Raw genomic sequence first — 45604 nt, forward strand, 5'->3', positions numbered from 1 at the left:
CGCTTCTTCAGCAAGATCAAGCACTTCCGCGCCGTCGCCACCCGCTACGACAAGGATCCCGATAACTTCCTGGCCAGCGTTAAGCTCGCAGCCCTGCGTGTCTGGTTGCGAGCTTTATGAGTCCACGGCCTAGAGTAGCTCGCGCCGCGTGGATGCCCGTGATCAGTTTCGGAAGCTCAGCCGCGGGGACCGAATTCTTCGTGACATAGGCCGAGACAATCTCGCCGGTAAGCTCAGCCAGTGAGGTGACGATGCTGTGAACATTTTCGGACATAATATCATTTTTTTCAGTACTTAACTGCCAGCCGCTATCGCAAATGAGCTTTCGGTCAAAAAATTTCAATTCGAGATGGGTTTTCCATCTGCAAATTGGCGGAAATGTCGCACACCGCGCAATCAATACTTGACAGTTGATCGCCGTCATTGCCGTGCGTCGCACCGCCACGGGGAACGTGACGTCAGCTTGGACAGCAGCCTTCTGCCGCTACGCTTTCTTCATGTCCGGTGGCACATTGCCCCACCATGCCGATCCGGCCCGAGCACCGCTTCTTCTACCCTATAGACTGGGCACAGCTCTCGGCCGTGATCCGGTTCGGCCGGGCCAGAAGCTGCTGCGAGGGCTGCGGGCGGCCGCACGGACGGATAGTCTACCACCTCGGTGACGGCCGCTGGTGAGACGCGGACGCTGGCCGGTGGCGCGACGGCTGGGGCCGTCGGATCCGGATCGCATCGGGGACCGACATTCTCGGCCAAGTCCGCCGGACCCGAGTCATACTAGCCGCAGCCCACCGAGATCACGACACCTCGAACAACGCGGACGCCAACCTCGCGGCCTTCTGCCAGCGCTGCCACATGATCCACGACCGCCCGGAGCATCAGAGACGGCGGTGGCGCACGCTGTTCCGGCGGAAGGCGCTGGGCGACCTGTTCGGCGGGCCCTACGTCTGATGAGCGCAGTTGAAGCTTCTTGTGGTTTCAAATTTGTTAGACGAATAAAAAAACTTGGAGTACCATAACAATTATTCGCGAAGCACCAGGAAATATATGCCCCTATACAGATATACGTTATGCAGACCAAAGCCTGAGAGTGATAAATACTGGACCCAATACAGTTCTCTCTCAGGTTGTATCCGTGCCAATTTACAATCTACGCGTTCCGCTTCTTCGCTGCGGTGCCGTCGCGCTCGTTGTGGGTATGGCTGCGCTCGGGCCGGCCCAAGCCGGTCTCTCCAGCGCCATCCGCATCGTGCTGCAGAAGGGCCGGCACTATGACCCGACCGATCTGTTCCTGCGTCGGGGCGACACCATCACCCTGGTCAACGGCGACGACAACGCTGTCCACCACGCGTTCATCGAGGCCGACCGGTTCGCGTTCGACGCCGGCGATCAGGAGCCCGGCAAGCAGGCCACGCTGACCTTGAAAGAGGCGGGCGACTTCATCATCCAGTGCGGCATCCACCCGAAGATGAAGCTTACCATCCACGTGCAATGACGGGGAGGCCTTCAGCACCGATGATACTGGCGCATCGAGGTCTACACGGACGGATCAAAGGCCGCTGCGATCGGACGGAATGCCCGCGTGAGGTCGTCATCCAGCTGCCCGACCATTCCCTGCAGGTTGCCGTAGGCTTGCCCCCCCGCCAGCGGGGGGCGGTAGCTGCGTCGTTCGATCAGCGCGCCGTAGACGTCGCAGACGGTCACCAGCCGCACGAAGTCCGGGATCTCCCACCCTTTGAGTGCGTCCGGATAACCGCTTCCGTCTAGCATCTCATGGTGCGAGCGAACGGCCGCCAGCACTCCGTCGTCGAAGCCAGCCCCGACGAGCATGGCGTGGCCGCGTACCGCGTGGGTCTGCATCACCGCCAGCTCCGGATAGGTGAGGCGTCCCGGCTTCTTCAGGATCTCGATCGGCACGTGGATCTTGCCGACGTCGTGCAGCAGTGCGGCCCGTGTCAGGCGGTGGCGATCGGCCGGACGCAGGCCGAGTGCGCCCGAGAACGCGGCGGCCAGCGCGGCGACGATCAGGCAGTGCTGGTGGGTGGCATCATCGAACTGCTGCACAGCTCGTACCCAGTCATAGACGCCGCTTTCGCCGACTGCGCGCACGACCAAGTTGGTGCCGGCATCGGCCACGGCCGGCGTGATCGTACCACCCGAGAACAGGGCACCCCGGAAGAACTGTCGGGCCTCCACAGCCGTCGCCCGCGCAGACAGGGGGATCGGCGAGCCCCGCAGCTGATCCAGGGCGGTCAGCACCTGCTGTACGCCGGCTGTAGCGCTCGCACCCAGGATCCGCGCCTGTGCCTCGGCCCGGGCGGCGTTGCCATGCACGAGGAAGAGGTATGGCTGCCCATCGGTTCGGACCTGCGCCAAGGCGCGACGCAGGCGGATGATCGCGTCCGAACTGATCGTCTCCAAGTCGCTGACGATGACGTCGAACCCGGGGGCAGGCAGCCTGTCCTCGTAGAGGTCGTGGACGTGACAGGTACCTCGTGCGGTCAAATCCCGGGCGAGGCGCTGACCGCGCTGGACGTCGTCGGTGATCAGCAGGAGCGTCCTCATCACCCCATCTCAAGACCAAAAGTTCGTTGAAAGTAGCGATCTGAAACGGTCCAGCGCGGACATGATCTCCGCTGACGGCTCCAGCGCAGCATCGCACCGTCACGATTTACGGTATCTCTAAGCCTCAAAGGGTTTAAAAGTTCGTCTGCTACCGTACCAATGTAGATCATACCCAACAGGTATGGTTCACATTCTCACTTGACGACTGCGAAAGACATCTCGATCTGTTCCAAGAAGTCGTCGATATAACTCAGTCCCGTCCTTGCCTCGGTGCGTAGCGTCGCGTTGATGGCGTCGATCTGTAAGTCTCCGCTCGGCGGCCGCACCCGCAGATCATCGATCACCGCGGTGAGTTGCACGCGTTGGACCTGTAGCCTCTCCCGTATCGCAGCGAGTCGCGCGGCCGACAGTGTCGCCGCACGTCCGCCCAGCAGGAGTTTCATCGCCGCTGTGTCGAAGGCGGCGAGAGCGGATGTGGCGTGACGATTGGAATGCAGCGGGATGATCGTGCCTGTCATGGGTTCTGCTCCCCCATATCCGCGCATTTCTCACCATCCGCCTTACCGACGGCATGTAGGGCTTGCCCGTGCAGAGCGGCCTTGAGTTGACGCTTCAGCACCTCGGCTTCCGCCAGTGCCCACGCTAGATGCTTGTGGTCGGCCATTCGACGAGCGAATACGTGGTCGATCCGGTCGCAAGTCACTGCGTCGAGCTCTGGTCCCACCTCAATCGCCATGCGCACGAGGTCTTCGAGCGCACCGTCGAGGTTAGCGCGTACAGCGGCGTTCTCACTCATGTCGCGTGCGACCTCAGCCCACCGCCCGGGCCGCTTCGCGCACCTGATGTGTGGCGGCATCGACCTGTTCGCTCGCTCGGGCGATCGCCTCCATGCCGCCGGCGATCGTCGCTACCCCGTGCGCGGCAGTATGCATGCTGCCCGACATCTCCCGGGTCACGGCTGACTGCTCCTCGACCGCCGCCGCGATCGCCGCCGACACCTCGTCCAGCTTGCCGATCGTACCCTGGATCGAGCCGATCGCCCCCACCGCCTCGCGCGTGGCCGCCTGGGTCGCGGTGATCTGCACCCGGATCTGGTCGGTGGCCTTGGCGGTCTGCTCGGCCAAGGCCTTCACCTCGGACGCGACCACCGCGAAGCCCTTGCCCGACGCGCCAGCGCGCGCTGCCTCGATCGTGGCGTTCAGCGCCAGGAGATTGGTCTGCGAGGCGATCCCCTGGATCATCGTCACGACCTCGCCAATCTGCGTCGCCTGCCCGCTCAGCCCCTCGACGATGCCGCCGGTGTGCCGGGCCTGCTCGACCGCCTCGCCGGCCATGCGGGCCGCGTGGCTGACCTGCTGGCTGATCTCGCCGACCGACGCCGACAGCTCCTCCGCGCCCGAGGCCACGGCCTGGATGTCGTTCGAGACCTGCCCCACAGTCCCGACCGCCTCCGCCGTCTGTCTGGTCACGGCCTCGACTGCGGTGCCGATCGCGTCGAGATCCGCGCCGATCGCCCGCTGCGCCTCGACCCGGCGCTGACGCTCGTGCACCTGCGCGGTGATGTCGGCGGCGAACTTCACCACCTTGAGCACCGTGCCATCCATATCCTTGATCGGGTTGTAGCTCGCTTGGATCCAGATTTCGCGCCCGCCCTTCGCGATGCGTCGGAACTCGCCCGCGGCGAACTCGCCGCGGCCCAGCCGGTCCCAGAACCCTCGGTAGGCCGTACCCTGCTGCTCGGTTGGGTCCACGAACATGCTGTGGTGCCGACCCTGGATTTCGTCGAGGCGGTAGCCGACAGCATCGAGGAAGTTGTGATTGGCCTCCAGGATCTTGCCGGTCGGATCGAAGGCGATCACCGCCTGCGAGCGGTGCAGGGCGGCGATCTGGCCGTCGCTGTCCATCGCCCGCAGCTTCTGCGCGGTGATGTCGGCGGCGAACTTGACGACCTTCACGACGCGGCCGGCGCGGTCGAGCACGGGGTTGTAGCTCGCCTGGATCCACACGGCCCGGCCGCCCTTGGCGATCCGCTTGAACTCAGCGGACTGGAAGGTGCCCCGCCGCAGATCATCCCAGAAGGCCCGGTACTCGGCACTGTCGCGGTAGGCTGCCTCGACGAACATGCCGTGATGCCGTCCCTGCACCTCTGGCAGGGTGTAGCCCATCGCGGTCAGGAAGTTGGCGTTGGCTGTCAGGATGGTGCCGTCGGGCCGGAACTCGATGACGGCTTGCGAGCGGTCGAGCGCGTCCAGTTTGGCGGCCTGATCGGCATGCGTGCGCGTTCCACCGAACATGGCTGTTCTCTCCCGGATTTCGAATTTTTGGTGGTTTAGCGGGCGTGTGGTGGGGATCCCGCCACAGCATCACCCACCGCATATTAGCTTCCGCAAAGCTACGAAGTGGGGCTTAAAACTCTCTTAATTGGGGCGCTTCGTTCGGTGAATGCGTGTTAAACAAACCCATGTTAGGCGACAATAACAGTAATCACAGGCACGTGACGAGAGATAAAACAACTTACACGTGTTGAAATATACCGAGGTTGCGCAGTCCATCGGTTAACGGGTCGTTGCTTACGCTGGTCGGCTCATAGCGGCCGCCCGCGACCACGACCGGTCGGCCGATACGCCGGACCATCTCCCGCTCGAACGCTACGAAGTTTTCGACGCGTCCGTCAGCGGCGTGCAACGGTCGGCAGTCGACTTCCGCACGGTACTTTGGCCTGCCTCCCGAAAAGTGGTCCTCCCTGAGGTATGGCTTCGCGCCATGTGGAGGATGTTGTGATGCGTCGGAAGAAGCATACGGCTGAAGAGATTGTCGCCAAGCTCCGCCAAGTCGATGTCTTGGTCTCGCAGGGCCGCAAAGTCTCCGAAGCAATCCGATCCATCGAGGTGACGGAGGTCACGTACTATCGTTGGCGATCCGAGTACGGCGGCTTGAAGGGAGATCAGGTCAAGCGGCTGAAGTCTCTGGAAACTGAGAACCAGCGCCTCCGCCGGGCGATCTCTGACCTAACCCTGGAGAAGCTCATCCTGAAGGAGGCGGCCTCGGGAAACTTCTGAGCCCGGCTCGCCGCCGGGCTTGTGTCGACTACGTCGTGGCCGAGCATGGCGTGTCGGAACGGCTCGCTTGCCGCGTTCTCGGTCAGCACCGCTCGACACAGCGCAAGCGCGTCGTGGTGGTCGAGGACGAGGCCGCACTGACCGCCGCCATCGTCGCGCTGGCTCTGCAGTACGGGCGCTACAGGTACCGTCGGATCACCGCGCTGCTGCGTCGCGACGGCTGGACGGTCAACGTGAAGCGGGTCGAACGGATCTGGCGGCGGGAGGGGCTCAAGGTTCCAGTTCGACAGCCGAAGCGATCCCGCCTTTGGCTCAACGACGGCTCGTGTGTGCGTCTGCGGCCGGAGCGGCCTGACCACGTCTGGTCCTACGACTTCGTCGAGCACCGGACGCATGACGGTCGCAAGTACCGGATGCTGAATGTCCTCGATGAGTTTACCCGTGAGTGCCTGGCCATCCGCGTATCTCGTAAGCTGAAGGCGCACGACGTGATCGATGTCCTCTCGGATCTATTCAGCCTGCGCGGTGTGCCAAGCCATATCCGCTCGGACAATGGACCTGAGTTCATCGCTCAATCTGTCCGAGACTGGATCGCGGCGGTCGGCTCAGAGACCGCCTACATCGAGCCAGGCAGTCCATGGGAGAACGGTTACTGTGAGAGCTTCAACGCGAAGCTGCGGGATGAACTCCTCAACGGCGAGGTGTTCTACACTCTCAAGGAAGCCAGTGTCGTGATCGAGCAATGGCGGACGCACTACAACAGCATCCGACCGCACTCGTCACTCGGCTACTGCCCACCTGCGCCAGGGGTCGTCATCTGGCCCACCGAACCGAGCGGCTCAGTACCGTCCGCTCGGCCTGCCATCGTCACGCGACCGACGATGCACTAACTTCAAACCTGGGCCACCGCATGGGGGCAGGCCAACCGCACCGACGCCCCCGAACAAAACCCCGCTTCCGGTTGCCCGCGCCCTGCGCCTATGCCCTCTGCCACGCCGCATGATGGGCCAAAGTCGAGATAAGTCGTCTTGAGAGCAACGTCCCGCCGTCGGAGACCGTACGTCCTCGCGACCCTGTCGATCGCGCTCGCAGGTATTGGCATGCCCCTCTTTCCCCGATCAGGCCCCGGCCGACGTCATACAGCTCGGAGATCCGATGGCCTATCGCAGCATCGTCCTCGACACCGCCACCCGCTCGGGCAGGGGCGATCTGGGTGCCGCCATTTCGCGGGTTAAAGATTTGGATATCGCTTCAATCGAGGTGGAACCGTCCCTTATGTCGCGCTCCGCCAAGGAATGGCACCGCATCGATAATGCTATCGACCGAGCTTTCTTTAGTCTGCGCGCTTGAAGCCCGAATGTGGCCGCCTGCAAGGCTAGCTTGGCCGATTTGCTAGCTATCGTCGACGGCGCGGGCGGCAAGGTCTGAGGCTATTTGATTGCCGCTCCCCCGAATTTGGCGGAAAATGGCTTGAAAATACAATTCCCCAATGTTCCTGGTGAGCTCGCGGCTGGCAAAGATCCGTTAGTACAAGATCCCGCACGATCTCTCCGCTTGAACGCGGAGGTTTTCGATGTCCGTCAGTGCAGCCAATCTTAGTGGTTGGGTTGCCAATCCTCTGGCCACTCTCCTGTCTTCAGCCGCGCAGGAAACGGCGAAGAAAGCCGATGCCGACGACGCGGTCGCGGCCAAGCCGGCCGCGCCCAAGCTCGCTACGACCGGACCGGGTCAAGTCCTCGATCGTAAAGTGTGATGCGTGTCGGCAGGATCAAATGAGTTGGCGAGATCGATCCACCCCCTTTACCGAGCGGCACAGCCTCGCGCGTCACCTGCTCCGTGCGAGACCCGGATCCCGGCGGGTCGAAAGGTGAGCTCTTGGTTCTGGTAAGGGTTCCCCGGATCTCGGTTCGACCGAAAGGTGAGCCTCCGGGTCTCATTTGGCGACCTGCAAGGCCGCCGCCAGGGCGAATTCCTGAGGTGTCAGCCACCCCAGGGCTGTGTGAGGATGGCTCTTATTGTAGTGCCGCCGCTACGTTTCGATCTTGCTCCTCGAGTTGGCCAACGACAAGAACCAGTTCGCGTTCAGGCACTCGTCCCGCAGCCAGCCGTTGGACAACTTGACCAGCGTGTTGTCATTCGGTTTGCCAGGGCGCGAGAAGTCCAGGGTGACGCCGGTCGCGTAGGCCCAGCGGTCGAGCGCCTTCGAGACGAACTCAGGCACGTTAACGACCTGAATCGCACGCGGTGCTCCGCGAAGCATCGCCAAGCGGGCGACGACCGCCACGACCGCTCGCATTTAGTGCCCTGGTCGACCTCGATCGGCAGGGCGTCGCGCGTGAACGCATCGATGACCGTCAGGGTCCTCAACCGGCGGCCGTCCAACAACGCGTCGGACACGAAGTTCATCGGCCAGCGCTCGTTCGGCCGGAGTGCGGCAGGCTGATGGATGCCGAGGGCCGTCCGATGGCCCTCAAGATCACCGAGGGCCAAGCGGATGACGGACGACGCCGCGGCCGACATGCTGGGCGGGTTGGGCCACGGTCAGGTTCTGCTAGGCGACCGAGCATACGACAGTGACGCGCTGCGCACCCCGGATGGCGGAGCAGGGTACGAGAGCGAACGTGAAGCCGAGGCCCAACAGCAAGCAGCTGCTCGCGTTCAGCCCGTTCTTGTATAGGTGCCGCAACTTGGTCGAATGTTTCTTCGATAAGATCGAGCGCTTCCGAGTCGTCACTACGCGCTCCGACAAATACCCCGACAACTTCCTGGCGCGCGTCAAGCTCACAGCCGCCCGGATCTGGCTGCGTAATTCAAGGGTACGCGACCTAGCTAGGATGCTTAACTCCAATGATATTATCGAATTTGACAAATACTGTCTTGGTGTGGGTCAAAAACAATCAGACAGGCTACTTGTAGCCTTGCATAAGCATGCCTGTTCGCACTGGTGCGAGCGGATGAAGGCGATGGCGGTCTCTTGACCCTAACCCTGCAAGCCGGATCGCGTTAAGGGCGAGCTTCTAGATCACCTTCGTCGACACAAGTTTCGTTGTCCACTGGGAAAACCCGTCGTCTGCGGACGGATGGAAGCACATTTCAAGGCGACGAGATCCGCACAGTAGCCGCCTGCTGGATAATTGGGCGCACCCCACAAGAAAAAGCTACTTAAAGTCCGTGGCGTTATCGTCATCGTCCGCGTTCGGTCGTCGGGTGAAGCGATCCCACCCAGGCGTCCTGCGCATCATATTGGCTACCAATCTGCGGCGTCTGCGGCTCGAGAAGGGCTACAGCCAGGACGCCTTCGGCTACCTATGCGGACTAGATCGAACCTACGTCGGCAGCATCGAGCGCGGTGAGCGCAACGTATCGATAGACAACCTAGAAAGGATCGCACGGGCGTTGAATCTCGAGCCTTGGCAGCTTATCCGGCAGCCCGACGGCGACCGCTGACCCGCATGGTCAGCAGCGACCGCCCGCGGGCTTTTGCAATCCGGCTGTCGGTAGCCTGGTACGTAGGGTCAAACTTGTCCGATCCGGCTGCAGCAGTTAACCGCGAGCTGGAATCCACCAAACTGACCACCCCGTCCTTTCCGAACACGAATTCGACGCCTGCTGCTCTAAACGCCGCCAGCATCGCCTCGACCTTGCGAGGCTGACATCGGACCCTTCCGGTTTCGACCGCTACGATCGTACGTCTCACCACCTTTGCCCGTCGCGCAAGATCCGCCTGCGTCCAATCGAGAAGGGCGCGTGCGGCTCTGACGTGACGCGCCATCAAGATTTCGCATTTTTCGCTTGCGACGCACACAATGAGCATTATAGTCATCGCAATAGAACATGTGATTCGGCGTGAAACATCGTTCGCCGAAAACTGACCTTGTAAGGCCGGCGGTCGTGGACGATGGTCCGCGCACTTCAAGATCGGCTGATGACATGGCTTCGTCAAGTGGATGAGCCTCGTCGTTCCTTCGCGAAGGAACGCGCATGCGGAGTGCTGGTGCTCTCCGCACGGCGGAACCCTCTGGAACAGCGACGCTGCTGCGCGGCCGCTCCATGGCGGCCGAGATCGAAGTTTTCCCATGCCCGTCCGATTGTATGAATGCACCACCGGCGCGCGACCTCGCTCGGCGCTTCAGTGGCGCCTGCGGCGGGGTCACGAGTCCGCCCGGCGTCTCGCCTACGAGGTTTCCACGTTGGCTGCAGTTCACGGCGCAGTCTGCCTAGGGCTGGACGAGGCCGTGCGCCATTCGTTCGATCGCAACGGTCTGGGTCCGGAAGCGGTCGCGGTCGTCGGCTTTCGGGCATCGGGGTATCCCTGCGCAATCGCGGTGCCGACCTTTCGGGCCTGGAACCGGCACGACATGCAGCGTCGAATCGTGTCGGCGGTCCGTGACGCGACGGCTTCATGTCGATCGACCATGCTGGCGTCGCCCTTCGACGTGACGGCGCAGCCGCGACTCAGCAACGTGGAACGCATGCTCCAGACCATGCGCCCGCCGGCTATCGGCGACGGCGTTTCGCTGGTTCGTCTTCTCGAAGCGCAAAACGGCGAGGCGTCGTTGGCGCAGTGCGAGTCCGTTGTTGCGAGCCCGTTCGCCGTCGAGCGGATCTTCGGTCTCATGGCGGGCGGCTTGGTCGAGATCGAGTTGTCTGTGCCGATCGGCGCCGAAAGCCGTGTGCGTCTTCGGTCGTCCGAATGGCCATTCGATTGGCTTAACGTCTGTGACCGCGGGCACGCGGGGATATCCCGTTCGCTTTTTGGGATGTCGACGCGATTGGCGCGCGCGAGCGATGGGCGGGACGAATGCGGGATCGCCGAAGCTGCCGGTCTTCGCGCAGGACCGGAGCCTTTCGCAGGGGAGGCCGACCATGGCCCATGATGCAGTCGTCTTGGAATTTCCCAGTGGCAGAAGGCGTTCGATCGGCACGTCCGGGACGCTACGAAGCGTTGCTTCCATCGCCGAAAGTCTATCGACGCGGCTGCGCGATACGGAGGCCGGCGTTAGTTCCCTCGTACCGCTCGCCATTCGACTCGACGAACTATCCGGTCTGGTCGACCCGACGATCACACGTCTGGGCGTTCTCGCCAGAACCGGTTTGTTAACGCCGGCCTCCGCGGCTCGACTGGCGCTTCGACATGCAGACGAGGTTTGCGGACGAGATGCAGGACAAGCCTTCCTCAGACTAAGGCGACCCGGCCAACTCCAAATCGAGACGACGCTCGTCGGCGATGTGTTCAATGGATTCGCGCTAGGCTATCGTCGTGGAGACGAATGGGTGGGCGTGGCTTCCACAAGGTCGGTGGATCGGCTCCACGAACTATGTCCGCCCGAGCCGGGGCCAGCGTGCCTGCTCGTTTGCTGCGATGCCGCGCGCCGCACTACCGTACGCCTGCTTTCGCCGATCGATTGGCGCAGACGGCTCGCCGGTCTCAATGCCATAGGACGGCAGGGATTTGATGGTCATGTCGTCGTGGTCGGCGGTCTTGCTCCACGGGGAGGTCGGCGTCGAGCCATTCTCGCCGGGATAGAGCGCGGCCTGCGTCGCGGGGGCGCATTCCGACCGGTTGGCTCCGATCGACGCCGGGGACCGACCCGCCAGCCTACGAACTGCGAGACAAGAGCCGTTGCTAATCTCCTGATGCTGATCGAACTGGCATTCCCCGGCCTCGTCGACGGTGAACGGAACGGCGGGGAGTCGGAGCAATGACACGCTTCAGCTTATACCGGACTATGATCACTACTCCGGATCGCGTCGGCGAATCTCCGGGTATCGCTTCGATCCGCGCCCGGGATCCTACCGAGTTTCCCGCGCGGCGCGAATGGCCTTCGACGATAGTGGAGCGCTCGATCGATGCGATCGGTCCCGATGGCTCCGACCGGATGCGGGCAGGCGCGTACGGAGAAGAGGACAAGCCGTGCGTGACGGGGGCCTACATCTGGATCGGCATCGGGGCGTCGTCGGGACGCGGAACGAAAGCTACACGGGATCTGCAGGGCCTGAAATTCGGGTTCGGGATGCCGGGTACGGCCTCGATCGGCACGGCGGAGGAGGTGTCCGTCGGCTACATCCCGCAGCCCGCGGCACTGAGCAGGCGACGCATGGGATTGCGCCAACATCACCCCGATCCAGACCTCAGCATGGCCGACCGATCCGCACGCTCCACCCGTACGGGCGAGCTTGAGCGCAGAATCCCGACACACGACCGAGTTCGTCCCATGACGCGTGTCCGATGCCCAGGACAGATGATCGGTAGTTCGGGTCCTGTTCCCGGTACGCAGAGGCCGTCGACTATGAGGGTCATCTGCGCCGCTTCCCATATTGGGGGCTTGCGATGAAGACCGCTTTTCACACGACGAAGAGGTCGCCGGGTTTCAGCGCGATCGAGGAGCCGAGCCATGCGGCCGCTCGCATACTCGCGCTGCAGTTCCTTGCCACGCTCGAAAAGATCGAGCGGGGAACGGACGCATCCTTCGTCGACTGCGGCGGACGCCCGCCGCACGATGACGAGTCCCAAATCGACGAGCCAGCCGCCGACCGACGCCCGGATGTACGAGCAGCGTGGACATCCGTGCCCGCCGATCTTGCGGTTGTGGCCGTTCTCGTTGCCCGAGCCTTCAAAGCCCGAGAAGGTTTGCTTCAGGCGCTACGCTGCGGCTCGCCCGTCGTCGTCATCGCCACCCATGCCGCCCGATTGGTCGAACCGGTGCGGAGGATCGTGAAGCACTGCATCGTCGGGCACGACATAGGCTCGACGAATCTGAAGTCGGAGGGGATGAGACTGTTGAAGGCCGGGCGTACCGGCATCCTGGTACGTGATGGCCTGCAGGATACCGATAGGCCCGACTATGGCAACGATCTGATCGCCCAGGCGCTTCCTATCCGTGTTCCATTGATCGGAATCGCCCCCGATCCAATGAGGCATCTCCCGAGGGACATGGTTCGTGCCGCGGAGCATCGTCTTGCGCTACCGGCGCTTGATCGGTCGATGGTCGAGGTGGTGATCGAAGGCCTCTTCGGGGAGCGCGCGACCTGCCGTCTGAACGATGAACTGTTGCGGACGCTCGACATCGCTGATTTCCCCGTGGCGCTACGCAATGTTTCCACTGCGGTCGACGCTATGGAGGCGATCGCCCGCACCCTGGTGCGGAAGCAAGCGCCCCTGGATGCAAGTCCCTCGCTCGAGAACCTGCATGGGTATGGCGAAGCGAAGATTTGGGGCGCGGCGCTGATCGGCGACCTTGAACAATACCGTTCGGGACAGATTCGCTGGAATGAAATCGACAATCGTGGGCTACTGCTATCAGGTCCACCAGGAACTGGTAAAACCTTGTTTGCCAATGCGCTGGCGAAAAGCTCACGGGTTCCGCTGATAACGACCTCAGTAGCGGATTGGAATTCCGAACGGCACCTGAGCGGTACGCTTCGTGCCATTCGCGACGTGTTCGAAAGAGCCCGGGAAGCAGCGCCATGCATATTGTTCATCGATGAACTGGACGGTATATCGTCACGAGCATGCGTTTCGGGCGAATATCGCGAATATTGGACTCAAATTGTAAATTGTTTGTTGGAGCAGCTTGGATGTCACGATGACAGGACAGGCGTAATCGTCGTCGGAGCGACCAATTTCCCTGACCGCATCGACCCTGCCGTTAGGCGGGCCGGACGTCTCGACCGCGAGATCGCCATCCGGCTGCCGGACGTCATCGCGCTGGTGGAGATCTTCCGACACCATCTACATCCGCATCCACCCCCCGATGTGTCCCTGATGACGTTGGCACTTGCAGCTCGCGGTAGGACCGGCGCGGATGTGGAAGCTTTCGTACGCCGTGCCCGAGGGCTATCGCGTCGCGCTGGGCGCGAGCTGACGATCGAAGACGTCCTGAACGAAATCCGCCAGGGACGTCCGGTGCTCTCGGCCATGGCGAAGCGGCGGGTCGCAATCCATGAGGCGGGACACGCGGTCGTGGGACGAGCCCTCGGCGTTGGTTCGATCGTGGACATCTCGATCCACGATGCAGGCGGCGAGCTGATCCTCGAACCGGCTTTCGATGGAACCTCGACACTCTCGACCATGGAGGCATGCCTCGCAGCGCTGATGGCTGGCCGCGTGGCGGAGGAGATCGTCCTCGGGGATGTTTCGATAGGCGTCGGGCTTGGTTCGACCTCCGATCTGGCCAAGGCGACCAGAATCGCCGGAGACATCGAATTGAAATTCGGTCTCGGCGTTCTCGGGCCGATCCATGTCGAGATGTCCTCGAAGGACGTTTTATTCCTTCCGGGGATTCTCGAAGCCGTGTCCGCCCGTCTCGGCGAGGCGGAAAAGACCGCTCGCAGCACTATCGAGATGTATCGGCGCGATCTGACGCTGATCGCCGATGCACTGCAGGAATCCGGATACTTAAGCGGTAGCGAGATCGAAGAGCTTCTTCGGTCGCCGGACGTCGATCCCAGCGCGATGATCGGAGCAGTTCCTATCCAGACGTAAGCGTTGGTTCAGCGCTGAAGATCAAGGATGGCATGAAACTTATCATGTCGACCCGAGCAACGCGTGTCGCTCCGAGCGCTGGCATATCGCGGCTCTGCGTCAAGGGGGCTTCATCATGTGTCCAATGACGGACGTGGACGGGATGCAGTTTCGCCGACCCCGCGCGCATCCAGACTCGACGCAAGCCGTCGCGACTCGGAATATCCGGAAGTCGGAGACAATCATCGGCCGATCCGTAGGCCGGCGGGGTCGAGCTTGGCGCATGCGCAGGGGCATATCGGATGCACGAAGTCTTCGCGCCGACGCGGCATGTCTCACCCGATTCTTCGGAGGATATGTCCATGGACCGGACGCTTTGCTGGAGGAAGGCGCGAGGTTCTACGGTCTGGGTCCCGATGCCGTGGCGAGCCTTCGGATCACATTCCGTAGCCGGACCACCACCCTGCTGCTGCCAACCTCCCGAACCTGGAGGCATGAAACGCTCCGAAGAAACGTGGAGTCCGTGGCTGATCGGGCTTTCGCTACGGGGCGTCTCGTTCGAATCGTCAGTCCCGCGGTGATCTGGAAAAAGCCGAGGATCGCAAACGTTCGGAGGATCATGCAGCGGCATCCATCCGCATCGGCGGCCGACCGGGATGCAATTCTCGCCCTGCTTCTCCGAGAAGGCGGGCGGACGTCGATGGCGAAGTGCTGTGAAGCACTTTCTTCCGGACGCCGGCTCGAACGGGTTCTCGAGCTCGCCGCCGCCCGGGTGATCGGGATCGGGATAAACGGAGATCTGGATGGAACTGCGTCTGTCTGGAGTCCCAAGGTCGATAGCTGAGAAATGGACTACTGCGGTCGGCGTTTCTTGGATGCGAGAGCTCGCACCCGCCATACCTAGACGGTAGTGTTCTGGCTGAAGCCTGAGACATTCGTGTCGGTCCGTCGATGGATGTTGCAAGAATGGCTGTTGCAAGTTCACTCGACTAAGATCTTACCCCGTCGATTCTTGATCAAGTCGACAGTTTGCGTCTGATACCCAACGGAATTAGTCAGCTGACGGAAGCAACGGGTGCATGGCGCCTATCGAGGCATGCCGTTCGATTTCATCATGGCAGTTCTGGAGCTGATACGATGACCCGGCTTCGTTCGCGACCATTTCGTGGCCTGATGTCTGGAACAAGAGAAGATGGATTACTCTCACTCGAGTTCGTAGGGTCCGACGTTGGTCTCCACTGCTGTCCCATCTGGTCGATCGACGATCTTCTGGCGCTTCCAAATATCCTTGGTCCCGGCATCTACATACTTGTGGGAGCGCCGGCAGACGCCGGGGGGAAGCTGCGTGCCATAGTTGGCGAAGGCGGTATGCTTCAAGAACGGTTGGCGGCGCATGCGAACGACGACAAACTTGATTTCGTCTGGGAGGTGGTGGCGATCACGGGACCCAGAGTGATGACGGAAACGCAGCGTCTCATGCTGCAACGCAGATTCGTCGACGAGATAAACCATTTTGGGAGAGCCCGGGTCGCGAACCCGCATGATGCCGATCGCTTCACGCGTACGGAGTACGAATCGGCGATCGCCGACCGCGTCATGGAGGATCTCCGCCCCTTGTTCGCCATGACCGTTCCCGGGATTATCGCGGATATCGAGCCCGTACTACTCCCGATCGGAGCACGCATCGCCTTTCTACCCCGTGGAGTGGACCTCGACAGGGAGCTCTGGACAGATCACGAGATGCGTTTCAAGGGTGCGCACGCGCTCGCTCGCATGCGCGGTCGAGAGACGGTCATCGTTCCCGGTTCGAAAATTCTAGGCTGCACGAAGCCTAAATTGCGCTGGCTTCGCGACAAGCGGGATCTACTTTTGCGAAGCGGAGTACTTCGACCTGCATCGGATTCGGCATTGCTGGATGTTGTCAGCTTCATCAAGTTCGAATCTGCGCATGAAGCGGCCACCTTCGTGGCGGGAGGCGCATCGGTTTCGGCACGACTCGTCTGGATCCCGATATGTCTGCCGTGACGGTTCGGCCGCGCAACGCCAAACGTCTGGGTTCTAAGAGAGCGCCTCCGCGGCATTCCTTCGAGATCGGCCGAAAGCGTGGCGAGGGCGACCACGACCGAGATTCCGCCAGCGTTCAAAGTATAGCCCTTGAAATCGCATCCCGGCGGGGTGTGACCTATGCGGTCGCGCAGATGTTGCGGTCGATAGCCAAAGGGTTCCGGCCCGATCAGGACGATCTGGCGGTATCACCTATGCTCGTCGGATGGTGGTGCCCACCCGGAAAGAACGGTGTCCTCAAAGGTATTGCGTTTGGTCATCCAACCATCGTCGACGGCTCAGTTGTTGTTGCGAAAGCGCTCGTGATGGACAGCTGCAAAAAATGGGTTTGGGACGGTAGTGTATTTTGGTGTTTAAACTACAGAATAAGCCATAATTAATGCATATCATGTCAGATATCAGCAAATGCGCCCGGATAAATAGAGTATATTGATAATGTACACAAGTATAAACTGCGTCGCGGCGCATGGATCAAACGATTGAGTGGAAACGGAGGTCGATCGCCATGTCTATTCTGCATCGGGGTCCGGGCCCCTTCCCCGGTCTGACGAATATCGCTGCAAAGCTTCGCCGTTTATCTGATGACCTGGAACGCATCGCGCAGGGTCGTCATCCGAACGCGGCCGATCTCCTGAATGCCCCCGTCCTCATGAATTGGCAGGTATATTTAGTTCCCGTCCCATGCCTCACGGGGATCGTTTTAGGACATCCTCGGATCGCTGATGGACATGTCTGCCATACCAGCCAACTCTTCACCTACGACCCGGAACTTGGCTATGCACGGACGTTTTCCAGATTTTATCGCCTGCTCGGACGGGATGCTGGCAGCGGCGATTGATAATCTGATGCTAAATTTACCTCGGCGATCATATATTTTACTCGGAAGACGGTAGAAAGTATCATAGCAGATATGACGATGAGATAAAATTAGGTCGAGAATCATGTCGACGCAATCTGGTCGGTAACACTTTCGACCGGCACAGATCCGCATTCGTAGCCGTGTGCTCAGCTGCCCGATGTCGTGACCTGGCGGATGACAAGTCTGTTGCATGGCGGGGGGCATCACAAACCGAGGTTCCGACCGGGATGATTGTCCGAGAGCTTCGATCTACGGACGTAACCGCGCATAGTCTTGAGGTCTCGATGGCGCGAGTGACTCATGATCTCCTCGTCGCGCGATCCTTGCCTGTACGCCTCGGTTATGAAGCCTGCGCGGAAGCCGTGCGCCGAGATGCGCTCGCGTGACCCTGCGACGAGGCCTGCCTCGGCGGCGCGCTTCTGCACGATACGGCCGATCGAATCGGGATGAAGTCCGTCGTCCATCACGGTCCCGCCCGCTCGAACGGCACGGAAGACGTAACCTTCGGTCGGAGCGGCCTGCAGCCAGCGTTGAAGTGCGACAACGGGGCAGGTGGCACTGTTGCCGCCGGCCAGGACGTGTACGATCGTGCCCTCGCCCTCTTGATCGCCCTTCGATTGCGGAAGGAACACTTCGACGGCGCCGTCGCGGAAAACCAAGTCCTCGAACCGGATCCGCGCCACTTCGGAGCGTCGGAATGCGCCGGCGAAGCTGATGAGGAACAGAGCGCGATCGCGAAGTGCCGCCACCGTGCCTTCGCAGGCCGAGACGATCTGCAGGGTTTCGGGTACGCCCAGTGCCGCGGCCTGCTTTTTTGGTCTGCCGTAGCGGCGGAACATCCCCCGCATCGCCGCCCGGACGGTCGGATGGGCAGGCACCCAGGGCAGCCCCCGGAGCTTGTGTGCCTGGCCGATCGTGACGAGCCGACGTTCGATCGTCGCGCGCTTGTGCGTCTCGGCCATGGAAGTGAGATAGGTCGCCACCTGCTCGGGTCCCGCGGGTAGGGGGTCGAGACCGTGGCTGCGGCACCAGTCCGTGTAGTGCTGCCAGTCGGCCCGGTAGGCTCGACGGGAATTCTCAGCGAGCGCCTGATCGGCGAATTCGCGTGCGCGGGCGGCAAGCGTGGCGGGCAGCGTCATGGCTCACTCCTTCGATCGAGCCTCAGCGTAACGCTACGTCTGATAAGAAAGGCTTATCAGACGTAGCCGAGGGACGGGGCGGCTGACGGCACGAAGGAACGGCGGGCACCTCCTCGCACCTCACCCTGACCCGTCAAACTCTTTGCTGACCCTGACTCGTCAAACTGGTCCGCGTCGAGCGCACGTTTTTCGGGCATCCTGAACCCTGAAGAAGGGTGGATGCCATGCCTCGCAAACGCTTCACGAACGAGCAGATCTCCTTAACCCTGCTGCAGGCGGAAAATGGCGCTACGGCGGATGAGGTCTTCCGGAAGATGGGCGTGTCCGAGCCGACATTTTATTGCTGGAAGAAGTAGTTCGTCGGCATGGGCGTGCCGGAGATCCGGCGGTTGAAGCAGTTGGAGGACGAGAACGGCAAGCTCAAACAATTGGTGGCCGACCTGACGCTGGACCGCTCCATGCTGTAGGACGTGGTCATGCGAAAGTGGTGAGGCTTGCCGCTCGTCGCGAGGTCGCCGGTCACCTGCTGGTGGCCCACGACATCAGCAAGCGTCGGGCCTGCCAAGCCTCCGGCTTCGGCCGCTCGTCCCAGCGGTACAGGACGAGCTCCGACCCGCAGGTGGCGCTGCGGATGCGGCTGAAGGAACTCGCTGCCGCACGGGTGCGCTACGGCTACCGACGGCTACATATCATGTTACGGTGGGAAGGCTCGGAGGTGAACTACAAGCGTACCTACCGGATCTACCGGGACGAAGGACTGTCGATCCGGCCCAAAATGCCCAAGCGCAAACGAGCTTGGCGCTACCGGCAAGGCCGGCCGCCCATCGGTGGCCCCAACGAGGTCTGGGCCATGGACTTCATGTCTGATCGCCTGTTCGACAGACGTCCGTTCCGGACCCTGACGGTCGTCGATTGCCATACGCGAGAAGCGCTCTCGCTCACGCCGGGAGCCAACTTCCGCACCTCCAAATGACCGAGGCGCTCGACGCCTTGGTCCGGGTATGGTGACGAATCAAGAGCCTACGGGTGGACAATGGGCCAGAGTTTGCTGGGCGCATGCTCGACCAATGGGCCTACCTGAACGGGGCCGAGATCGACTTCTCACGACCGGGCGAGCCGACCGACAACGCCTACATCGAGTCGTCCAACGGCCGCCTGCGGCCAGAGTGCTTGAACGCTTCGTGGTTCCTGTCGCTGGCCGATGCCCGCAAGCGCATCGAGGACTGGAGGTGCCACTACAACGAAGACAGACCCCACACGGCCCCGGGCGGCTTGACGCCCCGAGCCTTCGCCAAACAAGCTGTCACAGTGACCCTGACCCGTGTCATCGGGCATGCCGAACACTTGGTGTGCGGTCCGGCTGGAGACGTGGTTGCGGTGAAGCAGTCGTAGCCGCATGCAGGAACCGTCGTTCAGCCATAGGCGGCTGCGGGGTCGGTGCTTCTTCGGGACCTTGAGCCCCTCGCGACGCCAGATGCGCTGAACCCGATCCTTGCCCACCTGCCACCCCGCTGCTTGCAGCAGCGCGGTGACGCAGTGGTAGCCGTAACGTCCGTACTCGGACGCCAGGGCGATGATGGCACGGTTCAGCGCATCCTCGTCGGCCGGCACGGTGGGTGCGTAGCGCTGTATGCCCCGATGCTGGCCGATGATCCGGCAGGCGTGACGTGCACTTGCTCCGGTTTAATGGAGAGCGGTTTGGTGGGTGAAGCCCCTCTCGAACTGGATAGGGCTGGTGTAGCCCAGCGCCAAGTGACGGCGTCGGGGATTGTAGAATCCATCGATGTGATGGGCCAGCGCGACGGTGGCCGCGGCTCGCGTCTGGAACGCGGTGCGCCAGACCAACTCGCTATTCAGCGTCTTGAAGAACGTCTCGACCATCGCGTTATCATAACAATTTCCCTTACCGGACATCGAGATCACGATGCCATGTCGTCGTATCTCCGCCTGATACTCGTTCGAACAGTACTGACTGCCGCGGTCGGAATGATGGACCAGATCTGATCCAGGCTGCCGGACGACGAGGGCTCGTCGCAGCGCGGTCAGCGCGAGTTCCTTGTGAAGACGGTCGCCCGCCGCCCAGCCCACGACCCGTCGAGAGTACAGGTCGAGGACCATCGCCAAGTACAGCCAACCCTCACGCGTCCAGACGTAGGAGATATCGCTTCCCCACTTGCGATCCGGCCCAGCCGCCGTGAAGTCCTAGTCGAGGTGGTTGGGCGCGATCGGGAAGGCGTGGCCGCTGTCCGTCGTGCGCCGGAAGCGCCGCGGCTGGCGGGCCTTGAGCCCGTTCTCCCGCATCAGCCGGGCCACGCGCCTTCGGCCTGCCGCCAGGCCCTGCTCGCGCGGCTCGTGGGTCATGCGTGGGCTGCCGTACGTCTCGTGCGAGAGCGTGAAGGCGGAGCGGACGTGGGCAAGCAGCACGAGATCCTCGCGCTGCCGCGCCGAGGCCGGACGGTTTTTCCAGGCAAAGTAGCCGCTGGGACTGACATCGAGGACCTTACACAGGCGCGCGACCGGAAAGTCCTTCGTCGCCGCGTCGATGAGGCGGAACCTCATCGACTTCCCTCCTTGGCGAAAAAAGCCGTGGCCCGCTTCAGGATCTCCCGCTCCTGGCGCAGCACCTCGTTCTCGCGCCGCAGGCGCTTAAGCTCGGCGGCCATGTCCTCCTGCCGATCGGCCGGCGGATGGTCCATCTCCCGCTCACGCCGGCCGTCGATCCAGTTGCGCAGCGTCGAGAGCCCCACGCCGAGATCGGCGGCTACCTCGCGGCGGGACCGCCCGCTCGTCTGCGCCAATCGCACCGCCTCAGCGCGAAACTCAGGGGTAAAGGTTTGCTTCCGGTCTGCCATCGGAACCCTCCTCCTTCAGGAAAAGAGCCCTCCACTTTCTCGAAGCAAGTCCATACGTGATCGGTGTCTTCCGCAAGGATGGCGTGCTGCTGGTTCGGTACCCGCGGCGGGAGGACGCCACCGGCAACGTCTATCCGAACAGCTCGGCGACTTTGTTCGCCGCCCAGGGCGAATCCAGCGGTACCATGCGCCTCGTCAGTCCGGTCGACGGTCGCGACCGGTTCGTCTCGGTGCAATCGCTCGACAACTATCCTCTGATGCTCATCGTCGGCCGCACAGCTGATGCGGCTCTGGCGCCCTTCCGCCAGCAGGCGGCCGCGATCATCCTCAACGCGGCTTTGCTCGCAATCTGTCTGATCGGCTTGAGCATCTTCATCGTGCGTCGAATGCACAATCGGGAGGACAAGGGTCGTGCGGAAGAACGCCATCGCGCCGAACAAAGCTTGCGGCGTCAGCACGCGGCCTTCGGCGTCGCGCTCGACAACATGGCGCAGGGCCTTTGCCTGTTCGACGATCGGCGCGATCTGGTAATCATGAACGCGCGTTTTGCGGAGCTCTACACAATCCCGGACTCCCTGCGCGATCAGGGTGTTCCGGCCGAAGCGATCCGCCGATACGTCTCCTCCCACATCGTGGAAGGCCAGGAGGAAGCAGGGCTCCTGATTGAACCGCCGGAGAATACGTGCGCTTGGACCGTCGCGGAACTAAAGGACGGGCGGGCGATCGATATCGCGCGGGCCCCGATCCCGGGGGGCGGCTGGGTTTGCACCCACGAAGACATCACCGAACGGCGGCGGGCTGAGGAGCAGTTGCGCTTCCTGGCGGGGCATGATGCTTTGACGGGTCTACCGAATCGGCGGCTCTTTCAGGAGACCGTCGAACGCGAACTCCGCGCCATCGCAGTCACGGGGGGCCAAGCTGCCCTCCTCTGCACGGATCTCGACGGTTTCAAGCAGATCAACGACGTCTTCGGGCACCCCGCGGGGGATGCAGTCCTGATCGAAGTAGCGAGCCGCCTGCACGGTGAGATCGGTGTACAGCATACGGCCGCCAGGCTCGGTGGCGACGAATTCGCGGTGCTGGTGACAGGTCTTGCATCGGCGAACGCGCTGGGTGAGATAGCCAGGGACTTGATCTCGTCCCAGACGGCGTCCTTTCAGCTCAAGGACGTGCGCGTGGATATTGGTTGCAGCGTCGGGGTCGCAGTTTTACCGCGCGACGGCGAAACCTACGAGGATCTGCTGAGAGCTGCCGACATGGCCCTGTACTGGGCCAAGAGCGAGGGTAAGGGCACGTTCAGCTACTTCGAGCACGCCATGGACAGCGCGGCGCGTGATCGTCACCAACTCGCCCGCGATCTCCAGGCGGCGATCGGCACGGACCAACTGCGCTTACATTATCAGCCCCAGGTCGAGATGCTGACCGGTCGGGTCACCGGCTTCGAGGCCCTCCTGCGATGGAATCACCCGATGCGCGGGTCGATCGCACCGTCGCAGTTCATCCCGGTCGCCGAGGAGACCGGTCTGATCCTGCCGCTTAGCGAATGGGTAGTGAGGGCGGCCTGCCGCGAAGCTGCCCGATGGGCACAGCCGTTGGGCATCGCAGTCAATCTATCTATCGCGCAGTTCCGGCAAGCGAACCTGCCGGAATTCGTGCAGACGGTTCTAGCGGAAACTGGCCTGGATCCGCGCAGACTCGAGCTCGAGATTACGGAAAGCCTGTTCCTCTATGATACGATGCGGGCCAGACGTGTCCTGCAGACTATAAAAGCGCAGGGTGTGCGCATCGCGATCGATGATTTTGGAACCGGCTACAGTTCCCTGCTGACCCTCCGGTCCTTCGCCTTCGATCGGCTCAAGATCGACCGGACGTTCATCGGCCAGATCGGGATCACGCATAAGGGCATGACGATCGTGAAAGCGATCATAGCCCTTGGTCAAAGGCTTGGCATGCCGGTGATCGCCGAGGGAATCGAAACGGAGGAACAGCTCGCGTTTCTTAAAGTTCACCGCTGCACCGAAATGCAGGGCTTTCTGACCGGACGTCCGCACCCGATCGAAGCGTATCGGGACGTCGTTATGGCCGCTGCGGATGTTGACTGGGCCGTGCGTGTTTAGCCAGCCTCGGTAGCGTATCAGCAGCCCTACCAGCGGTAGGGCAATGGAAACATCGAAGCGAAATAGCCCTGCCTCCTCCCACTCGCGGGCGGATACGCGGGGCGCTAGGGCCAGGGGCAGGGGCAGCCTCGCGACGGACCAGCCACGCAGCACCATGCGCAGCCCACCGCCCTCGCTGACGAGGCCGAACCGGAAACGGAGCGGCCCGAACCGCTCCACCACGCAGCCCTCCTTCTCGGAGAACTCGCTCGTAAACCGGCGCCCGGAGAACGCGCGCGTCCAGCGTTCCACCCCGTGCGCCGCGCTGAAGCCGACGCGCACGCCATGCTCACCCGCGACCGGCAGCCCGAGGAGCGCGGCGACGGCCCGCGCAACCGGGTGGCGGCCCCGGCGGACGACGGCCCGGCCGTGGGCCCCCGCATCGCGCAGCACGCCGTGCAGGGCCGCCACGGCCGGGGCGAGTTCGGCGAAGCGCGGGCCCATGATGCGCGCGTAGAGCGCCTCGCCTGCGGCCGCCTCCCTCACCTCGTGGCGGATCGACAGGCCCGCGAAGCTCGGGGCGAAATCGCCGAGAGCGAGGGCGGCCCCAGCATCGCGGGCGCCGGGCGCGAGCGAACCGGCCAGGATCCGCTCGGCCAGGATCGCCGCCGGCAGCGTCGGGATTTCCGGGCCATGGCCGTCGGATGCGATGAGGGTCCAGCGCCGCTCGATGCGGCGGTCTTCCACCCGGCCGAACAGCCGGACGATCATGCCCGACCGGTCCGATCCCCAGCGCGTGGTCAGCCGCTGCGCCAGGAGAAGCCAGCGCGCCAGTCCCCGCAGCGAGGAGATCCAGCCCCAGCGCACCGGCCAGCTCGCGCACCAGAGGCCGACCGTCTGCAGCGCGAGTTCGGTGCCGGCCCTGAAGCTGACCGCCGGCCGGCCCGGGAGCCGCTCCGGCAGGAGATCGAGATCCGGGACGTCTGCCAGGGCGAGCCATCGGCGGCCGAGGGACGAACCGTCCGACAGGGCGAACCGCTCGCGCCGCAGCTCCTGCCAACCGATCCCCTCCGACCAGCCCTGGTCGCGCCAGAGCCGGATCGGCCGGCCTACGTAGCTCAGGATGGCGGCGGCGACCGACGTCCCGGCGGTGGCCCGGTTCGAGGCGCTGATCGCGACTTCGACGGCGGTCACGTCGTCCATCCCCTGCGCCAAGTGCCGGGCCACGGCACCGGACAGGGCCGGGACGCTCGATGCGCCGGCCAGGACCGTGACGCCGGCCGCGCGGGCGGCCGCATCGAGGCAGCCGATGCCGGTGACGAAGGCCCGTCCGTCCGCGAGATCGAGGTAGGGGATGGCCGCCGCAATGCAGGCCCGGGGCAGGGCGTAGCCGCTTCCCTGGAAGGGGCCGGCCGCGTCAATCACGAGATCGGGGCGGACCCGCTCCAGCATCGACGCGTCGGCATCGTTGCGGTCTGCCCAAAGGGGGCGGCACGGGGGATGGGCGGCGCAGAACGCCTCGGCGCTGACGAGGCGGCGGCCGGCGACGATCACGTCGTGGTCGGCGGCTGCGAGCCGGCGCGACAGGCGGGCCCCGAAGCCGCCGTATCCGCCGAACACCAGGATCGTGCTCATGTCGCCCGGTCCTGCGGGGCCGTCTCGGCATCCTGGAAGAGCGCTTCCTGCCGGATCAGTTGGCCGAACCAGGGATGCTCGATGTCGAGGATGAACCGGAAGGCGCCCGCCGTCGCGTCGGCGCCGGCATCGGCGTGTGTGACGGTGAGCGCGCCGGGGGTGAGCCAGCTCGGCAGGTGCAGGCGGTGCCCCCGGCAGTCGACGAAGTAGCTATGGCTGCGGAACAGCAGCGCCCCGTCCGAAACCGTGACCGTGAGGGTCATGCCGACGCCCGCTCCGACATGCTCTTCCAGCCCGGTGGGACCGGCGAAACGCTTGACCGAGTGGATCACCTGCGGGAAGCCCGACGCACGGGCGTACAGCCGCGTCCAGATCTGGCCGCCGCCATCCGGATCCTCCGTGACGGTGACGACGCCGGCCCGGCCGGTCTGGCGTTCCAGGGGCAGCGGGCTGCCGACGAGGCGCGTCGCCTGCGCGACGACCCAGCCGAGGCGGCTGATGCGCATCCCGACGATGTGGCCGACATAGACGGCGCTCGCCCCCTGCGTCAGCCGCTTGCCGAAGCGGTGGCGCACGGCCGGCGACAGGCTCGCCCAGTCGCGTTCCGGGAGCAGCGCCCGGAAGCGCAGGTCGAGGAGGTCGCCGGCTGTGTCCGGCGGCCGCTGGACGCCGGGGGTGGGGGACGGCCGTGCATCGGCCCGACGGGCCCGTCTCATCATGGCCACGGGGGCCTCCCTGGTCGTCACTCGATCCTGGCGGGCAGGAACTTCACGATCCGGCCTCCGAGCCGGATCAGCTTGGCCAGGGTCCCCCTGGGCACGTGGAGCATCTGGCCGTACCAGCTCTCCATCGTCTCGGTGAACTCGAGCATGGCGCGCAGGCGCCGCCTCGCGACCATCCCGAGCGCCGGGTCCGCATCGGCCTCGGCCACGCAGGCGCGGAGGGCCGCGATGGCGGGGTCGATCTCGCGCTCCTTGCGGCCGGCGGCGATGCGCGTGATCATTTCCCAGAGGTCGATCTCGGCGACGAAGTGATCGCGGCGCTCGCCCATCACCGGCACGCGCCGGATGAGGTTCCAGCCAAGCAACTCCCGGAGCGAGTTCGAGACGTTCGACCGCGCGATGCCGAGCGTCCCGGCGATGTCCTCGCCGGTGAGCGGATGATCGGACAGGTAGAGGAGCGCGTGGATCTGCGCGACGGAGCGGTTGACACCCCATTGGCCGCCGAGGTCACCCCAGTGCAGCACGAACCGCTCGACCGCGGGGGGGAGAGGTGCCGAGATGTCTGTTGTTTCTGTCATGACAGAAATAAGTGGACGCGCGACTGCGATGTCAAGGGGTGGGATCGTGACGTTCGACGATCACCGACCATGGGTTGTGTTGTGAAGCGGGATGCCTCGGAAAAATGCTTGGGGAACCAAGCGTGCGTGGATGTCGAGAATGATGATCTCGGTCAGGTCGCGCGCGAGGGTCCAGCCGCCGCCGTGCCCGCGCCCGGACCTGACGAACCCCGCCTCGCAAATCCCGGCCATGGTCCGGCGCACGACCACCGGATTGGTCTGCATGACGGCGGCGAGCGCCTCGAAGGTGAGCGGTCCTGGCTCCTCTGCCATGTGCAGCAGCACATGAAGGATCCCGGAAAGGCGACTTCAGTGCCTCATGTATCGATAGACGTTACATTGGTCGTCAACGGTTGATCCGCCTTTTGGCATAAACGCATCCTCTGGATCGCATCCTGCGGTGGGAAGCCGTCAATCAGCCTACGGCGATCCTTAACGGCACGCCCTGAATCAATTAGACATATCAATACACGGGTGTTTGACGTGTCGCAGCCGACAGAAGCGCAGCTAGCGGATGTGGCGGAGGTGTTCCGACTCTTCGGCGAGCCGAACCGTCTTGGGATCGTGCTCGCCTGCCTGAATGAAGCACGGGGTGTCGGGGAGATCGGGGAGAAGTTTGGGCTCCTCCAATCTTTGACTTCGCACTGCCTGCGCCTGTTGCGGACCGCTCGGATCATGCGGGCGACGCGGCACGGGCGGCATGTGGCCTACACAATCGACGACGACCACGTGCGCGATGTGTTGCGCAACATGATCGCCAATTTCGCGAGCCACACGAGCATGCCCACGTCCCAGCCGGTGATGCGGCGGGGTCCCCGAACGAAAGCGAAGGAGAGAACTGATGGCCAGCGTCGATGTCGAGATGGCGAAGTGTGCGTGCGAGGACTGCGAGTGCGTGGTCTTCCTGTCCAAGGCTGTAACCCGCGACGGCAAGGCGTACTGCTGCGATGAGTGCGCCGATGGCCGCAAGGATCACGCCGGGTGCGAGCACGCCGGCTGCATCTTTCACGGCTGACCGAGACCCAGACCGGGGTGCACTTTTAACAGCTACGCATCCTCGTCCGTGTCGTGTCTCGAACTGCAAGAGCGCGCGCTGCCGGCCGAGGCGTGCGCAGCAGTTCAGAACGCCTGGGCGATGCCGGCGAATACGCTGCGCCGCTGAACGCGTCGAGCCGGGCGTCATTGCCGGCGACCTCAACGCGACGCCCTGGGAGATCGCGGTGGAGCGCATGGTCAGGCTGTCCGGGCTGATCGACCCCCGCCGCGGCCGCGGCTACGTCGCGACCTGGAACGCCCATTCGTCTCTATGGCGTTGGCCGCTCGACCACGTCTTCCACGAGGGCGGCTTCACGACGGTCTCGGTCGAGCGCCTCGGCGCCTTCGGCTCGGACCACTTCCCCTATCTCGTGCGCCTGTGCCGCCGGTCCGGCGAAGGCCAGGCGGCGGCGATGCCGCGGGAGGCCGGCGACGTCGCGGCGGCCAACGCGGTGCTCTCGGCCGCCGGCGCCACCGAACGGGTGCGGGCGCGTTGAGCCATCTCTTCGGAAAGCCCCCCGCACCCTCCCGCGGCCTGGGCGGGGGACGCCCGTGATCTCAATCTTCGACCTCTCCGCCCTCTTGCTGACCTTGTCGGCCTTGTTCGGTTGGCTGAATTACCGCTTCCTGCGGATGCAGCATACCATCGGCCTGCTGGTGATGGGGCTGCTCGCCTCCCTCGCGCTGGTAGGCCTGGACGTCGCGTTCCCCGCCCAGCACCTCTACCAGGACCTGACGCAGGTGCTGAGACAGGTCGATTTCACCGACGTCGTGATGAACGGCATGCTGGCATTCCTGCTGTTCGCCGGCGCCATGAGTTTGGACCTGCGGGACCTGCGCGACAGGGCGTGGGCTGTGGCGACGCTCGCGCTCGTCGGCACGTTGATCTCCACCGCCATCGTCGGGGGCGCGTTCTGGTTCGCGGCCGACGCCCTCGGCCAGCCCGTCCCGTTCGCCTGGGCCCTCGTGTTCGGCGCGCTGATCAGCCCGACCGACCCCGTCGCGGTGCTGGCCACGCTGAAGAACGTGAAGGTCCCGGAGGCGCTTGAGGTCGAGATGCAGGGCGAGGCCCTGTTCAACGACGGCATCGGCATCGTGCTGTTCACGGTCCTCGTCGCGTTCGCCGCCGGCTCGGGCGGGGAGGCGACCAGCGCCGGCGGCGTCGCCCGCCTGCTCCTGCAGGAGGCCGGCGGCGGGCTCGTGCTTGGCGTGGTCACGGGCTACGTCGCCTACCGGGCGATGCGGGCCATCGACGACTTTCCGGTCGAGGTGCTGATCACCCTCGCGCTCGTCGCCGGCACATACGCGCTCGCCCAGAAGCTCCACTTCAGCGGCCCGCTCGCGGTCGTGGCGGCGGGGCTGCTGGTCGGCGACCGCGCGCCGCGCGACGCGATGAGCGAGGAGACACAAGGGTATGTGTCGTCTCTCTGGACGCTGATAGACGAGGTGCTGAACTCGGTGCTGTTCCTGCTCATCGGCCTGGAGGTGCTGGTGCTGCGCTTCGCAACGGGCGGGCTCGTGCTCGCCGCGTGCGCCGTCCCCATCGTGCTGGTCGCGCGGCTCGTAGCAGTCTCGACGCCGCTCCTCGCCTTCCGCTGGGGTGGCAACCTCTCGCCCCGCAACGTGCCGTTCCTGACTTGGGCCGGCGTGCGCGGCGGCATCTCCGTGGCGCTGGCCCTGTCCGTCCCGGAGAGCGACGCCAAGCCTGCCATCCTCGCGGCGACCTACGCGGTGGTGCTGTTCACCATCGTCGTCCAGGGCTCGACGCTGGGCATGGTGGCTCGCCGGACCCTGCGCGATGGCGAAAGCTGATATCGGCCCTCGCCTGTCCACGAAACGGTCTTCACCGTCGGTGCCACGTGCGCCAGGAATCGATATCCCGCGATGATCTTCACCATCCTCCTCGTCTCCATCCCGATCTCGGCGGCGTTGGAATATCTGGTCGACGCGCCGCCGCTGACGATCTTCGGGGCCAGCGCCGTCGCCATCGCCGTGCTGGCTGAATGGGTCCGTCGGGCGACCGACCAACTCGCCGACCGGGTCGGCCCCGCCATCGGGGGCCTGCTGACGGTGAGCTTCGGCAGTATCGCCGAACTCGTGCTGGCGCTGTTCGTCCTGATGCGGGGCGAGGCGGCCGTCGTCCAGTCCCAGATCGCCGGCTCGATCATGGGGACCAGCCTTTTCGGGCTAGGCCTCGCCATCATCGTGGGTGGGGCGACCCGGGAGCGGCAGAAGTTCAACCCGGAACGGGCCGGCCTGTTGTCGACCCTCCTCATCCTCGTCGTCATAGCCCTTCTGCTACCGGCCGTGTTCGACGCGAGCGGGCGGATGTCGGGCCACGCGGCCACCATCGGCATCACCGACGAGGAGGTCAGTCTCGGCGTCTCCGTCGTGTTGCTGCTGCTCTACCTCGCCAATCTCGTCTTCACGCTGATCACGCACCGCGACGTCTTCTCGAACGACAAGGGCAGCGGCGAGGCCGAATGGAGCCTCCCGTTCGCCCTCGGGGTCCTCGTCGCCGCGACGGTCGCCATCGCGTTCGAGTCCGAGATGCTGTCGGGGACGATCACCCAGGCGGCGGGGAGCCTGCACCTGTCCCCCATGTTCCTGGGCGTCATCGTCCTTGCCTTGGTGGGGACTGCCGGCGACCTGTTCGCGGCGGCTTGGTTCGCCCGTGAGGACCGAATGGGCCTCGTACTCAACATCTGCATCGGCTCAGCCATTCAGGTCGCCTTGGTGCTGGCCCCGTTGCTAGTCATCATATCCTGGGCGCTTGGCCACCCGATGACATTGGTATTCGCAAACCCGTTACATCTGTTCGCCATCGCCGGGACCGCGTTCATCGTGAATGCCATCGCACGGGATGGAGAAACGACGTGGTTCGAGGGTCTGTTGCTGATCGGCGTCTACGTCTTGTTCGGCCTGGCCTTTTTCTTCGCAGGCCCGGCCTGAGTTCATATGGCTGCAACGTCCTTATCTATGATTGTCCTTATCCCTGATTCCGGGTCCCATGTCGGCTGAACCTCTACTGGCCGCCTGTGCCCGCCCCTCGTCCACGTCGGCTTCATCGTCGGCGTCGACGCCTTCCTCCAGTTGCGCCTCGTCGTCCGTCGCCTCACCGGTGGTGATGCCGAACCGGCCGGCGACGTCGGGGGCGAACCGCAGCAGGTCGGGACGCAGGCGCAGCAGGCTAAGGTCCTTGGACTTGCCCTCCAGCATCACGTCGAAGGTCAGCCCCTCAGCCATCCGCATGAACGTCGCGAACTCGAAAGGGTTGGTGAAGTCGGCATGTCCGGTCCAAACCGGCGGCCGCAACACCGTCTTGACCCGCGCCGTCGCCTTCACCGGTGCCTTCAGAACCTCCTTCGACCCGCGCGATTTCCCTGCCTTGGCCGCTTCGCGTTGTTTCGGGGTGATCTTCTGCTTGACCTCCCGCAACTCGGTGCGGGGCGAGGAGAAGTGCATCTTCGGGCGGACACCGGCCGGCCATGTCGCCAGGAAGCGCTCGAACGTCTCGCGGATGTCGAGCCGCTCAGGGTTCAGGCACCAGAAGTGCTGGTAGTCGAAGATCAATCTGACGCCGGTGCGTTCGTGTATCCATAGGACGTCGGCGGCCGAGAAACGCAGGTCGTCGTTCTCCAGGACCAGACGACGCCTGACGTGCTCCGGGCACTGGTTCCAGCCTTCGATCCAGCGCGCCCGGCTCGCCTCGTGATCGTCGTAGACGCCGCCGACATGGGTGATCATGACGGCCTCGTCGTCGAGCTCCATGCGGTCCAGCATCTCCGCCTGACTGGAGAGGTCCCAGATGCTTTTCCGGGTCAGTTCGGGGTTCGGGGCGTTCAGCAGGATGTACTGAGACGGGTGGAACGACAGCCGGATGTCGTAGGCCCGGGCCTTGGCGCCGAACGCGCGCAACTCGGCGTCGCTCTCGGCCACCATACCGTGGAACTGCGGCATGTCCGGATGGGTCGCATAGGGCGCGATGTCCGAGGACATCCGGTACATGTCGAGGTTCTTCGACTTCAGGTATTCCAGGACGTGGTCCAGCAGTTCGAGCGAGCACTTCAGGTGCGGCCCCTTCTGCCAACGCCGGGTGTCCTGCGACTTGAGGTCCGGTCGGCCCATGACCTTGACCGGGAAGCCCAGCCGGAGGGGACGTTCGTTGCCGGTCATGCGTCCACCTGCGCCTGCGGGAACCCGAGTCCCCGGATGAAGCCGTTCCAATCGGCATTGCGGAGCGCCCCGCCGGTCTCCTGGGCGTGACCATTGCCGTAGCGCCCATCCGCGTTCTCCGGGCGGTGCTCCGCGAGGAAGGCGATGAGGTCGCGCCCGCTCGCCGACCGCGCGGCGAAGTGCACCCAGCCAGGGCAATAGCCCGCGTTGGCGGCGATGACGATCTTGTCCTTGAGGCGCACACGCCATTGCTGCGCCACCAGGGGATGGATCTGGCAGGGCGAGTCGAGCCGGATCAGCGCGACGTCGCCGCCGATTGCGGGCGGGACGCGCTTGGCGACCTCCATGGCGGCGCGAACCTCCGCCTTGGCCGCTTGCAGGGCCAGGGCGTCCGCGTCATCACCCTTGGTGATGCGTTTCGTTCCGTCCGACGCCAGCAGAAGCCTCAGCGCCGGACCGGCATCGGCCGCCGCGGTCCGGCGGGGGGCGTTGACGAGCGACGTGGCATCCCGCAGCGCCGTCTTCCCCCACCGGCTCTGCGCCTCGGCGATCTCCGGGAAGTCGAGGCCCTCCGCCATGTCGCCGATCAGTCCCACGGCCGCCAGCCACAGGAGGTCGGCCTGGTCGCCCAGGGCTCCGGCGGCCCACCATGCCAGAAGGGCGGAGGTAGGCTCGGGGTCGAGACCGTTCCCGCTGATGGTCACGGCACCTTCCGGTTCGCCGGTCGGGACGTGATGGTCGATCACGAGGGTCGGGCAACCCGGCAGGACGGGGTCCGACCGGGTCCCCAGGTCCGCGACGATCAGGCCCCCCGGCCGAAGTTTGGCCAGACGCGCGCCGACGTCCGGGTCCCACGGCGACTCGCCCTTGCCCATGACGACCGGGTTGGCCTCCTTCCCCGCGTGACGGAGTGCCCGGACCAGGATGGCGGCCGCCGTCAGCCCATCCGCGTCGAAGTGGCTGAGCACCACGACGGGCGCATCCGGCCTGAACGTCGGAAGCGCGGTTCGCATGGCTTCCCGTGCGGCCTCGCGCGCGTCCCCGTCCGGCGACAGGCTTCCGACGATACGCATACTCGACGCTTCCCTTTCTCGTACGTCCCTCGGGAATGACACTGCGGCCCCGGCACCACGTGCCTCAGCCGATAGCTAGCCGTCCGTTGCCGCCAACGTTCGAATTCCCGTTTCGACGACGGCCCTGGCCAACATGCCGTGCGTCGGTACCGATGACGGGACGGGTGGGACGAGCGCCCATGCGCCCCCCTCACAGACGGGGACGCCCACATTTTGACCGGGCGTCACGCGCGGTGCGTGCGATCCCGTCGGGTGGAGCCCATGGGTCGGGCCGATGAAGGGGAAGGGACCGATCCCCCCGATTTCACAAGCCCATGCCGGACAAGGTCGCAGCCGACTGGATCAGGGCGAGATGAGTCAAGCCTTGGGGTAGGTTGCCGAGGAACATCCCCGTCGCCGGGTCCGCCATCTCGGAGTACGTCCCCGAGTTGCGGTCCAACGCCGCCACCACGGCCTCGAACTTGGAGGCTCCCTCCCCCGCTCGCCCGAGCAGTGCCAGCGCCTCGACGAGCCAGAACGTGCACGCCAGGAAACAGCCCTCCTCGGCGTCGACCCCGGTGTACCGGTAGTGGTACGGGCCCCGACCGAGATCGCGGTCTATGGCCTCGCAAGTCGCCCGCAGGCGGTCGGGGTTGCCGAACTCGAACCGGACGGCCAGGGCCAGCGAGGCGTCGAGCTTGTCGCTACCCGGATACATCACGTAGGTTTGCCGCCGCTCCGACCAGCAATGCTCGTCGATCCAGGTCGCCACCCGGTCGCGGGCGCGCGCCCAGCGGTCCCTGCAGTTGCCCGGCAGGTGCCCGTCGTCGGCCATCTCGACCGCCCGGGCCAGCGCCTGCCAGCAACTGATCTTCGACCCGGTATAGTGTTGCTGTTCGGGAAGTTCCCAGATGCCGGCATCCTTCATCTTCCAGCGCTCGGCGCACTCGTCGGCCAGCCGCGCCAGCAAAGCGCCGCTGCGCAGGTCGAGCATGCCGCCGTCGGCCACGAACCGCGCCGCCGTCTCGAAGATGTCGCCGTAGATGCCGTGCTGATGCTGCCCGGAAGCCGCGTTTCCCGTCCGTACGGGTCAGGAGTCGCGGTATCCGGGAAGGTCGAGTTCCTCCTCGTCCGAGACGGGCTCGCCGTTCAACGTGTAGAGAACCTGGGCGCCGTGCTCCTCCAGGTGGCGGAAAAGCCAGGTCAGCGCGGCACTGGCCTCGGCGTGGGCTCCGAGCCGGAGGAACGTCTTGATGACGTACCCGGCGTCCCTGACCCAGGCGTAGCGGTAGTCGTAGTTCTTCTTGCCGCCGATACCCTCGGGCAGGGACGTGGTCGCGGCCGCCGCGATGGCGCCGGTGGGCGAGTACAGTAGAAGCTTGAGCGCAAGGGCGCTACGTTCGACCTGCTCGCGGTACCGCCCGGTGTACCCCAGTCCCTCCGTCCACTCCCGCCACGCCTTGCAGGAGACCTCGATGCGCCGGTCGATGTCGGCGACCGGTGCGACCACCAAGGGTTCGTGCTCGCCCGCGAGGATGGCCAGGGTCTCGGCCTGCCCGGCCTCGACCGTCACGCTGGCCCTGATGGCGTGATCGTCCTCCTGTTCCACCACGACGCCGTCACCGTGGCGGAACAGGCCCATCAGTCCGGCGACATGGAAGGCGCTCCCGCTGGCGTTCGACGACAGGAACGGTCCCGCCGTATCCCCGCGGGTGCCGAAGACGAGCTCGACGCGGAAGCGGACGCACCCCTCCAGACCCTCGACGCGTCGCGCGAGCTCCGCCCACGGGAGGCGCCCGGCCGGGCCACTGTTGAGGCTCTCGGTCAACCGGGCCCTTCCCGTGGCGGTGGTGAACACCGTCTCGTGGACGTTGCTGCCGTCGCGATAGCCGATCTCCGCCGTGAACGGCGCGTCCGGCGTCACCGAGAAGTAGCCACCCCCGTTTGGACTCAACAGGCGGTCGAAGAGGGGCGGCGAGTCGAGGTTGGGGCAGCACCACCAGTCTATGGACCCGTCCGCCCCCGAAAGCGCGACCGAGCGGCCCTCGCCCAGGGCCGCGTAGGCTTCCAGCGGAAGGTAGCCGTCCACACGTTCGATGGGTCCGCCGGTGCGGGGAAACGGTTTCGGCACGCGGGCGGCTCCTGACGACGAACCGTCATGATAGGGCGAGCGGCTACGCTTGCAGGTGCGACATTATATGTTTGCGTCGCTGGCTCGCGGGGCCGGCGGGATGGGGGATCCGAGGCGCTTGCGCCGCGCGCCGACGATGGGGCCGTCACGTCGCCATGCGGCATTCACGACCCGGACGTCACGGTGCCTTGCCTCCGACCGACCATGCGTCCCAGGGTGTCGTACCGGGTTGCGTGGGTCTTTCGCGCCATGGAGCGAATGATGCCGAGCTACCACCTACGCCGAATGATGCGATTTACCTGCGGCAAGGACGGCACGGCCTTCGAGCGGGACACCATCATCGCGCCCGACCTTGCCGCAGCCATCGATATCGCGTGTGCCCGCACCGCGACGCCGCCGGGGTTATCGCTCACCGGTTCAACCCTTAGCGCTCCGTCCGGCGCAGTCCTCTGGTCCGCCAAGGCGCTCGCCCTGGGCGGTACGCGCCTATCGCCCACGCACAGCTGAGATCCGATATTCTAGGAACCCAGGGCGTACACGCATGGGAGCGTGCGGTCCCTGGTGTTGTCTCTACGGGCATACAGCCCCGGGACACGGCATTTAGCATCGCGCAATGAACCAGGCTTGACAGTAACGATTGCCGTAGGGTCGCGCCCCCAACGGCACGGCATCGGTCTTGTCGAGGCGTCAGGCGGCTCGGCCCCATCCGAGGAACGCCAGATGCCATCGTCACCGGAAAAGCCGCCGAGCCCCGGCCCGCACACGCCCGTAACGGGCAGCGGTCCGTCCGGCGTCGTCGACCAGCACCATGACATCTTCTTCGCCGCGGTCGAGACGACGCGGATGCCGATGATCGTCACGGACCCGCACCAGCCCGACAACCCGATCATTTTCGTCAATCGCGCCTTCGAGTGCATGACCGCCTACACGCGAGACGAGCTCATCGGGACGAACTGCCGCTTCCTGCAGGGGCCCGAGACCGACCGCGACACGGTCGCCGAGGTCCGCAAGGCCATCGAGGAGCGCCGGGAGTACGCCGCCGAGATCCTGAACTACCGGAAGGACGGCACCTCGTTCTGGAACGCCCTGTTCGTCAGCCCGGTATTCAACCGTTCGGGCGAGCTCGTGTACTTCTTCGGCTCGCAGCTCGACGTCTCCCGTCGGCGGGACGCCGAGGAGAGCCTTCACCAGGCCCAGAAGATGGAGAGCCTCGGGCAGTTGGGGGGTATCGCGCACGACTTCAACAACCTGCTGCAGGTCATCTCCGGCCACAACGAGGTGATGCTGGCGCTGATCGACCATCCTACCATCGACGTCGCCCGCATGCGCCGGGCGGGCGAGGCGGTGCGCGACGCGTCCGAGCGGGCCGCCAAGCTGACCCACCAGCTCCTGGCCTTCTCGCGCAAGCAGCGGCTTGAAGGACGTCTGCTCAACCTCAATGGCCTCGTGGAGGGCATGGGCGAAATGGCCTCGCGCGCCATGGGCGACCATGTCGTGATCGAGACCGACCTCGCCTCCGAGCTATGGACTTGCCGGGTCGACCCTACCCAGGCCGAGGTCGCGCTGCTCAACGTCCTGATCAATGCCCGCGACGCAATGCCGGCCGGTGGCACCGTGACGGTCAAGACCGCGAACCGGGTCATCGACGACGAGGACACCGTCGCGTTCAAGGGGCTACCCGAGGGGGCCTACGTCACCGTCTCGGTCACCGACGCCGGCACGGGCATGCCGCCCGAGATCCTGTCCCGGGTGATGGAGCCGTTCTTCACGACCAAGGGCGAGGGCAAGGGGACCGGCCTCGGTTTGGCGATGGTCTACGGCTTCGCCAAGCAGTCCGGTGGGTCGGTGGTGATCTACTCGGAAGTCGGCGAGGGCACCACGGTGCGCCTCCTGTTCCCCGCCGTCGACCAGAATGCCGAGGTCGAGCACAAGCCCTCGCAGCGCGCCGCCGACCGTCATGGGACGGAGACGGTACTCGTCGTTGACGACCGACCCGACGTCGCGGCGACCGCCGGCACAATCCTGGAGGATTTCGGCTACAAGGTCACGGTCGCGCACGGACCGGGCGAAGCCCTGGAGGTGCTCGACGGCGAGGCCCGGATCGACCTGCTGTTCACCGACCTGATCATGCCCGGCGGCATGAACGGCGTGATGCTGGCCAGGGCAGCCAGGGAGCGCCAACCCCGGATCAAGGTCTTGTTGACCACCGGCTACGCCGAGGCGTCCCTGGAGCGCACCGATACCGGCGGCACCGAGTTCGAGGTGATCAACAAGCCGTACAAACGGATGGAGCTTGCCCGACGCGTGCGTCGGGTCATCGATGGGCCGACCGGCGTCGGCTGAACCCGCACCTGGTTCGTCGGAACGGCAGGAACCTCACCGGCGACGGCGGATTGAGATGCTTCGCGCCTGGATGGGACAGTCGTCACCCCCGCCATTCATCTCAAGCACAGGGTTACCGATGAGCGATGCCGCCGACGCGCGCCTGAAGATGCAGGACCCGCGCACCCAGTACCCGCAGCCACCGTTCCCGCGGCAGCCGCAGGAGGCGCCGGGCCTCGCGCGAGCGATGGACCCCAAGCCCGATCACGGCGAGACCAGCTACCGGGGTCATGGCCGACTGGAAGGTCGGAAGGCCTTGGTGACGGGCGCCGACTCCGGTATCGGACGTGCTGCCGCCATCGCCTTCGCCCGCGAGGGCGCAGACGTGGCTCTCAGCTTCGTCGAGGAGGAGATGCCGGACGCGCAGGACGTCGCTAAGCTCATCGAGGCCGAGGGCCGCAAGGCGGTGCTTCTGCCGGGCGACATTACCGACAAGGGCTTCTGCGAGGCGCTGGTGAAGAAGGCCGTCGCCGACTTGGGTGGCCTCGACATCCTGGTCAACAATGCCGGCAAGCAGACGAACCAGAAAGACATCGGCGACATCACGGACGAGCAGTTCGACCGGACGCTTAAGACCAACCTCTACGCCATGTTCTGGATTACGAAGGCGGCCCTGCCGCATATGCCGGCTGGCGCATCGATCATCAATACGGCGTCGGTCGTGGCCTACACCCCGCCCAAGATCCTCGTCGACTACGCGACCACCAAGGCCGGCATCGTGGCCTTCTCGAAGGCCTTGGCCAAGCAGCAGGTCGCGAATGGCATCCGGGTGAACGCGGTGGCACCTGGCCCGTTCTGGACGGCGCTGCAGCCCTCGGGCGGGCAGCCGCAGGAGGCGGTCGAGAAGTTCGGTTCCGAGGTGCCCCTGGGCCGTCCCGGCCAGCCTGTCGAGCTTGCGCCCGTCTACGTGTTCCTCGCGAGCCAGGAGGCGAGCTACGTCACCGGCGAGGTCTACGGCGCGACGGGTGGCAACGGCACCGCTTGACCTGACGTTTGACTGCCCGGACTGCTGCCCCCCGCGAAACGGGAGGCAGCAGACCGGTTTTGGCGTTTCAAACGTCGGTGGCCACGAATGGAGGGGTGGGTATTCATCGGCAATTCGACCGACTGCAGGACCGTATGGCCGACGAACCTTCCACGCCATCTCCCGACCGGTCGGGCCGATGACCGTCCGCCCCCGCCGCGAGGTCGGGACTGCCGATGGGACATCGTCGGGGTACCCTTGTGCCGTTGCCCCGGGCGCCAACCCGGCTCCTTTGCAAAGCCGGCACGACGTGACACCTATCGGCGATGAGCGGCTTGCATGACCTGATCGGGATACTCACGCGGCACCGTCCGTCGGCGGGTGTCCGTTACGGCATCCCGCTGCTGGCGGTCGGCGTCATGACGTTCGTGCGCTACCTCGCACCTACCTACGTCGCCCCTTTCCTCCTCTACATCCCGGTCCTTTTGGCCGGAAGCCTCGCCTACGGGCGGGGGGCCGGCGCGCTCGTCCTCGCGATCTCGACCCTGATCGCCACGTGGTTCTACACGCGGGACGGCGACCTGGGCGGCGTGGACGTCTCCCTGCTGTGCCAGTACGTGGCGGTCGGCGGGGTGATGGTTTGGATCTGCGACGCCCTGCGCCGTTCCGTGGCCCGCAACGATGCGACGCTCGAAAGCCTCGACGCCGCAAACCAAGTCCTCCTCCGCAACCAAGCGGAACTGACCGACGCGAACGCTCGGGCGCAAGCCGCGAAGGAGGCCGCGGAGGAACACAGCCGTGCCAAGAGCCGCTTCCTGGCGAACATGAGCCACGAGCTTCGGACGCCCCTGTCCGCGGTCATCGGCTACTCCGAGATGCTGGAGGAGGAAGCCGAGGAACTCGGCCAGGACGTCCTCCTGAAGGATCTCGGGAAGATCAAGTCGAACGCCAAGCACCTCCTCGGGCTGATCAACGACGTGCTCGACCTGTCCAAGGTCGAGGCCGAGAAGATGGATCTCTATCCCGAGGATATCGACGTCGCCGCGTTCGCCACCGACGCCGCAGGCACCGTGGACGCCCTGGTCGCCAAGAAGGGCAACGTGCTTACCCTCGATATCGCCGGGGATGTCGGTCAGGCCCGAACGGACGCGGTGAAGCTGCGTCAGTGCCTTTTCAACCTTCTCTCGAACGCCGCCAAGTTCACCGAATCCGGTACCATCACCCTGAGTGTCATTCGCGAGGATGGTAAGGGCGCCGATTGGCTTCGGTTCACCGTGGAGGACACCGGCATCGGGATGACGCCGGAACAGGTCGGGCGGCTGTTCGAGCGTTTCACCCAGGCCGACGAGACCACCACGCGCAAGTTCGGCGGGACGGGTCTCGGGTTGGCGCTGAGCCGGGCCTTCGCACGACTGCTCGGCGGCGACATCACGGTCGCCAGCGTCGAAGGCCAAGGCACGACCTTCACCTTGCGGATACCGGCCCTGGCTCCCGAACACGTTGCGGGGGAGGTTCCGACGGCGGCGCCGGAGAACCTGTCCGGCACCGAGGACCTCGTGCTCGTGATCGATGACGAGGCCAACCAGCGCGAGTTGATGACGCGCTTCCTCGAACGACAGCGCTTCGCCGTGCGTACGGCGACCGACGGACGGACGGGACTCGACCTCGCGCGGTCGTTGAAGCCGAGGGCCATCCTGCTCGACGTGATGATGCCCGACATGGACGGCTGGTCCGTTCTCGCCGCCCTGAAGGCGGACGCCGAGACCGCCGGCATCCCCGTGGTGATGGTCAGCTTCGTCGCCGATGCCGCCCTGAGCGCCTCCCTCGGTGCGGTCGAGGCGGTGCCCAAGCCCGTGGACTGGACGCGGCTCCGCACGATCCTGGACCAGTTCAGGGCGGCCGACGGCGATGTGCTCGTGGTCGACGACGACGCGGACATGCGCCATCGCCTCCGTACGGTGTTGGAGCGCGATGGCTGGAGCGTCCGCGAGGCCGGGAACGGCCAGGAGGCGCTCGATCAGGTCCGGCACGGGGCGCCACGCCTCGTGCTGCTGGACCTGACCATGCCGGTGATGGACGGGTTCTCGTTCCTCGACCGCCTGCGCGTTCTGCCTGGATGCGCCGAGGTGCCCGTCGTGGTGCTGAGCGCGCGTGACGTGACCAGGGCCGAGCGCGCCCGGCTCGCCGAGGCCGACCGCGTCTTGCGCAAGGGGGACACGAGCCTGCAGGACATCGCCACCGAGTTGCGCAAGCTCGACAACCGTCAAGCCGAAGCCGGCCGGACGCCCCTGGTCGGGACCGCGCCGGGAACCTCATAGGCTTCATCTCGTCGAGGCATCGATCCGGCGTTGGGTTCGCCCGGGGGGAACGAATGGAACACGGTTTGGCCACTGCCGTCCTCTGCATCGTTGGCGGTGGCATCGCCGCACAGGTGCTGGCCGCGCGCCTACGCATCCCCGCCATCGTGCTGCTGCTCGCGCTCGGGTTCCTGGTGGGCCCCATCCTCGGCCTGCTGCACCCGACCCACGACTTCGGGGAGAACCTACGTCCGCTGATCGGACTGGCGGTTGCCATCGTGGTGTTCGAGGGTGGCCTCGCCCTCGACTTCCGCGAACTCAGGGCCGCGGGGGAGGGCGTGCTCCGCCTCACCGCCTTCGCGCTGCCGGTCAACTTCGTCCTTGGCACCCTCGCCGCCCATCTCATCGGCGGGATGATGTGGGGGGCCGCCTCGGTGTTCGGCGCCATCCTCGTCGTGACGGGCCCGACGGTGATCCTGCCCCTGTTGCGCCACGCGCGCCTTGAGCGACGCTCGGCGGCGTTCCTGAAGTGGGAGGCCATCGTCAACGACCCGGTGGGGGCCATCCTCACGGCGGTCGTCATCGAGATCCTCGTCGGCGTGCCGCACGGCGCTGACGAGACCCCGGCGGTCGCCCTGGCGTTCCACCTCGCCGAGGGCGTGCTCGTGGCAAGCGGCCTCGGTGTCGGCTTCGCACTCGCGGTAGCCTGGTCGTTCCGGCGCGATCTCGTCCCGGAGACGCTCAAGACGCCCGTGCTGCTGGCCCTTGCCCTCGTTGCCTACGTCGTCCCGAACCTACTCATGCACGAGGCCGGGTTGATCGGCGCCACCGTGTTCGGCATCGCCCTGGCCAACCGGCACGTGCCAGGCCTCGCGGAGTTGCGTCGGTTCAAGGAGGCGCTCGTCGTCCTCCTAGTGTCCTGCCTGTTCGTGGTGCTGACCGCCGACCTCGACCTCGGCGTCCTCGGTAAGCTTTCCCTTCCCATCCTCGGCCTGACGGCCGCCATCCTCTTCGCAGTCCGCCCGGCCGCCATCTGGCTGGCGACGCTGGGCAGCGACCTGACGCGGGGCGAGCGCCTGTTCGTAGGCTGGATCGGCCCACGCGGGATCGTCGCGGCCGCGGTCGCGGGCCTGGCCGGCCCCCGTCTGACTGAGGCCGGCTACACCGGCGGCGACCTGATCCAGCCCACGGTGTTCGCCGTCATCGTTGCCACCGTCATCCTCCATGGCTTCTCGCTTGGCCCGCTGGCCCGACGGTTGGGCCTGTCGACCGCGACCGAGACCCAAAGGCTCGCAATCGTGGGGGCGTCCCCGTGGGCGAGCGACATGGTCGTCGCATTGCATCGCGCGGGGGTGCCGGTGGTGCTGATCGACACCTACCCCGGCGCGCTCCAGACCGCACGTGACGCGGGCGTGCCGACCCTGCAGGCCGAGCTCCTCTCCCGCCATGCTGAGGAAAGCTTGGCCGACCATCCCCCGGACCACCTTCTCGCGGCGACTCGGGACGAGCTCTACAACGCGCTGGTGTGCACCCGGTTGGCCCCCGAGATCGGGCGGGAGCGGGTCTACCAACTGGCGCTGTCGGCAGATCATCTTTTGCACGAGGACACAGGCGTCAGCCGCGACGCCCGCGGCAAGGTCATGGGTGATGGGAGTATGGACTTCGATGCGCTGGCCGGGCGGCACGGCGCCGGCTGGCGGTTCGGAGTCGTCCCGGCAAACGCGGGAGACCGGACCTCCGCGCTCGACCTACTGACCATCAAGGCGGACGGAACGGTGGAATTCCTTTCCGTTGACCACGAGCATGCCGACCCAGAGGAGGGGGACCGCGTGCTTGCCCTGGTCACGCCGGACATCCCGTCCATCGGCATGACGGCGCGACCGCTGACGGCGTCCGCCTGACAATCGGCGTGGCTACGGCCACAGACGCGGGGGGATACGATGACGGGTCGTCAAACCACCCGCATCATGGCAGGTGAACCCCTGACCGGCGACGAACCGGCGGCGACCTTGAGACAGGCATCGACGGCTTCGCGCAGCGACGAGACGTAGGCGTCCGCGCCGACCTCCCGACCGAGCGCCGCGTCGGTGAGCACCTTCTCGCCGACTGGCCATAGCCCCACCAAGATGGGGATACCCGGTGCGCGCCGCTTCAAACGCTCCAGCAGGTAGCGCAGATGCGAGGGGTTCCCGGTGATGTCGAGGTACGAGATGCACACCATCGCCACGCCGGCGAGGTCGAGCTCTCGGATGCCCTCGCGCGAGGCGGACTGGTACGAGGTCACGCGCGCGCCGAGCCCGTGCTTGCGCAGCAACTGAGCCAGCATCGCCGAGGACGCTTCGTCGAGGGGCCCGCGACCGGCCAGGCACAGCACCGGTGCCTCGCCCCGCCACGCCTCGGGAAGGGCATCCCGGGGCGGAGCCTGGGCCGGCACCGCCTCGGTCTTCGTATGCGCGCGTTCTGCCAGCGTCGGGGTATCGGATGGGTTCACCGCCTTGTCATCGACGGCCGGCTCGACATCGTCGTGGCCTTCGAAGTCCTCCACCAGGGAACGGGCCGAGGCGCGGATGTTCTCTAGCTGGGCGGGGGTGACCACCCCGCGGGCGTGGTCGTTGGCGGCGAGCTGCAGTCCCTTGAGCGCCACCTCGTCGTAGTAAGATGACAGGGAGCGGTCCTTCAACATGCCCTCGGCGACCTCCCGGACCTCGTCCGGGTCGCCGGCGAGCATGCGCTGATAGAAGTTCTCCACCGGCGTCAGCGGCGGGCGATCACCGAGCAGCACGTCGAAGAATTCCAGGCTGTCCACGTGCCGACCGAGCACGACGAGGCAGACGGTGAACGGGGTCGCCAGGATCAGGCCGATGGGCCCCCACAGGAAGCCCCAGAACAGCGTCGAGACGATCACCGCGAAGGGTGAAAGCCCGGTGGAGTGGCCGTACAGCAGCGGCTCGATCACCTGTCCGAAGATCGGCTCGGCGACCAGGAACAGCGCCGCGGTCGCGATCACCATCGACCAGCCCGGATCGACCGCAGCCGCCAGCGCGACCGGGAACACGCCCGAGACGATAGCGCCGATGTACGGGATGAAACGCATGATCGCCGACAAGACGCCCCACAGCAGCGGGTTGGGCACGCCGATGAACCAGAGGCCGACGCCGACGATGATGCCGAAGGCGGCATTCATACCGAGCTGCGCCAAGAAGTAGGTGCCGAGCCGACCTGCCGCGTCGTCCATGGCCACCGTCGTGCGGTGCAGGTCGCTCGACCCGAACAGACGGATCATGCGGTTGCGCAGGTCTTCCCGCTGCAGCAGCAGGAACACGACGACGACGAGGACGATGCCGATGTCGGTCAGCGGCGAGACGACCGGGCCGAGGACTTTCTCGGCTAGCGCCAGGGGCGAGGGCTCCGGTTCCTGCACGCGCACGAGTTGCGCCTTCGGCGTGTCGCCCGTCGGTCCGGTCTCGGCCGTGGTACCGGCGGCGTCGGCCTTCTGCGTGACGTCCTGGACCTGATGGTTGAACTTCTGAAGAAGCTTGTTCGCCTCGCCGAACCAGCCCTGCTGCAGGCCGGCGAACTTCTTCTGCACGGTCGACTGGTACTGAGGCAAGTTGCCAGCGAGCCCGGCCACCTGGGTGCCAATGACCGCCCCGATGCCGCCGAGAACTCCCAGCGCCAGCAGGACGGCAACAATGACGGACGGCACGCGCCCGAGCTTGATCCGGCGCAGCAGGTTGACCACGGGCGCCAGCACGAAGCTGAGCAGGATGGCCAGGACGAGAGGGACGAACACCTCGCGGCCGAAGTACAGTGCGGCGACCAGCACGACGCCGACGGCGAGTGTCAGAAGTCCGCGCAGGCCCGGCACGAGCGGCGGAGGCACTTGGGCGGGCGGCTTCACGGCGTCCGGCACAGCGGTTGGCATACGCAAACTCCCTGCTGCCTAGCACCCGACAGCTTCCCCATAACGTCGTTACCCTCGTTTCGTCTCCCGTAATGTCCAGCCGGATGTGCGATAAATCTCGGATTGATGCATAGCCCGCAACACAGAAAAGAACTCTCGGCCGGCATCTTCCTCCCCGATCATCTGTCGATAGTAGGGGGGCGCTTGGCGTGGGCAGGCGGCAAGGTCCGCTTTAGGGTCATTGCGTCCGACCCCTGAGTGACCGAGTTGGGCGCAACACTGCCATAGCAGCATCGGGACACACGACCGCTTTCGGGATCCGCACGGCCACGCGTGAACGACTGGGTTGGGTCGCGTGCGGAACGTCCGCATACGGCCCCATCACCGGAGCATCAGTTCGGGTGTCTCCTCGCCTCGTCGGCATAGGCCGGCGAGGAGACAGACGATGGGACATTCTGCACACGATCCGGCCGTCAAAGGACGGCCGGCCTGGAATGCTGGCCGCAAGCTTGGCGCCAAACGGGCCCTCAAACCTCAGCAGGTTTGGGCCGTCCGGTTCTGGCTCGACCGCGAACGGCGCACACGCAACCGGGCAATGTTTGATCTCGCCATCGACAGCAAGCTGCGCGGCTGCGACATCGTCAAGCTAAAGATCGGCGATCTTGTCAGCGGCGGTCGCGTTCGTAGCCGGGCGATCGTCATCCAGCGCAAGACCAGCCGACCGGTGCAGTTCGAATTGCTCGAACCCGCGCGATCCAGCATCCTCGCATGGCTGGAGGCCAGGGGTGGTACGCTCGACGACTACGCCTTCCCCAGTAGGCTCGACGGCGTCACGCACATCAGCACCAAGGCAGTATGCGCGCTTGGTCGATGAGTGTGTCACGGGCATCGGGCTGCGCAGCGAGGATTATGGCACCCACTCCCTCCGCCGCACGAAGGCATCGTTAATCTACAAGCGAACTGGCCACCTGCGTGCCGTCCAGATCCTACTCGGCCATACCAAGATCGAGAACACGGTCAGATACCTCGGCGTCTACGTCGAGGATGCCCTGACCTTGGCAGAGGGAACTGAGATTTGAGCATTCGGCCCCTCGGCTTTTGTGTCGAGGGGCTTCGGAACCGGTCCGGCAGCAAAGCGCCCATCTCAGTCATTCAGATGGCTCTGACGACGTTCTGTAAGCGGACGCTACTGGCTGCGGTCGGCCATTCGCTTGAGGGTACCCTACGGAACGGTACGCCGCGGTCGGGTTTGCGTTCAGCTGGGCGCCCGTCCCCAAAACGGTCATTTATGCCGTCCCCAAAACGGTCATTTATGCCGTCCCGAAGACGAGGTTCGCGATTGCGTTCGACCTTTGGGTACGGGCGCCGACGCGACCGCAACCTAGCGTGCTGGTTGAGGAAAGACAGCGACCGGCCCGGCGTCCTCCAAGGCTCATGGCCTTCGATGACCACGTGTCAGTCCGGCCCTACCAGACGAGTAAGCCGATTGTGGTGGGAGAACGACATCGACCCGATGGGATTAGCCGTCCGAGACATGCACCCACTGGGGTGCCCTAAAACTTCGATCAGGGAGGGATCATGAACGCTGAACCCG

32 protein-coding genes and 11 pseudogenes are annotated in these 45604 nt (G+C 65.0%); 26 read left to right on the forward strand and 17 right to left on the reverse strand.

All coding sequences use genetic code 11. The annotated features are described in order from the left end of the window. The 3 genes and pseudogenes from AAHG09_RS28910 to AAHG09_RS28925 form a co-directional block, all read left to right on the forward strand. Nucleotides 1–120 (forward strand): annotated as a pseudogene (locus AAHG09_RS28910) (IS5/IS1182 family transposase); the annotation flags it as partial. Between the two features lie 402 nt (nucleotides 121–522). After that, nucleotides 523–948, forward strand: a pseudogene (locus AAHG09_RS28920) (hypothetical protein). Between the two features lie 247 nt (nucleotides 949–1195). Beyond that, a complete protein-coding gene (locus tag AAHG09_RS28925; protein ID WP_342111319.1) occupies nucleotides 1196–1492 on the forward strand; it encodes a cupredoxin domain-containing protein in 297 nt (98 codons plus the stop codon). Between the two features lie 41 nt (nucleotides 1493–1533). Here AAHG09_RS28925 and AAHG09_RS28930 read toward each other — a convergent pair whose 3' ends face one another. The 4 genes from AAHG09_RS28930 to AAHG09_RS28945 all read right to left on the reverse strand — a co-directional run bounded on the left by AAHG09_RS28930 (nucleotide 1534) and on the right by AAHG09_RS28945 (nucleotide 4856). Then, nucleotides 1534–2562 carry an HD-GYP domain-containing protein gene (locus tag AAHG09_RS28930; RefSeq protein WP_342111320.1) on the reverse strand — a complete coding sequence of 343 codons (1029 nt, stop codon included), beginning with the start codon at nucleotides 2560–2562 and terminating at the stop codon, nucleotides 1534–1536. A 194-nt stretch (nucleotides 2563–2756) separates the two neighbouring features. Next, nucleotides 2757–3080: a hypothetical protein gene (locus tag AAHG09_RS28935; RefSeq protein WP_342111322.1), complete on the reverse strand. Its 324-nt coding sequence runs from the start codon at nucleotides 3078–3080 to the stop codon at nucleotides 2757–2759. After that, nucleotides 3077–3358: a hypothetical protein gene (locus tag AAHG09_RS28940; protein ID WP_342111323.1), complete on the reverse strand. Its 282-nt coding sequence runs from the start codon at nucleotides 3356–3358 to the stop codon at nucleotides 3077–3079. The genes AAHG09_RS28935 and AAHG09_RS28940 overlap by 4 nt, the downstream gene beginning before the upstream one ends. A gap of 13 nt (nucleotides 3359–3371) precedes the next feature. Next, entirely contained in the window at nucleotides 3372–4856 is a 1485-nt protein-coding gene (locus AAHG09_RS28945; protein WP_342111325.1) for a methyl-accepting chemotaxis protein, read from the reverse strand. Nucleotides 4857–5342: 486 nt separating this feature from the next. Between AAHG09_RS28945 and AAHG09_RS28950 the strand changes: the two genes are divergently transcribed. From AAHG09_RS28950 to AAHG09_RS28960, 3 genes are all read left to right on the forward strand, one after another. Then, a protein-coding gene (locus AAHG09_RS28950; RefSeq protein ID WP_342111327.1) for an IS3 family transposase occupies nucleotides 5343–6511 on the forward strand; the annotation gives its coding sequence in 2 pieces (ribosomal slippage) (nucleotides 5343–5607 and nucleotides 5607–6511; 1170 coding nt in all). A 265-nt stretch (nucleotides 6512–6776) separates the two neighbouring features. Beyond that, complete coding sequence (locus tag AAHG09_RS28955; RefSeq protein ID WP_342111329.1) at nucleotides 6777–6971, forward strand: hypothetical protein; 195 nt, start codon at nucleotides 6777–6779, stop codon at nucleotides 6969–6971. 223 nt (nucleotides 6972–7194) lie between these two features. Continuing rightward, nucleotides 7195–7374 carry a hypothetical protein gene (locus AAHG09_RS28960; protein ID WP_342111331.1) on the forward strand — a complete coding sequence of 60 codons (180 nt, stop codon included), beginning with the start codon at nucleotides 7195–7197 and terminating at the stop codon, nucleotides 7372–7374. 180 nt (nucleotides 7375–7554) lie between these two features. Here AAHG09_RS28960 and AAHG09_RS28965 read toward each other — a convergent pair. After that, a pseudogene (locus tag AAHG09_RS28965) lies at nucleotides 7555–8063 on the reverse strand (integrase core domain-containing protein); the annotation flags it as partial. On the opposite strand from AAHG09_RS28965, the pseudogene AAHG09_RS28970 reads away from it, so the two are divergent. Continuing rightward, a pseudogene (locus AAHG09_RS28970) lies at nucleotides 8061–8428 on the forward strand (transposase); the annotation flags it as partial. The pseudogenes AAHG09_RS28965 and AAHG09_RS28970 overlap by 3 nt on opposite strands. A gap of 400 nt (nucleotides 8429–8828) precedes the next feature. Next, nucleotides 8829–9068 carry a helix-turn-helix domain-containing protein gene (locus tag AAHG09_RS28975; RefSeq protein WP_342111333.1) on the forward strand — a complete coding sequence of 80 codons (240 nt, stop codon included), beginning with the start codon at nucleotides 8829–8831 and terminating at the stop codon, nucleotides 9066–9068. Here AAHG09_RS28975 and AAHG09_RS28980 read toward each other — a convergent pair. Next, nucleotides 9040–9699 carry a helix-turn-helix transcriptional regulator gene (locus AAHG09_RS28980; RefSeq protein WP_342111335.1) on the reverse strand — a complete coding sequence of 220 codons (660 nt, stop codon included), beginning with the start codon at nucleotides 9697–9699 and terminating at the stop codon, nucleotides 9040–9042. The genes AAHG09_RS28975 and AAHG09_RS28980 overlap by 29 nt on opposite strands. 157 nt (nucleotides 9700–9856) lie before the next feature. Here AAHG09_RS28980 and AAHG09_RS28985 point away from each other — a divergent pair, with 157 nt between their 5' ends. From AAHG09_RS28985 to AAHG09_RS29005, 5 genes are all read left to right on the forward strand, one after another. Next, the gene (locus AAHG09_RS28985; RefSeq protein ID WP_342111337.1) at nucleotides 9857–10498 is read left to right on the forward strand and encodes a hypothetical protein; all 642 of its coding nucleotides are present in this window, start codon (nucleotides 9857–9859) and stop codon (nucleotides 10496–10498) included. A 1454-nt stretch (nucleotides 10499–11952) separates the two neighbouring features. Then, on the forward strand, nucleotides 11953–14106 hold the full coding sequence (locus AAHG09_RS28990; RefSeq protein ID WP_342111339.1) for an AAA family ATPase: 2154 nt from the start codon (nucleotides 11953–11955) through the stop codon (nucleotides 14104–14106). A gap of 1116 nt (nucleotides 14107–15222) precedes the next feature. Beyond that, the gene (locus AAHG09_RS28995) at nucleotides 15223–16110 is read left to right on the forward strand and encodes a GIY-YIG nuclease family protein (RefSeq protein WP_342111341.1); all 888 of its coding nucleotides are present in this window, start codon (nucleotides 15223–15225) and stop codon (nucleotides 16108–16110) included. Further along, the gene (locus AAHG09_RS29000; protein ID WP_342111343.1) at nucleotides 16098–16529 is read left to right on the forward strand and encodes a hypothetical protein; all 432 of its coding nucleotides are present in this window, start codon (nucleotides 16098–16100) and stop codon (nucleotides 16527–16529) included. Before AAHG09_RS28995 ends, AAHG09_RS29000 begins: the two co-directional genes overlap by 13 nt. A gap of 125 nt (nucleotides 16530–16654) precedes the next feature. Beyond that, nucleotides 16655–16987: a DUF6634 family protein gene (locus AAHG09_RS29005; protein WP_342111345.1), complete on the forward strand. Its 333-nt coding sequence runs from the start codon at nucleotides 16655–16657 to the stop codon at nucleotides 16985–16987. 224 nt (nucleotides 16988–17211) lie between these two features. Here AAHG09_RS29005 and AAHG09_RS29010 read toward each other — a convergent pair whose 3' ends face one another. Then, nucleotides 17212–18147 carry a site-specific integrase gene (locus tag AAHG09_RS29010; protein WP_342111346.1) on the reverse strand — a complete coding sequence of 312 codons (936 nt, stop codon included), beginning with the start codon at nucleotides 18145–18147 and terminating at the stop codon, nucleotides 17212–17214. Between the two features lie 224 nt (nucleotides 18148–18371). Between AAHG09_RS29010 and AAHG09_RS29015 the strand changes: the two are divergent. Continuing rightward, nucleotides 18372–19455, forward strand: a pseudogene (locus tag AAHG09_RS29015) (IS3 family transposase); the annotation flags it as partial. A 51-nt stretch (nucleotides 19456–19506) separates the two neighbouring features. Here the strand turns inward: AAHG09_RS29015 and AAHG09_RS29020 are convergent. Together AAHG09_RS29020 and AAHG09_RS29025 are read right to left on the reverse strand one after the other, a co-directional pair. Further along, nucleotides 19507–19821, reverse strand: a pseudogene (locus AAHG09_RS29020) (IS3 family transposase); the annotation flags it as partial. Between the two features lie 9 nt (nucleotides 19822–19830). Then, nucleotides 19831–20999, reverse strand: a pseudogene (locus AAHG09_RS29025) (IS3 family transposase). A gap of 56 nt (nucleotides 21000–21055) precedes the next feature. Between AAHG09_RS29025 and AAHG09_RS29030 the strand changes: the two are divergent. Further along, a complete protein-coding gene (locus AAHG09_RS29030; protein WP_342111347.1) occupies nucleotides 21056–23116 on the forward strand; it encodes a putative bifunctional diguanylate cyclase/phosphodiesterase in 2061 nt (686 codons plus the stop codon). Nucleotides 23117–23125: 9 nt separating this feature from the next. Here the strand turns inward: AAHG09_RS29030 and AAHG09_RS29035 are convergent. The 4 genes and pseudogenes from AAHG09_RS29035 to AAHG09_RS29050 all read right to left on the reverse strand — a co-directional run. Continuing rightward, nucleotides 23126–24730: pseudogene (locus AAHG09_RS29035) on the reverse strand (DUF4166 domain-containing protein); the annotation flags it as partial. Next, nucleotides 24727–25446: a DUF4166 domain-containing protein gene (locus tag AAHG09_RS29040; protein WP_342111378.1), complete on the reverse strand. Its 720-nt coding sequence runs from the start codon at nucleotides 25444–25446 to the stop codon at nucleotides 24727–24729. The pseudogene AAHG09_RS29035 and the gene AAHG09_RS29040, both read right to left, overlap by 4 nt. A gap of 26 nt (nucleotides 25447–25472) precedes the next feature. Beyond that, complete coding sequence (locus tag AAHG09_RS29045) at nucleotides 25473–26030, reverse strand: GbsR/MarR family transcriptional regulator (RefSeq protein WP_342111348.1); 558 nt, start codon at nucleotides 26028–26030, stop codon at nucleotides 25473–25475. Between the two features lie 60 nt (nucleotides 26031–26090). Next, on the reverse strand, nucleotides 26091–26354 hold the full coding sequence (locus tag AAHG09_RS29050) for an Rrf2 family transcriptional regulator (protein ID WP_342111350.1): 264 nt from the start codon (nucleotides 26352–26354) through the stop codon (nucleotides 26091–26093). 240 nt (nucleotides 26355–26594) lie between these two features. On the opposite strand from AAHG09_RS29050, the pseudogene AAHG09_RS29055 reads away from it, so the two are divergent. The 5 genes and pseudogenes from AAHG09_RS29055 to cax form a co-directional block, all read left to right on the forward strand. Next, a pseudogene (locus AAHG09_RS29055) lies at nucleotides 26595–26798 on the forward strand (ArsR/SmtB family transcription factor); the annotation flags it as partial. A gap of 112 nt (nucleotides 26799–26910) precedes the next feature. Next, nucleotides 26911–27084, forward strand: coding sequence for a metallothionein (locus AAHG09_RS29060; RefSeq protein ID WP_342111352.1), 174 nt, complete (start codon nucleotides 26911–26913; stop codon nucleotides 27082–27084). Then, nucleotides 27029–27601 (forward strand): endonuclease/exonuclease/phosphatase family protein, encoded by a 573-nt coding sequence (locus AAHG09_RS29065; protein WP_342111355.1) that lies wholly within the window; start codon nucleotides 27029–27031, stop codon nucleotides 27599–27601. The genes AAHG09_RS29060 and AAHG09_RS29065 overlap by 56 nt, the downstream gene beginning before the upstream one ends. A gap of 55 nt (nucleotides 27602–27656) precedes the next feature. Then, nucleotides 27657–28916: a cation:proton antiporter gene (locus tag AAHG09_RS29070; protein WP_342111356.1), complete on the forward strand. Its 1260-nt coding sequence runs from the start codon at nucleotides 27657–27659 to the stop codon at nucleotides 28914–28916. A 72-nt stretch (nucleotides 28917–28988) separates the two neighbouring features. Next, nucleotides 28989–30056 (forward strand): calcium/proton exchanger, encoded by a 1068-nt coding sequence (gene cax / locus AAHG09_RS29075; protein WP_342111358.1) that lies wholly within the window; start codon nucleotides 28989–28991, stop codon nucleotides 30054–30056. A gap of 21 nt (nucleotides 30057–30077) precedes the next feature. On the opposite strand, the gene uvsE is transcribed toward cax, so the two are convergent. The 3 genes and pseudogenes from uvsE to AAHG09_RS29090 all read right to left on the reverse strand — a co-directional run bounded on the left by uvsE (nucleotide 30078) and on the right by AAHG09_RS29090 (nucleotide 34463). Continuing rightward, the gene (gene uvsE, locus AAHG09_RS29080; protein WP_342111361.1) at nucleotides 30078–31280 is read right to left on the reverse strand and encodes a UV DNA damage repair endonuclease UvsE; all 1203 of its coding nucleotides are present in this window, start codon (nucleotides 31278–31280) and stop codon (nucleotides 30078–30080) included. After that, nucleotides 31277–32353 carry a single-stranded-DNA-specific exonuclease RecJ gene (locus AAHG09_RS29085; RefSeq protein ID WP_342111363.1) on the reverse strand — a complete coding sequence of 359 codons (1077 nt, stop codon included), beginning with the start codon at nucleotides 32351–32353 and terminating at the stop codon, nucleotides 31277–31279. Before AAHG09_RS29085 ends, uvsE begins: the two co-directional genes overlap by 4 nt. 304 nt (nucleotides 32354–32657) lie before the next feature. Further along, nucleotides 32658–34463, reverse strand: a pseudogene (locus AAHG09_RS29090) (glycoside hydrolase family 15 protein). A 258-nt stretch (nucleotides 34464–34721) separates the two neighbouring features. On the opposite strand from AAHG09_RS29090, the gene AAHG09_RS29095 reads away from it, so the two are divergent. From AAHG09_RS29095 to AAHG09_RS29115, 5 genes are all read left to right on the forward strand, one after another. After that, nucleotides 34722–34970 (forward strand): hypothetical protein, encoded by a 249-nt coding sequence (locus AAHG09_RS29095; protein WP_342111365.1) that lies wholly within the window; start codon nucleotides 34722–34724, stop codon nucleotides 34968–34970. Between the two features lie 213 nt (nucleotides 34971–35183). Continuing rightward, nucleotides 35184–36806, forward strand: coding sequence for a hybrid sensor histidine kinase/response regulator (locus AAHG09_RS29100; protein WP_342111367.1), 1623 nt, complete (start codon nucleotides 35184–35186; stop codon nucleotides 36804–36806). 118 nt (nucleotides 36807–36924) lie between these two features. Continuing rightward, the gene (locus AAHG09_RS29105; RefSeq protein WP_342111369.1) at nucleotides 36925–37830 is read left to right on the forward strand and encodes an SDR family oxidoreductase; all 906 of its coding nucleotides are present in this window, start codon (nucleotides 36925–36927) and stop codon (nucleotides 37828–37830) included. A 305-nt stretch (nucleotides 37831–38135) separates the two neighbouring features. Continuing rightward, nucleotides 38136–40127, forward strand: coding sequence for a hybrid sensor histidine kinase/response regulator (locus tag AAHG09_RS29110; protein WP_342111371.1), 1992 nt, complete (start codon nucleotides 38136–38138; stop codon nucleotides 40125–40127). Between the two features lie 65 nt (nucleotides 40128–40192). Next, nucleotides 40193–42007, forward strand: a complete 1815-nt coding sequence (locus AAHG09_RS29115; RefSeq protein WP_342111373.1) for a cation:proton antiporter — start codon at nucleotides 40193–40195, stop codon at nucleotides 42005–42007. A gap of 50 nt (nucleotides 42008–42057) precedes the next feature. Here the strand turns inward: AAHG09_RS29115 and AAHG09_RS29120 are convergent, their stop codons facing one another. Further along, a complete protein-coding gene (locus AAHG09_RS29120) occupies nucleotides 42058–44031 on the reverse strand; it encodes an AI-2E family transporter (RefSeq protein WP_342111376.1) in 1974 nt (657 codons plus the stop codon). 424 nt (nucleotides 44032–44455) lie between these two features. On the opposite strand from AAHG09_RS29120, the pseudogene AAHG09_RS29125 reads away from it, so the two are divergent. Then, nucleotides 44456–45089, forward strand: a pseudogene (locus AAHG09_RS29125) (tyrosine-type recombinase/integrase). Nucleotides 45090–45604: the final 515 nt, after the last annotated feature.

The organism is Methylobacterium guangdongense, from assembly GCF_038442355.1.
Lineage (GTDB): Bacteria > Pseudomonadota > Alphaproteobacteria > Rhizobiales > Beijerinckiaceae > Methylobacterium > Methylobacterium guangdongense.

Bases quoted from the DNA above. Each gene is read 5' to 3' on its own strand.
- AAHG09_RS28995 (WP_342111341.1), top strand. From the start codon at position 15,223: ATGACCCGGCTTCGTTCGCGACCATTTCGTGGCCTGATGTCTGGAACA.
- AAHG09_RS29110 (WP_342111371.1), top strand. From the start codon at position 38,136: ATGAGCGGCTTGCATGACCTGATCGGGATACTCACGCGGCACCGTCCG.
- AAHG09_RS29000 (WP_342111343.1), top strand. From the start codon at position 16,098: ATGTCTGCCGTGACGGTTCGGCCGCGCAACGCCAAACGTCTGGGTTCT.
- uvsE (WP_342111361.1), bottom strand. From the start codon at position 31,280: ATGACCGGCAACGAACGTCCCCTCCGGCTGGGCTTCCCGGTCAAGGTC.
- AAHG09_RS29040 (WP_342111378.1), bottom strand. From the start codon at position 25,446: ATGAGACGGGCCCGTCGGGCCGATGCACGGCCGTCCCCCACCCCCGGC.
- AAHG09_RS28960 (WP_342111331.1), top strand. From the start codon at position 7,195: ATGTCCGTCAGTGCAGCCAATCTTAGTGGTTGGGTTGCCAATCCTCTG.
- AAHG09_RS28935 (WP_342111322.1), bottom strand. From the start codon at position 3,080: ATGACAGGCACGATCATCCCGCTGCATTCCAATCGTCACGCCACATCC.
- AAHG09_RS29005 (WP_342111345.1), top strand. From the start codon at position 16,655: ATGTCTATTCTGCATCGGGGTCCGGGCCCCTTCCCCGGTCTGACGAAT.
- AAHG09_RS29095 (WP_342111365.1), top strand. From the start codon at position 34,722: ATGATGCCGAGCTACCACCTACGCCGAATGATGCGATTTACCTGCGGC.
- cax (WP_342111358.1), top strand. From the start codon at position 28,989: ATGATCTTCACCATCCTCCTCGTCTCCATCCCGATCTCGGCGGCGTTG.
- AAHG09_RS29010 (WP_342111346.1), bottom strand. From the start codon at position 18,147: ATGACGCTGCCCGCCACGCTTGCCGCCCGCGCACGCGAATTCGCCGAT.
- AAHG09_RS28990 (WP_342111339.1), top strand. From the start codon at position 11,953: ATGAAGACCGCTTTTCACACGACGAAGAGGTCGCCGGGTTTCAGCGCG.
- AAHG09_RS28955 (WP_342111329.1), top strand. From the start codon at position 6,777: ATGGCCTATCGCAGCATCGTCCTCGACACCGCCACCCGCTCGGGCAGG.
- AAHG09_RS29045 (WP_342111348.1), bottom strand. From the start codon at position 26,030: ATGACAGAAACAACAGACATCTCGGCACCTCTCCCCCCCGCGGTCGAG.
- AAHG09_RS28925 (WP_342111319.1), top strand. From the start codon at position 1,196: ATGGCTGCGCTCGGGCCGGCCCAAGCCGGTCTCTCCAGCGCCATCCGC.
- AAHG09_RS29105 (WP_342111369.1), top strand. From the start codon at position 36,925: ATGAGCGATGCCGCCGACGCGCGCCTGAAGATGCAGGACCCGCGCACC.
- AAHG09_RS28945 (WP_342111325.1), bottom strand. From the start codon at position 4,856: ATGTTCGGTGGAACGCGCACGCATGCCGATCAGGCCGCCAAACTGGAC.
- AAHG09_RS28940 (WP_342111323.1), bottom strand. From the start codon at position 3,358: ATGAGTGAGAACGCCGCTGTACGCGCTAACCTCGACGGTGCGCTCGAA.
- AAHG09_RS28980 (WP_342111335.1), bottom strand. From the start codon at position 9,699: ATGGGAAAACTTCGATCTCGGCCGCCATGGAGCGGCCGCGCAGCAGCG.
- AAHG09_RS29100 (WP_342111367.1), top strand. From the start codon at position 35,184: ATGCCATCGTCACCGGAAAAGCCGCCGAGCCCCGGCCCGCACACGCCC.
- AAHG09_RS29120 (WP_342111376.1), bottom strand. From the start codon at position 44,031: ATGCCAACCGCTGTGCCGGACGCCGTGAAGCCGCCCGCCCAAGTGCCT.
- AAHG09_RS29065 (WP_342111355.1), top strand. From the start codon at position 27,029: ATGGCCGCAAGGATCACGCCGGGTGCGAGCACGCCGGCTGCATCTTTC.
- AAHG09_RS28930 (WP_342111320.1), bottom strand. From the start codon at position 2,562: ATGAGGACGCTCCTGCTGATCACCGACGACGTCCAGCGCGGTCAGCGC.
- AAHG09_RS29085 (WP_342111363.1), bottom strand. From the start codon at position 32,353: ATGCGTATCGTCGGAAGCCTGTCGCCGGACGGGGACGCGCGCGAGGCC.
- AAHG09_RS29060 (WP_342111352.1), top strand. From the start codon at position 26,911: ATGGCCAGCGTCGATGTCGAGATGGCGAAGTGTGCGTGCGAGGACTGC.